This is a genomic window from Streptomyces sp. NRRL S-118 (assembly GCF_000716335.1).
Lineage (GTDB): Bacteria > Actinomycetota > Actinomycetes > Streptomycetales > Streptomycetaceae > Streptomyces.
In genome coordinates this window covers 165,995-223,432 of the sequence record NZ_KL591011.1, presented here as the reverse complement: position 1 = coordinate 223,432, position 57,438 = coordinate 165,995, and the positions used below count along the sequence as shown (strand labels likewise).

Below are 57,438 nucleotides of genomic sequence, written 5' to 3'. Positions count from 1 at the left end.
GCTGAACCGAACGTGGCAGGAGTCGCACGCCGCCGTCTCGACGCCGAGCTGGTACGCCGCAAGCTCGCGCGCTCGCGCGAGCACGCGAGCCAGCTGATCGCGGCGGGGCGGGTGACCGTCGGCGGCACCACCGCCACCAAGGCCGCCACCCAGGTCGAGACCGCCGCCGCCATCGTGGTGGCGCAGGACGACTCCGACCCCGACTACGTCTCGCGCGGCGGGCACAAGCTGGCCGGGGCGCTCGCCGCCTTCGTACCGCTCGGCCTGAAGGTCGAGGGACGGCGGGCGCTGGACGCCGGGGCCTCCACCGGGGGCTTCACCGACGTGCTGCTGCGCGCCGGGGCCGCGCACGTCGTCGCCGTCGACGTCGGGTACGGGCAGCTGGCCTGGTCGCTGCAGAGCGATGAACGCGTCACCGTCAAGGACCGTACGAACGTACGTGAGGTGACGCTGGACGTGATCGACGGAGAACCGGTGGACCTGGTCGTGGGTGACCTGTCCTTCATCCCGCTGGGGCTTGTGCTGCCCGCCCTGGTGGGCGTGTGCGCGCCCGATGCGGACCTGGTGCTGATGGTGAAGCCGCAGTTCGAGGTGGGCAAGGAGCGGCTGGGCAGCGGCGGTGTCGTACGCAGCCCCGAGCTGCGCGCCGAGGCCGTGCGGGGAGTGGCGGCGCAGGCAGCCCGGCTGGGGCTGGGCGTGCTCGGCGTCACCGCGAGCCCGCTGCCCGGGCCGTCCGGGAACGTCGAGTACTTTCTGTGGCTGCGGGCCGGGGCGCCCGCGCTGGATCCGGCGGATGTGGACCGCGCCGTGGCGGAGGGACCTCGTTGACATCGACGACAGCAGCACCGCGCACCGTCTTCCTGTTGGCGCACACCGGCCGGCCGGCCGCGGTGCGCAGCGCCGAACTCGTCGTCCTCGGGCTGCTGCGCAGCGGCATCGGCGTACGCGTCCTGGCGGCCGAGGCGGCCGACCTGCCGCTGCCCTCGTCGGTCGAGACGGTGCCCGAGGCGACACCCGACGTGCTCGACGGCTGCGAGCTGCTCATCGTGCTGGGCGGTGACGGGACGCTGCTGCGCGGCGCCGAGTTCGCCCGCGCCTCCGGGGTGCCGATGCTCGGCGTCAACCTGGGCCGGGTCGGCTTCCTCGCCGAGGCGGAGCGGGACGACCTGGACAAGGTCGTGGACCGGGTCGTGACGCGGGCGTACGAGGTCGAGGAGCGCATGACGCTCGACGTCGCCGTGTACCAGAACGGCGACGTGCTCCACAGCGACTGGGCGCTCAACGAGGCCGCCGTCCAGAAGGTGTCCGCCGAGCGGATGCTGGAGGTCGTCCTCGCGATCGACGGCCGTCCGGTCACCGGGTTCGGCTGCGACGGCGTCATCTGCGCGACACCGACCGGCTCGACGGCGTACGCCTTCTCGGCGGGCGGCCCGGTGATCTGGCCCGAGGTCGAGGCACTGCTGATGGTGCCGATCGGGGCGCACGCGCTGTTCGCGAAGCCGCTGGTGACCACGCCCGACTCGGTCCTGGCGGTGGAGGTCGAGCCGCACACCCCGCACGGGGTGCTGTGGTGCGACGGCCGCCGCACCGTCGAACTGCCCGCGGGCGCGCGTGTGGAGGTGCGGCGCGGGGCGGTGCCGGTACGGCTCGCGCGACTGCACCACGCGTCCTTCACGGACCGCCTGGTGGCGAAGTTCGCGCTGCCGGTGTCGGGGTGGCGGGGCGCGCCGCACTGAGCCCGGCAGGGACCGGCGGCGCGTCCGGCACCGAGCCCGGCGCGGCGTCCCGCTTCGAGTCCGGCGCGGCGTCCCGCTTCGAGTCCGGCGCGGCCGCCGCACGGTGCGCCGGGCCCACTCCGGGAGTGACATCCTCCGCCGGCGCTGCCCTCACGACCTGCGGGTTCCGCGACGCGAGGCGGGGGCCGTCGCACACCGGGGTCCGGACCTCGTAAGGTCTTCTCCGTGCTGGAGGAGATGCGGATACGGTCGCTCGGAGTCATCGACGACGCGGTGGTCGAGCTGTCACCCGGTTTCACCGCGGTGACCGGTGAGACCGGCGCGGGCAAGACCATGGTGGTGACGAGCCTCGGGCTGTTGCTCGGCGGGCGCGCCGACCCCGCCCTGGTGCGGATCGGTTCGCCGTCGGCCGTCGTCGAGGGCCGGATCGGTGTGGCGCCGGGCGACGCCGTGGCGAAACGCGCCGAAGAGGCGGGTGCCGAGCTCGACGAGGGCGCGCTCATCATCAGCCGCACCATCTCGGCGGAGGGCCGTTCGCGGGCGCACCTGGGCGGGCGCTCCGTGCCGGTCGGCATGCTCGCCGAACTCGCCGACGACCTCGTCGCCGTCCACGGCCAGACCGACCAGCAGGGCCTGCTCAAGCCGGCCCGGCAGCGCGGCGCGCTCGACCGGTACGCGGGCGGCGCGGTCGCCCGGCCGCTCGCCGAGTACAGCGAGGCGTACCGGCGGCTGCGGGCCGTCTCCGCGGAGCTGGAGGAACTGACCACGCGCGCGCGGGAGCGGGCGCAGGAGGCCGACCTGCTGCGCTTCGGGCTGGCCGAGATCGAGGCCGTCGAACCGCGTGCGGGTGAGGACGCGGAGCTCGCTGCCGAGGCCGAGCGGCTCGGCCATGCCGAGGCGCTCGCGTCCGCCGCCGCGCTCGCCCACGGCGCGCTCGCGGGCAACCCCGAGGACCCGGAGGTTCTCGACGCCACGACCCTCGTCGCGGGCGCGGGGCGGGCCCTGGAGGCCGTACGGTCGCACGACCCGGCCCTCGCGGCCCTCGCGGACCGGATCGGCGAGATCTCGATCCTCCTGGCGGACGTGGCGGGTGAGCTCGCCGGGTACGCCGACAACCTGGACGCCGACCCGCGGCGGCTGGCCGCCGTCGAGGAGCGGCGTGCCGCGCTGACCTCGCTCACCCGCAAGTACGGCGCGGACATCGACGCGGTACTGGCGTGGGCCGAGGAGGGGGCGGCCCGGCTCACCGAGCTGGACGGCGACGACGACCGGATCGGCGAGCTGACGGCCGAGCGGGACGCGCTGCGCGCCGAACTGTCTGTGCTCGCGCAGGCGCTGACGGACGCGCGGACCGAGGCGGCGGCGCGGTTCGCCGACGCGGTCACCGCGGAGCTGGCGTCGCTCGCCATGCCGCACGCACGCGTGTCGTTCGCCATCCGGCAGACCGAGGACCCCGAGGGCGTCGAGGTCGGCGGCCGCACGGTGGCGTACGGGCCGCACGGCGCCGACGAGGTCGAACTGCTGCTCGCCCCGCACCCGGGCGCGCCGCCGCGGCCGATCGCCAAGGGCGCCTCGGGCGGTGAGCTCTCCCGCGTGATGCTCGCCGTCGAGGTGGTCTTCGCCGGTACGGACCCGGTGCCGACGTACCTCTTCGACGAGGTGGACGCCGGGGTCGGCGGCAAGGCGGCCGTCGAGATCGGGCGCCGACTGGCCAAGCTCGCCAAGTCCGCGCAGGTCGTGGTCGTCACGCACCTGCCGCAGGTGGCGGCGTTCGCCGACCGGCAGCTGCTGGTCGAGAAGACGAACGACGGGTCCGTGACCCGCTCCGGGGTCACGGTCCTGGAGGGCGAGGACCGGGTGCGCGAGCTGTCCCGCATGCTGGCGGGCCAGGAGGACTCGGAGACGGCACGGGCGCACGCGGAGGAACTCCTGGCGACGGCGCGAGCGGACGCCTGAGGTCCGGGCGCCTGAGGCGCGGGCACCACGGCGGCCCGCGCCGGCCGTTGCCTGCGCGCGGCTGCCCCGGCGCGGGGCCGTGCAGGTCCGGTTGCCGACGTCCGTCCTGCGCCCGGTCGCGGGGCATCACGTGGTGGCGCTCGGTGCCGTGCCGCCGCGCCGGCAAGGGACATGGGGGCGGCAGGGCGCCCGGACGGAGGGGGAGGCACTGCCGGGTCGTTGTCCGCCTGCGGTCGGCGACGCCCTGGGCGGGCTCCGGGCCCGAGCCACGGTGCAGCGGTCGACGAACGCGATCCGGCCGGCTCGCGAAGTCGCCCTTCGGCAGGCTGCCGGGCGGCTGCACCAGCCCCTGCCCGCGTGCGGCCGCGCCCGGCAGTCCGTGCCGAGGTCTCGCCCGTGTCGGCTCGCGACACCCTGCGGGGGCCGCGGGCCGGGCTCCTGAGGGGTTCGTACGGGGCCCTGGGACCCGCCGCAGGGTGCAGACGCCGTCCGGGCCGCGCGCCCCGGACTCCGGGCGGTGGCCCGACGGCGCAGACCGGGCGGGTCGGACGCCATGCGTGACCGTGGTGCGCGGCCGTACGCCCCGCCGCTTCGTGCCTCGTGCGCGCGGTCCTGTTCCGCCCCCTGAGGGGCGGTCGGGCAGGCCCTCGTAGGGTGAGGAGCATGATCGAGAAGTGCAGCAGGGTCATCGGCGGGCGCCTCGCCGTCCTCGGGATCGCCGCCGGAGTGACACGGGTCGTGTACACCGGGATGCGGCGGCGACGGGGCAGCGATCAGCGGTGGCAGCGGCAGAACCACGCGGGGCGGACCGTCGATATGTACGCCGGGCCCGCCGTCACCGTCGGCGCCCTCCTCGGGGCGATGCCGGCCGAGCGGCGGGGCGCCGCCGCGCTGGCCGTCCTCACCGCGGGTGCCTGCGGCGCGTACGACGACCGGTACGGCGACGACCGCCGCGGCTTCCGGGCGCACCTCGGCGCCCTGCGCGGCGGTGAGATCACCAGCGGCGCCGTGAAGCTGCTCGGCATCGGGGCCGCCGGGCTCGCCGCCGGCGCGCTGCTCAAGGAGCGGCCCCTGGACCAGGTGCTGGCCGGTGTGGTGATCGCCGGGACCGCGCACGCCGTCAACCTCGTCGACGTACGACCGGGGCGCGCTGTCCTCGCCGTCCTCGGGCTCGCCGCGCCCGGCCTGCTGCGCGGGCCGCTCGCCGCCGCACCGATGGGTGCCGCCGCGGCCGTCGTCGCCGACGACCTCGGCGAGCGGACCATGCTCGGCGACGCGGGCGCCCACGCGCTGGGTGCCGCGCTCGGCACCGCCATGGCCGCCGGCAGTGGTCGCATCGGCCTCGCGGTTCACGCGGCCGCGGTCGTCATGGCGGCGGTGTACGGCGACGAAGTCAGCCGATGCGCGGCTGATTCACCCATGTGAGTGATACGCGGTGCGGGGATACGCCACCGAACACGGCAACGTGGCCTCGCCGGTGCCGGAACGCGCGTGCGGACTGGCATCCTTGGGCGCGTGACACAGCTGCGTACGGTCCAAGTGCTGGGCGGCGGCAGCGCGGGCAGCAGCGCTCATGTCAGATCACTGGCCGCCGGGCTCGTGGCGAGGGGCGTGCGGGTGACCGTGTGCGCTCCGGCCGAACTGGACCACGACTACGACTATCTCGGCACCGGCGCCCACTTCGTGCCCGTGCCGCGACGCAGCGACCCCGTCGCGATCGGCGCGCTGCGCGCGGCGTGCGCCGGCGCGGACGTCGTGCACGCGCACGGGATGCACGCCGCCGTCCGGGCGGCACTGGCGCTCGGCGCACAGGCGCATCAGGGCCGTGTGCCGCTCGTCGTCACCTGGCACACGCGGACGTACGCGGAGGGCGCCCGGGCGCATTTGCTCCGGCTGATGGAGCGAAAGGCCGTGCGGACGGCGGCCGTTGTGCTCGGCACCTCGTCCGAACTCGTGGACCGGGCGCGGCGGCGCGGTGCGCGTGACGCGCGGCTCGGTCCCGTCTCCGTCCCCGCGCCGCGCCGGGGCGCCGAAGCACCCGATGGTGCCAAGGCCCGTGCGGAACTCGGCGTCATGGACCGGCCGTTGCTGATGGCGGTGGGCGCGCTGGAGCCGTACCGGGGGTACGGGACGCTGCTCGACGCCTCACGGCTGTGGCTCGGCCTGGACCCGGTGCCGCTGGTCGCCGTGGCGGGGGAGGGGCGGCAGCGGGGCGCGCTGCAGCGGCGCATCGACGCCGAGGGCCTGCCGGTGCGGCTGCTCGGCCGCCGCGACGACGTCACGTCCCTGCTGGCGTCCGCGGACGTGGCGCTCCTCCCGAGCCGCTGGGAGGCCCGCGCCCCGCTGGCCCAGGAGGCGCTGCGGCTCGGTGTCCCACTGGTCGCGACGGCGGTGGGCGGCGTTCCGGAGCTCGTCGGTGACGCGGCGGTGCTCGTGCCGCACGGCGACGCGGGGGCGCTGGCCGCGGCGGTGACGGAACTGCTCGCCGACCCGGTGCGGCGGGCGGATCTCGCAGCGGCGGGACGCGCGCAGGCGGCGACATGGCCCACGGAGGACGAGACGATCGCGCAGGTGCTGAGCGTCTACGACGAACTGTGCGGGGCGGGCTGAGGGCCTTCGGCCCCACCGGGAGTACCGCCCGTCCACGCGGCTGATCCGCCGTGGCATCCCGGCGCGAGGGGTGCCCACCGGTGAGCCGTGCCGCCGGTCCCGTGCCGTGGCGGCGGGCGCCGCCTGTCCCGTCCGCCGGGTCGCGTGACCGTCGGCCGGGTCGCGTGCCCGTCCGCCGGGTCGCGTGCTCCCGTGGCGCGCCGCGGGAGCCGCCCGTGCCCGCGCCCGGCCTGCCGTCCGCGGACACGCGCCGGGCGCGCCCCTCCGCCCCCGGTCAGGGCTCCGAGCCCTCGCCCCGGGCCGGGCGGGCCGGGCCGGCAACGTCCGCGCGGCCTCTCCTGTCGCGCGGGCCCGCCGCCCCGCCCCCGGGGACCTTCTTCGGCCTCAGGGCGTGTGGCGGCGGGCGCGGAGCGCCAGGGAGAGGGCCAGGACCGTCTGGGGGTCGTCGAGGTCCGTGCCGAGGAGGTCGCCTATGCGGGCCAGGCGGTTGTAGAGCGTCTGGCGGTTGAGGTGCAGCTCCCGCGCCGTCTCCGCCTTGCGGCCCGCGTGCGCCAGGTACGTCTCCAGCGTGGGCAGCAGCGGCGGGCGCGAGGTGCGGTCGTGGTCGCGGAGCGGGCCGATCGCGCGGTCCACGAAGGCCGCCAGGTCCGGATGGTCCCGCAGCCGCCACAGCAGCAGGTCGATGTCGAGGCGCCGCGCGTCGTACCAGGGCCGGTCCGGGAGGCCCTGCGCGGCCGTCGCCGTCTCCGCTGCGTGGCGCAGGCCCGCCGAGGCCGCGGCCCAGCCGCCCGCGACGCCCACCACCACGACCGGCGGGTGCGCCCCCGCGCGCTCGAGGCCCGCGCGCGCCACTCCCGCCCGCAGCGCCGCCGCGACCCGGTCGGCGACCGCCGTGCGCTCGGACTCGCCGCGCAGGCCCAGCAGCAGCGGCACCCTGCCCTCCACCGGCCGTACGCCCAGCAGGACGGGGACGCCCACCGAGGACAGCTCCTCCAGCACCGCGCGGGCGAGGAGGGACCAGTTGCCGGAGGGGGAGAGTTCCGAGGCGAGGCGCATCACGACCGGCAGCAGCGGGCCGTCGCCCGGCCTGAAGCCGAGCACCCGGGCCTGCGCGGGCGCGTCCTCGGCCGAGATGCGGCCCTCCGCGAGGTCCGTCAGGAAATCGCCCCGGCCCCGCGCCGCCAGCTCCTCCTCCTGCCGCGCCTGCATCAGCACCACGGCGAGGATGCCCGCAGCCCGCTCGGCGGCCATGCGGTGGACGGGCAGCAGACCCGCGGACAAGGCCGGCAGGACGAGGCGGGCGCGCACCGAGGCCGCCCCCGGGCCGCCGCCCGGCACGTCCACCAGCACCGCCCCCGCCGGCGGGCCCGCCTCCCGCGTCGCCCGCTGGCCGCGCAGCCCGTCCCACACCTGCAGCGGGTCGGCGCACGACGGTCCCGTCCCGGTGCCCGCGGCGTAGAGCAGCTGCCCGTCCGCGGTCTCCAGGAACACCGGGTTCGCGGCGAAGTCGGCGAGGATGCCCAGCACCTGCGGCACCCCGCCCCCGCCGAGTACCGCCTCCGTGCACCGCCGGTGCACCTCCTCGGCCTGCCGCAGCATCGCGTAGTGCCCGTTGACGATCTCGGTGTGGACCTCCTCCGTGACGGACACGAAGGGAACCTCCCGGTGCAGCTGCACCAGCGGCAGGCCGGCCGCCCGGGCCGTCTCCACGATCGTCGCCGGGAGGCGGGAGAACCGCGGTCCCAGCTCCACCACCAGCGCCGCGATCCCGCGCTCCGCCAGCCGCCGCACGAACGCCCGCTGCTCGGCCGGCCGCGTCCCCAGCCCCAGCCCGGTCGTCAGCAGCAGCTCGCCGCCCTTCAGCAGCGAAGCGATGTTGGGCACCTCGCCGGCGTGCACCCAGCGCACCGTGCGGTGCAGCCGGTCCGCGCCGGTCACCACCTCCGGAAGCCCTCCGCGCAGTCCGGGCAGCTCCAGCGCCCGCTGCACGGTGATTCCGCCCTGCTCGTTCATACGGCCGGACGCTACCCGCCCGCGAGTTCCGGCGACATCACACCGCGGTGACGAGCCGTCGCGCCCTGGACAACTCGTCGCTCCCGCCCGCCTATTCCGCGACCGACTGTCGATTGTGGCGTACGTCACCCCGGAGGAAGGTGTCCCGGCATGGCAGAGAACCTCTCCCGGAACCGCACCCCCGAGGTGCAGCGGCTCAAGGCAGGCTCCGTCGGGCTCGTCGGCGTCGTCTTCATGGCGGTCGCCACCGCCGCGCCGATCACCGCGATGACCGGCAACCTCCCCATCGCGGTCGGCTTCGGCAACGGCACCGGCGCTCCCGCCGGATACCTCTTCGCGACGATCGTCCTGACCGTCTTCTCCGTCGGCTACGTCGCCATGGCGAGACGGATCACCGCGGCCGGCGCCTTCTACGGCTACATCTCGCACGGCCTCGGCCGGATCGCCGGCATGGCCTCCGGCATGCTCGCGGTCCTCGCGTACATCGTCTTCGAGGCCTCCATCGTCGGCGTCTTCGCCTACTTCGCCAAGACCACCGTCGCGTCCCAGCTGGGCGTGGACCTGCCGTGGATCCTGTACGCGGCCGCCATGCTCACCGTCACCGCCGTCCTGGCGTACTTCGACATCAACCTCACCGCCAAGGCGCTCGGCGTGATGCTCGTCGCCGAGGTCGCGGTCCTGTTCGCCGTCGCCACGGCCGTGCTGCTGAAGGGCGGCGGCCCGGACGGCATCCCCCTGGAGCCCGTCGACCCCGCCAACGCCTTCACCGGCACCTCGGCCGGCCTCGGCCTCTTCTTCGCCTTCTGGTCGTGGGTCGGCTTCGAGTCGACGGCGATGTACGGAGAGGAGTCCCGCGACCCCAAGCGCGTCATCCCGCGCGCCACGCTCTTCTCCGTCATCGGCGTCGGCCTCTTCTACATCTACGTCTCCTGGATGACGATCGCCGGCAACGGCCTCGACCGCGCGGTCGAGGTGTCCGCGTCCGCGAGCCCCCTCGACCTCTTCTTCGACCCCACCCGGTCCTTCATCGGCGCCTGGGCCGTCGACGCCTTCCAGTGGCTGCTGCTCACCGGCTCCTTCGCCTGCGGCATGGCCTTCCACCAGTGCGCCTCGCGCTACCTCTACGCCATCGGCCGCGAAGGCTTCCTCCACCCCGCCCTCGGCCGTACGCACCCCGGACACGGCTCGCCCTACATCGCCTCGTACGTCCAGAGCGCCATCGCCGTCGTGCTCGTCGGAGCGTTCTGGCTCACCGGGCAGGACCCGTACATCCACCTGTACACCCTGCTCGCCATCCTCGGCACCATGGCGATCCTCATCGTCCAGACCCTGTGCTCGTTCGCCGTCATCGGCTATTTCCGCAGGAATCACCCCGAGGACCGGCACTGGTTCAGGACCCTCACCGCCCCGCTGCTCGGCGGCATCGGCATGACGGCGGTCGTCGTCCTGCTCGTGCTGAACATGGAGACCGCCGCGGGACTCGCCGCCGACTCCCTCTTCTTCGCGCTGATCCCGTGGATCGTCGGCGCGGTCTTCCTCGGCGGCCTGGGCCTCGGCCTCTACCTGCGGGCCAGGCAGCCCGAGCGCTACGAGATCATCGGCCGCATCGTCCTGGAGGACGCGGCCGAGCGCGACGACCCCACTCCGCAGCCCGCCACCCTCTGAGGAGCCGCCCCATGTCCCGTACGCCCCTGATGCGCGCCCTGCGCGACATCGCCGCCCACCGCGCCGCCGCCGACCGGCTCGGTATGCCCGTCGCCGCCGTCCGCGGCGCCACCCGCCGCGAACTCCTGCAGCGCGCCGCCGCCCTCGGCCTCGCCGCCGGCGTCGGCACCGCCGTGGCCGCCGCACCGGCCCCGGCGCGCGCGGCGACCGCGAGCGCACCCCGCATCGCCGTCGTCGGCGCCGGCATCGCCGGCCTCACCGCCGCGCTCACCCTCCGCGACGCCGGACTGGACTGCACGCTGTACGAGGCCGACCCGTCCCGGGTGGGCGGCCGCATGTGGACGCAGCGCGGCCACTGGGCGTACGGCCAGACCTCCGAGATCGGCGGCGAGCTGATCGACACCAGCCACAAGAAGATCCTCGAACTGTGCCGCCGCTTCGGCCTCCCCGTCGAGGACTTCCTCGGCGGCGGGCCCACCGGCGCCGAGGAGGTGCTGTGGTTCAACGGCGCCTACTACCCGCGCCACCAGGCCGACGAGGACTTCAAGGCCGTCCACCAGCTGCTCCACCGGGACCTGCAGGAAGCCGGCGAGGTGAGGTGGAACCAAAGCACGCCCCACGGCACCGCCCTGGACACCATGTCGATATACGACTGGATCGAGAGCCGTGTCCCCGGCGGCCACTCCTCGCCCCTCGGCCGGTTCATCGACGTGGCCTACAACGTCGAGTACGGCGCCGACACCACCGAGCAGTCGTCCCTCGCCCTCGTCCTGCTGATGGGCTATCAGACCAACCCGGGCCACTTCAACGTCTGGGGCCTGTCCAACGAGCGCTACCACATCGCCGGCGGCAACGACCGGCTCCCGCACGCCATCGCCGCCTCACTGCCCACCGGCACCCTGCGCATGGGCTGGTCCCTGACCGCCGTACGCGCGAACGCCGACGGCTCGCAGACCCTCACCTTCACCGAGAACGGCACCACCCGCACGGTCACCGCGGACCACACCGTCCTGTGCGTCCCGCTGCCCGTCCTCCAGCGGCTCGACCTCGGCCGGGCGGGCTTCGACCCCCTCATGAGGAACCTGCTGCGCGACGCGCGCATGGGCCACTGCACCAAGCTCAACATGCAGTGCGGCACCCGCCCCTGGCGCGGCACCGGCCCGTGGCCGGGCGTCTCCGCCGGGGACTGCTTCACCGACACCGACGTCCAGCAGACCTGGGACACCACCAAGATCCAGCCCGGTACGGGCGGCATCCTCATCCAGTACGCCGGCGGCACCCTCGCCCGGGGCCTCAGCCCCGCCGGGCCGTTCTCCACCGAGTCCGACCCGTACGTCCGCGACCTCGCCGCCCGCCGCCTGCGCGGCATCGACGCCTTCTTCCCCGGCACCTCCCGGGCGTGGACCGGCCGCGCCCAGCTCTCCGCCTGGCACCACAACCCGTACACGCTCGGCGCCTACTCGTACTGGCCCGTCGGCTACCTGCACCGGTACGCCGGGTACGAGGGCACCGCGCAGGGCAACGTGCACATCGGCGGCGAGCACTGCAGCTACGACTTCCAGGGCTTCATGGAAGGCGGCGCGACCGAGGGCGAGCGCGCCGCCCGGGAGGTGATCGCCGCCTGTTAGCCGCCGGACCGGAGCGTGTGGCTTCCGGTGAGCCGGGTCCAAGGGGCGTGTGGGAGACCCGCGTTTTCACGGACCTGCTCGGGGCCGCGGGCGGAGACGGCACCCAGTCGCGCGATCAGGCGCCCCGTGGCGAGCCGCCAGGGGGGCGTGGCGGCTGGGTGCTGCTCAGCCTGGCAGCGGCCTCTGCACGTGCTCTTGTGCGTGCTTCGACCAATTCGTCCGTGGACATCCATCCGGCGGTGGCCTTCGGCTCCGTGATCGCGGGCACCGCCCTGCTCGGTGTGGCCGGCAACTGATCGCCATTCCGGCGGTGGCCACGTTGCAGACGTTCCTCGGTACGTATGTGAAGCGGTACGACGTGGCGGATGATCCGGGGCAACAGGGCGACCGGCGTTACCCGCGCCGGGACGGTCCGTCGCTGCGGGCGGGACTGCGTGGACTGCTGCGCCGCCGTGGTCGGTCCTGAGCGGGCTTGCGACGGTCTCGCCAGGTGCAACAGGCCCGGTGGGGTGACGATGGAGGTGTACGCCTCACCGTGCTGTTCCAGGAGGAGGCAGCGGCATGACGTATCCCTCTGATTCCTGGGGCACCGGCCCTCCGCGCGGCACCGAGCCACAAGCCGCACCCATGGCCGAGCGCCTGGGCGCCTTGGCGAACATGGGCTGGCAGATCCTGCTCACCACCGGGCTGGCCACGATCGCCCTGGGTGTCGTGGTTTTGGCCTGGCCCGAGGAGACGCTGCGGGTCGTCGGCGTGCTCTTCGGCATCTACCTGCTGGCCACCGGTGTCTTCCAGCTGGCCGCCGCCTTCGGCACCCACGTCCCCCGGCATCTTCGCGTGCTGCACTTCCTCACGGGTGCGATCTTCGTCCTGCTGGGGCTGATCTGCTTCCGGGGCACCCTGCAGTCGATCTTTCTGCTCGCTTTGTGGATCGGCTTCGGCTGGCTGCTGCGCGGCATCATGGTGACGGCAGCGGCCGCTTCCGCCGAGGACACGCCAGCACGCGGCTGGCAGCTGTTCCACGGGATCGTCAGCACTCTGGCGGGCATCGTGCTGATCGTCTCGCCGTTCACCTCGATCGGCGCACTCACCCTGGTGGTGGCCGTCATGGCCGTGGTCCTGGGGGTGGTCGAGGTGGTCCAGGCCATCAGGATGCGCGTCGAAGTCGGTCGCCTCGCTTCGGGCGGCACTGCCGCCGAGCGGCGGCCCCTGTTCCACCGCCCGCACCCCCAGCACTGACCGCGGCGCAGAATCCAAGCCTCCGCTTGGTGGCGCCCCTGGACCTGGCCGTGTGTACGGCGCGCGGTGCCCGCCCCGCTGCCGCAGCGCACGGATGTGCCGCCAACCGCCCTGACCGATGGGCCGTCGCGCCGCCGGGAGGCACCGATGTCCTACGTCAACGGGGCCGCTGAAGGCCGGCTTGAACGTGGAGAGGGGGTGCGGTAATGGCCAGCGCTCGAACGCGTGCCCGGGTGGTGATCGTGACGAATCCACGCTCGGGCGGCGGCAAGACAGCTCGTTACGGCCTGGTACCGCGGGCCGAGGACATGGGAGCCCGGGTCCGGACGACCAGTGCGGAAGGGGACGCGACGTCGCTCGCGAGGAACGCCGTCGAGGAGGGTGCCCAGGTGCTGGGGGCCGCGGGCGGCGACGGCACCGTGTCGGCGGTCGCCGCGGTGGCCGCCGAAACGGACCGGTCGCTGGTCGTGGTCCCGGCGGGCACCCGCAACCACTTCGCCCGGGACCTGGGCCTCGATCTGCGCGACCCGGCGCGGGCGCTGGACGCTCTGGTCGACGGTGAGCCCGCGCAGGTCGACCTGGGGGTGGTGGGCCCGCGTGTCTTCGTCAACAACGTCTCCTTCGGTGTGTACGCCGACGCCCTGCTGGAGCCCGGGTACCGGGAGGACAAGCCACGCGCCTTCGCCGCGGTGGCGCCCGACTACGTCAAGGGCAAGCAGTGGGTCGAGGCCCGCGTGGACACACCATGGGGGACCGTCGACTTCCCGCAAGTCGTGCTGATCTCCAACAACCCCTACCACCTGGCGACACCGCGCTGGCTGGGGCGTCGCTTCTCACTCGCCACCGGACAACTGGGCGCCATCGTCCTCAAACGCCCGGCTCAGCCGCCCCCGGACCTCCTGCGGCATCTGCGCGGCGAACTGCGACAGCACAAGCGCGGTGCCGGCCCGTTGGGCGAAGGGGGTGTCGTCTGGTCGGCTCCCTGCATCACGATGCACGGTGACGTCGGGCACCTGGACGCGGGCATCGACGGCGAAGCCGTGCGGCTTCCTCTCCCCGTCGTGTGCGGAATTCGGCAGGGTGCCCTGCGTGTGCTGCTGCCGAAGGACCGGCCGGGGCTCCCGCCCGAGCGCGCGGTGCGCCACTGAAGGCCCGCTTCCAGCAGGCATCCCCGAGGCTCAGCCCCGCCCGTGCGCGTACGAACCCGGGCGAAGCCGACGGACATGCGGGTCCTCGAGCCGCGCCGTGGGTCTCGGACCACTCTTAGATGGAAAGAGCAGGTAGTCGCGCTCGGATCGTGTCACGAGCTTGTGGTGAAGGCCTTGTGGATCTGAAAGGCGCGTCCTTCGGGGCGGCTTGACTCACCGTCGACGCGGCTCGGCATGCCCCGGTCGTACGCATTGATGACGACCTGGGCGATCCGCTACCGCCGTCAGCCCCCGTACGCGCCCGAGGCCGTCAGCCGCAGGGCCGTGTCGATCAGCGGCACGTGGCTGAACGCCTGCGGGAAGTTCCCGACCTGGCGCTGCAGGCGAGGATCCCACTCCTCCGCCAGCAGCCCCAGGTCGTTCCGCAGCGCCAGCAGCTTCTCGAAGAGCTTGCGCGCCTCGTCGACCCGGCCGATCATCGCCAGGTCGTCGGCCATCCAGAACGAACACGCCAGGAAGGCGCCCTCGTCACCCGGCAGCCCGTCCACGCCCTCCTCGGAGCCCTCGGTCGGGTAGCGCAGGATGAAGCCGTCCTCCGTGGACAGCTCCCGCTGGATCGCCTCGATCGTGCCGATGACGCGCTTGTCGTCCGGCGGCAGGAAACCGACCTGCGGGATCAGCAGCAGGGAGGCGTCCAGCTCCTTCGAGCCGTACGACTGCGTGAAGGTGTTGCGCTCCGGGTCGTAGCCCTTCTCGCACACGTCCCGGTGGATCTCGTCGCGCAGGTCGCGCCACTGCTCCAGCGGGCCGTCCGCGTCCCCCGACTCGATCAGCTTGATCGTCCGGTCGACGGCGACCCACGCCATCACCTTCGAGTGCACGAAGTGGCGGCGTGGACCGCGGACCTCCCAGATGCCCTCGTCGGGCTGGTTCCAGTGGCCCTCGAGGTACTTGATCAGCTTCAGCTGGAGCAGCGAGGCGTAGTCGTTGCGCGCCAGGCCCGTCATGTGGGCCAGGTGCAGCGCCTCGGTGACCTCGCCGTAGACGTCGAGCTGGAGCTGCGCCGCGGCGCCGTTGCCGACCCGGACCGGGGCGGAGTTCTCGTAGCCCGGCAGCCAGTCCAGCTCGGCCTCGCCCAGCTCGCGCTCGCCCGCGATGCCGTACATGATCTGGAGGTTCTCCGGGTCGCCGGCGACCGCGCGCAGCAGCCACTCGCGCCAGGCGCGGGCCTCCTCGCGGTAGCCGGTGCGCAGCAGCGAGGAGAGGGTGATCGCGGCGTCACGCAGCCAGGTGTAGCGGTAGTCCCAGTTCCGGACGCCGCCGATGTCCTCGGGCAGCGAGGTGGTCGGCGCGGCGACGATGCCGCCCGTGGGGGCGTACGTCAGCGCCTTCAGCGTGATCAGGGAGCGGACGACGGCCTCGCGGTACGGCCCGCGGTAGGTGCAGTGGTCGACCCACTCGCGCCAGAACTCGGCCGTCGCCTTCAGCGCGGCCTGCGGGTCCGGCAGCGGCGGCTGCTGGTGGTGCGAGGGCTGCCAGCTGATGGTGAACGCGACCTTCTCGCCCGCCGAGACGGTGAAATCGGAGTAGGTGGTCAGGTGCTCGCCGTGCGTCTCGGCGTCCGTGTCGAGCCACACCGAGTCGGGGCCCGCGACGGCGACCGTGCGCCCGTCGACCTTGTGGACCCACGGCACGACCCGCCCGTAGCTGAACCGCATCCGCAGCGCGGAACGCATCCGCACCCGGCCGCTGACGCCCTCCACGATCCGCACCAGCTGCGGGGCGCCGTCACGCGGCGGCATGAAGTCGGTGACGCGCACGGTGCCGCGGCCCGGGGTGTCCCACTCGGATTCCAGGATGAGCGAGTCGCCGACGTAACGCCGCCGGTCGGCGACCGCCGGTTCGGCGTCGGCGGCGTGCGCCGGCCCGATCCGCCAGAAACCGTGCTCCTCGGTCCCGAGGATTCCTGCGAAGACGGCGTGCGAATCGAAGCGGGGCAGGCACAGCCAGTCGGCCGTGCCGTCCCGGCAGACCAGCGCGGCGGTCTGCATGTCTCCGATGAGTGCGTAGTCTTCGATGCGCCCGGCCACGTGCATCTCCAGTCGAACGGCCACGTTCGCCCCGTGGGGCGCTTACGGTCTGGGGTGAGGGAGAGTGTCAGAGCAGAATACGACGCTGCCAGCTCCACCGGGTGAGCGTCCAGTGGGAGGACCCACGGCCGGCTGAGCCGAACGAGTGAGCCCGTAGCAGCCTGTACGAATCCGTGTGCCGAGCGTGGTCGGAAGCGGTCTCTCCACGGCGCTGATACCCTGGTAGCCCGTGGACCGGTGGGCGCCGCACAACGAATCGGCGGCCCCCGAACCGCAGCGACGGCACCCCCGGAACTCCCCGGAGTTTTCCGGACCGGACGCCGGTACGCACCTCCAGACCGCGACCACGGGAGCCCCCTCTTGGCCATGCCGCCCAAATCCACGACGACCAAGCACATCTTCGTCACCGGGGGTGTCGCGTCCTCCCTCGGCAAGGGGCTGACCGCCTCCAGCCTGGGTGCGCTCCTCAAGGCGCGGGGTCTGCGGGTCACCATGCAGAAGCTCGACCCGTACCTGAACGTCGACCCGGGCACGATGAACCCGTTCCAGCACGGTGAGGTGTTCGTCACCAACGACGGCGCCGAGACCGACCTGGACATCGGCCACTACGAGCGCTTCCTCGACGTCGACCTCGACGGCTCGGCCAACGTCACCACCGGCCAGGTCTACTCCACGGTCATCGCCAAGGAGCGGCGCGGCGAGTACCTCGGCGACACCGTCCAGGTCATCCCGCACATCACCAACGAGATCAAGCACCGCATCCGCCGCATGGCGGCGGACGACGTCGACGTCGTGATCACGGAGGTCGGCGGCACGGTCGGCGACATCGAGTCGCTGCCGTTCCTGGAGACCGTCCGCCAGGTCCGCCACGAGGTCGGCCGGGACAACGTCTTCGTCGTACACATCTCGCTGCTGCCCTACATCGGCCCCTCCGGCGAGCTGAAGACCAAGCCGACCCAGCACAGCGTCGCGGCACTGCGGAACATCGGCATCCAGCCCGACGCGATCGTGCTGCGCGCCGACCGCGACGTGCCGACCGCGATCAAGCGCAAGATCTCGCTGATGTGCGACGTCGACGAGGCGGCCGTGGTCGCGGCCATCGACGCCAAGTCGATCTACGACATCCCGAAGGTGCTGCACACCGAGGGCCTCGACGCGTACGTCGTGCGCAAGCTGGACCTGCCGTTCCGGGACGTCGACTGGACGACGTGGGACGACCTGCTCGACCGCGTCCACAACCCCGACCACGAGGTCACCGTCGCGCTCGTCGGCAAGTACATCGACCTGCCCGACGCCTACCTGTCGGTGACGGAGGCCATGCGCGCCGGCGGCTTCGCCAACAAGGCCCGCGTCAAGGTCAAGTGGGTCACCTCCGACGACTGCAAGACGCAGGCGGGCGCGGCCAAGCAGCTCGGCGACGTCGACGCGATCGTCATCCCGGGCGGCTTCGGCGAGCGCGGCGTCAACGGCAAGGTCGGCGCCATCCAGTACGCCCGCGAGAACAGGATCCCGCTGCTGGGCCTGTGCCTGGGCCTGCAGTGCATCGTGGTCGAGGCCGCGCGCAACCTCGCCGGCATCGCCGACGCCAACTCCACCGAGTTCGACCCGGCCACCTCGCACCCCGTCATCTCGACGATGGAGGAGCAGCTGGCGTACGTCGAGGGCGCGGGCGACCTGGGCGGCACCATGCGCCTGGGCATGTACCCGGCCAAGCTCGCCGAGGGCTCCATCGTGCGCGAGGTCTACGGCGACCAGCCGTACGTCGAGGAGCGCCACCGCCACCGCTACGAGGTCAACAACGCCTACCGCGCGGAGCTGGAGAAGAAGGCCGGCATCCTCTTCTCCGGCACGTCCCCGGACAACAAGCTCGTCGAGTACGTCGAGTACCCGCGCGAGGTGCACCCCTACCTGGTGGCCACCCAGGCCCATCCGGAGCTGCGCTCCCGCCCCACCCGCCCGCACCCGCTCTTCGCGGGTCTGGTGAAGGCGGCCGTCGAACGGCAGCAGGCCGCGCGCACGACGGACAAGTGATCCGCTAGCGATACGGTTGACCGGGGTACGTGCCTGATCAGGGCGCGTGCCCCGGTTTTCTGCGAGGGAGGACGTCTTTCATGACCATCAAGGACACGCCCGAGGAGTGGCGGGTCACCGCGACCGCCGTGCCGTTCCAGGGCAACAAGACCAGTGTCCGCACCGACGACGTGGTCATGCCGGACGGGACCGTCGTACGCCGCGACTACCAGGTCCACCCCGGCTCGGTCGCGGTCCTCGCCCTCGACGACGACGACCAGGTCCTCGTGCTGCGCCAGTACCGCCACCCGGTGCGGCAGAAGCTGTGGGAGATCCCGGCCGGCCTGCTCGACGTACCCGGCGAGAACCCGCTGAACGCGGCGGTGCGCGAGCTGTACGAGGAGGCGCACGTCAAGGCCGAGCGGTGGCACGTCCTCTCCGACGTCTACACCACGCCCGGCGGCTGCGACGAAGCCGTGCGGATCTTCCTGGCCCGCGGCCTGTCCACGGCGGAGGGCGAGCGCTTCGAGGTCGCCGAGGAGGAGGCGGACATGGAGGTCGCCCGCGTACCGCTCGACGAGCTGGCGCGGGGCGTGCTGGCGGGCGAGCTGCACAACAACTGCCTGGTCGTCGGCGTCCTCTCGGTCCTGGCCGCGCGGGCGGGCGACGGCCTGGACGCCCTCCGCCCCGCCGACGCCCCCTGGCCCGCCCGGCCGTTCTCCTAGGCTCCCGGTTCGCCTCCGGCGAAGCCAGGGGGAGAACCGAGCCCCCGGAAAGCACCCCCGGCCGAAAACCCGACGATCCGGTGATCCGAACGGGGGACCTGTCCGCCGTGCTCGGCAAGGGTGCACCACCCGGCTGAACTACGCTCGGATCACCCGCTCGAAGATCCGGCGGGACAGCACGTGGCGCAGGTGGACGGGAGCGTGACCCGTGGCGGAGCAGGCGGTGGACTTCGACGAAGGCGCTGAGGCGGGGCGCGGCCGGTTCTTCGGCCGTCAGCGCGAGTTGAAGGCCCTGCGTGCCGACATCGAGGACGCCGGGCTCGACACCATCGCCGGGCGCAAGTCGGCGCGTCCCCGGGTCCTGCTGATCGCCGGACGGCCGGGCAGCGGCCGCAGCACCCTCGCCGCCGAGCTGGTGCGCGGACTCGTCGCGGAAGGGCGGTACGAGGACGGGGTGCTGCGGGCCCGGCTGACCGAGCCCGGCGGCGAGCCCGTCCCCACCGAGCGCACCGCGCGGGAGCTGCTCGCCGAGCTCGGGATCCCCGCGCCCGCGGGGGCGGACGGGGACGACCTGGCGCAGCGGCTGCGCGACATCCTCGCGGGCCGCCGCATGGTGCTCCTCCTGGACGACGCCACCGACGCCGGGCAGGTCGAACCGCTGCTGCCCGACCATGCGGACTGCCTCGTGGTGGCCGTCGCCGCCGGGCCGCTCACCGGCATCCCCGACGTACGGCCCTGCACCCTCGGCGGGCTCGACGCCAAGTCGGCGATCGAGCTCCTGGACTCCTTCACCGGCTCGGTGCGCATCACCGTCGACCCCCAGGCCGCCGAGATGCTCACCGAGCTGTGCGGCGGTCAGCCCGCCGCGCTCGTCCTGGCCGGCGGCTGGCTCGCCGCCCGCCCCATGTCGTCCGTGGCCGACCTCGCCAAGCGGCTGCGCGCCCTGCCGGACGACCCCGACCGCCCGGAAGCCGGCCGCCCGCTCGCCCGCGCCTTCCGCCTCGCGTACGAGGCCCTGCCGCCGTCCGCCGCGCGGATGCTGCGGCTGCTCGCCCTCGCGCCGCTGGGCCTCGCCGACGCGCACACCGCCTCGGCGCTGGCCGGCTGCTCGGTCTCCGCCGCCCGCTCCATGCTGGAGGGCTTCGTCGCCTTCGGGCTGGTCCGGGACGGTGAGCGCAGCGGCCAGTACGAGGTGCCCGGCTGCCTCGTACCGCTGCTGCGGGAGTTGCTGGAGAGCGAGGACCGGCCCGCCGAGGTGCAGCTCGCCCGGGCGCGGATGCTGGAGCGGGCCGTACGCCTCCTCCAGTCGTGCCGGGCCGTCACCGAGCCGGAGGGCTCCGCCGCGCGCCGCAGGCTCGCCGGGCTGCCGCGTGCCCTGCGCTTCCCCAGTGTCGGCACCGCCAGTCAGTGGCTGCGCACCCGGCAGCCCGCCCTGCTGGCCTCGGCCCGCCTCGCGGTCGCCGACGGGGAGCTGGACACCCTGGCCCGGCGCCTGATCGCCGCGCTGGTGCGGGCGCTCACCGCGCACCGGGGCGCCGAGGAGGCCGCACCCGAGCTGTACGGGCTGCACCGGCTCGTGCTGGACGTCGCCGAGCGGCGCGGGCTGCACCGGGAGCGTGCCGCCGCCCTGCTGAACCTCGCCGACCTGGACGCCACGACGGGCCGCACCGAGGACGCTCTGCTGCGATATCGGTCGGCATTGGACGCCGGACGCGACGCAAACGACCCGTATGCCATCGGTCGGGCGATGGAATCCGTAGGTGGCGCCTACCAGGAGCTGGGGGACTGGCAGCGCGCCGCCGACTGGTACGGACGGGCGCTCTCGCAGCGGCTGGCGCGCGACGAGCGGCCCGAGCAGGCACGGCTCTACGGCAGGCTCGGCGCGGTGCAGACCTACGCCGGGCGGTACGGCGAGGCGCTGCGCAGCTGGCGGGCAGCCGCGGCCGGGCATCGTCGCCTCGGCGATCTGCCGGGCCACGCGCGGGCCTTGAGCGAGGCGGCCCGGGTGCAGGAGTACGCGGGGCGGCCGCAGGAGGCGCTGCGGACCTGCGAGGAGGCCATCGAGCTGGCGCGGCAGGCCCAGGACATGCGGCTGCTCGCGGCGCTGCAGCTGCGGCTGGCGGACACCCTCGACCGGCTCGGCGATCCGGCCGCGGCCCGGCTGCATCGGGCGGCCGCCGAACGTCTTCTGGGAACCGAGGGATCTACCTACGAAATCCGCAGTGCTTCCGGCAAAGATTAGGCCTTTGCAAGGCTAGACAACGGGAAGTCCTTCAATAGACTGGGTGAGCCGCGATTGACCGCGGTCTATCCCGATGCGTCCGCTGCATCCGGGTATGTATTGCATTGCCCCAGTACCCCCCGAGCCAAGGACCGTGATCGACGTGAAGGTCGGCATCCCCCGCGAGGTCAAGAACAACGAGTTCCGGGTGGCCATCACCCCCGCCGGCGTGCACGAGCTCGTCCGCAACGGCCACCAGGTCTTCATCGAGCAGAACGCCGGTGTCGGCTCCTCGATCACGGACGACGAGTACGTGGCTGCCGGTGCGCAGATCCTGCCCACCGCCGACGAGGTCTGGGCCATCGCCGACCTGCTGCTCAAGGTCAAGGAGCCCATCGCCGAGGAGTACCACCGCCTCCGCAAGGACCAGACGCTCTTCACCTACCTGCACCTCGCCGCCTCGCGCGAGTGCACGGACGCCCTGCTGGAGTCCGGCACCACCGCCATCGCGTACGAGACGGTCGAGACCGCCAACCGCGCGCTGCCGCTGCTCGCCCCGATGTCCGAGGTCGCGGGCCGGCTGGCTCCGCAGGTCGGCGCCTACCACCTGATGCGCGCGGCCGGCGGCCGTGGCGTGCTCCCGGGCGGCGTCCCCGGCGTCATCCCCGCCAAGGCCGTCGTCATCGGCGGTGGCGTCTCCGGCTGGAACGCCACGCAGATCGCCGTGGGCATGGGCTTCGAGGTGACGCTGCTCGACCGCGACATCAACAAGCTGCGCGAGGCCGACAGGATCTTCGGTACGAAGGTCAAGGCCGTCATGTCCAACTCCTTCGAGCTGGAGAAGGCCGTCCTCGACGCCGACCTCGTCATCGGTGCCGTCCTCATCCCGGGCGCCAAGGCGCCGAAGCTGGTCACCAACGAGCTCGTCTCCCGGATGAAGCCCGGAAGTGTCCTTGTCGACATCGCGATCGACCAGGGCGGCTGCTTCGAGGACTCCCGTCCGACCACGCACGCCGAGCCGACCTTCACCGTCCACGAGTCGGTCTTCTACTGCGTCGCCAACATGCCCGGCGCGGTCCCGAACACCTCGACGTACGCGCTGACCAACGCCACGCTGCCGTACATCGTGTCGCTGGCCAACAACGGCTGGGTCGAGGCGCTGCGCCGCGACGCCGCCCTCGCCAAGGGTCTCAACACCCACGACGGCAAGGTCGTCTACAGGGAGGTCGCCGAGGCCCACGGCCTCGACTACGTGGACCCCGCCACCTTCATCGGCTGAGTCGCCGACGAGGCGCCGGCCGGCCGTCAACGGTTGCCGTCAACCTCACACATCCGGCCGGACCTTGCTCGACGAGGTCCGGCCGGACGTATGTCCGGCGTGCACCTGACCCTCGTTCAAGTCGTCTCGAACGTAACCCTTTAACCGTTTCGCACACCCGTGAAACGTGTCGATGGATGCCCGTGCGCCCTTGACAGGGCAGTGTTTCTTTGCCGACACATCGGCCCGCGTCCGGGCGATTGTGTTGCTGCGGAGCGGTGACACGCCATAGAGTCGCCAACCGTCGGCATAGTGCCACGCTGACCTATCGATAAGTTTCCTGGCCACTTCCAAGGAGGTAAGACGACTTGTGAATGAGTCGACATTTACTCCCGGGGGTGGTCAGCCAGGAACGGTCGGCGATGCCGGCTCGGTCGCTGTCCGAACCTTCGCAGCCGGCCAGCAGCACATGACGACAGCCCACACGATGAAGATGATGGACGGCCAACACGTGAACGCCATGGCCGGCAACGAGAGTGGCCGAGAGTCCACCCACTTCGCCGCCTACGACGAGGTGCCCGAGGGGCACTTCTACGATCCCGACGCCGAGTACGAGCCCGATCCGGAGTACGCGGCCACCCTCGCCCCGGACGCTGCCCGCCAGCGCCGCGAGCGCATCGGCCCCACCGGCCGCCCCCTGCCCTACTTCCCGATCCCCGGGCCGCTGACCGACCACGGCCCCGCGAAGATCATCGCGATGTGCAACCAGAAGGGCGGCGTGGGCAAGACCACGTCGACGATCAACCTGGGTGCCGCGCTCGCGGAGTACGGCCGCCGGGTGCTGCTCGTCGACTTCGACCCGCAGGGAGCCCTGTCGGTCGGCCTCGGTGTGAACCCGATGGAGCTCGACCTCACCGTCTACAACCTGCTCATGGAGCGGGGCATGTCGGCGGACGAGGTCCTGCTGAAGACCGCCGTGCCCAACATGGACCTGCTGCCCAGCAATATCGATTTGTCAGCGGCGGAAGTGCAGCTGGTGAGCGAGGTCGCGCGCGAGTCGACGCTGCAGCGCGCGCTGAAGCCGCTGCTCAACGACTACGACTACATCGTGATCGACTGCCAGCCGTCGCTCGGTCTGCTGACCGTCAACGCCCTGACGGCGGCGCACAAGGTGATAGTGCCGCTGGAGTGCGAGTTCTTCGCGCTGCGCGGCGTGGCGCTGCTGACCGAGACCATCGAGAAGGTCCAGGAGAGGCTCAACCCGGACCTGGAGCTCGACGGCATCCTCGCCACGATGTACGACTCGCGGACCGTGCACAGCCGGGAGGTGCTGGCGCGCGTGGTCGAGGCGTTCGACGACCACGTCTACCACACCGTGATCGGCCGGACCGTACGCTTCCCGGAGACCACGGTCGCCGGTGAGCCGATCACCACGTACGCCTCGAACTCGGTCGGCGCGGCCGCCTACCGCCAGCTCGCCAGGGAGGTGCTCGCCCGGTGTCACGCCGAGTGAGTCTGCCCGGTGCCGACGAGCTGTTCCGTACGACCGGGGGCATGGCGCTGCAGGCGTCGACCCCCCGCCGCCAGGCGAGCACCGCGAACGGTGAGCCCCGTGTGCCGGCTCCCGCGGGCGAGAGCGACCCTGCCGCCGCGGCGCCCGCCCCGGCCCCGGAGGAGCACGCGGCCGCCGAGGAGATCGCGGCCGAGCCGCGCGCCCGTGAGGCCGAGGCCCCCGCGAAGGCCGCCCCGGCGCGGCGCCGCGGGCGCTCGGCGAACCGCCGGCCCAGCGGGCGTGAGCGCCACGACGAGAAGATCACGGTGTACGTCTCCGCCGAGGAGCTCATGGACCTGGAGCACGCCCGCCTGGTCCTGCGCGGTGAGCACGGGCTGGCCGTGGACCGCGGGCGGATCGTCCGCGAGGCCGTCGCCGTGGTCCTGGCGGACCTGGAGTCGCGGGGCGACGCGAGCATCCTCGTCCGGCGCCTGCGCGGGCGCTGACGGTAGCCTGCGCGGGGCCGCGCCGCCTGGCGTCCGGCGCGGGGAGACCCCCGCCAGCTCACTCGCCCCGCTCCTGGACCACGATGCCCCCGACCGACGACCCCGCCCGCCGGCGCCGCCCCCTGGGCCGCGGCCCGGGAACCTCGCCCGCCCGCGGGGAGGCTTCCCCCCGCCCGGAACCCCCGGCACCGGCGGACGAACCTCAGGAACCAGGACCGCAGGCGGCGGACGACCCCTCGGCCCCCGAGCCGCAGGTCCCCGAGCCGCAGGTCCCCGAGCCGCAGGTCCCCGGACCGGAGGGCGAGGCCGGACCGAGGGCCCCCGGCGCCCAGCCCGAGCCAGCGCCTGCGCCCGAGCCAGCGCCTGCGCCCGAGCCAGCGCCTGCGCCTGCGCCCGAGCGCGAGCCCGAGGTCGTTGCGCCCGAGCCGGGGACGGCGCCAGCGCCTGACGCCGAGCCCCGGCCCGGCGGGCCGGGCCCCGAGGCGGGGGAGCGTGCGGGCGACGGGCGCTTCACCGTGCGGCTGGCGAACTTCGAGGGGCCCTTCGACCTGCTGCTGCAGCTGATCGCCAAGCACAAGCTCGACGTCACCGAGGTCGCCCTGTCCAAGGTCACCGACGAGTTCATGGCGCACATCCGCGCCATGGGGCCGGACTGGGACCTGGACCAGACCACCGAGTTCCTCGTCGTCGCGGCGACGCTGCTCGACCTCAAGGCCGCCCGCCTGCTTCCGGCGGCCGAGGTGGAGGACGAGGCCGACCTGGCGCTGCTGGAGGCGCGGGACCTGCTCTTCGCGCGGCTGCTCCAGTACCGCGCGTACAAGCAGGTCGCCGACATCTTCAGCGAACGGCTGGAGAGCGAGGGCCGGCGCTACCCGCGTACCGTCGGACTGGAGCCGCACCACGCCGAGCTGCTGCCCGACGTGGTGATCAGTATCGGTGCGGAGGGATTCGCCCGGCTCGCCGTCAAGGCCATGCAGCCGAAGGCCAAGCCGCAGGTGTACGTGGACCACATCCACGCGCCGCTGGTCAGCGTCCGGGAACAGGCCGGGATCGTGGTCGCGCTGCTGCGCGAGCGGGGCGAGGCGAGCTTCCGGGACCTGGCCGGGGACGCGCCGGACACCCTCACCGTCGTCGCGCGGTTCCTCGCGCTGCTGGAGCTGTACCGCGAGAAGGCCGTCGCGCTGGAGCAGGACGACCCGCTCGGGGAGCTCACGGTGCGGTGGACGGGCGCCGGGGACGTCGCCGTGACCGACGAGTTCGACCGCGAGAGCGGCCCGGAGGAGGAGTGATGGAGCTGAAGCCGGCCCTGGAGGCCGTCCTCATGGTCGTCGACGAGCCCGCGACCGAGGAACACCTCGCCAAGGTCCTGGACCGCCCGCGCCGCGAGGTCGCCGACGCGCTGCGCGAACTGGCCGAGGAGTACGACGTGCAGCGGCGCGGCTTCGAGCTGCGGCTGGTCGCGGGCGGCTGGCGTTTCTACACGCGGCCCGAGTACGCGCCGGCGGTGGAGAGCTTCGTGCTCGACGGCCAGCAGGCCCGGCTCACCCAGGCCGCTCTGGAGACCCTCGCGGTCGTCGCGTACCGGCAGCCGGTCAGCCGTTCCCGCGTCTCTGCGGTGCGCGGGGTGAACTGCGACGGGGTCATGCGCACCCTCCTGCAGCGGGGTCTGGTCGAGGAGGCGGGCACGGAACCCGAAACAGGTGCGATCCTGTACAGGACGACGAACTACTTCCTGGAGCGGATGGGCCTGCGCGGCCTGGACGAGCTCCCGGAGCTCGCGCCCTTCCTCCCCGAGGCGGAGGCGATCGAGGCGGAGAGCCAGGAGGGAGTCCCGTCGTTCGATCCGGACGCTCCGGATTCCGAGGACGCAGACGACAAGACGGACATGTGATGCGAAGCAGCAGCGGCAGGAACAGCAGCGGAAACAACGGCGGGAGCCGTGGTGGCAACAGCGGCGGCCGCGGCAGCAGCGGCGGCCGCGGCAATTACCGGGGTGCCGGTAACAGCCGCGACGACCGCCAGAACCCCCAGCGCGGGAGCAACCCCCGCCGCCCCCGCCCCGAGGAGCGCAGCTACGACGTGGGCGCCCCTGGTGAGGGCGCTCCCAAGCGCGGACGCGGCGCGGCGGCCCGCGGTGGCGCCAAGGGCGGCCCCCGGCAGTCCGCCCAGCGGGGCGGCGGCCGTACCACCCCGGCGCGGCCGCGCGAACTGGACGCCCGGATCGAGGAGCGCAACCGGGAGCGGTACGCGAACAAGCCGCAGATCAAGACGCCGAAGACGTTCGGCGAGCAGGAGGGCGAGCGGCTCCAGAAGGTGCTGGCCAGGGCCGGCATGGGCTCGCGCCGCGCCTGCGAGGAGCTGATCGACGCCGGCCGCGTCGAGGTCAACGGCAAGATCGTGGTCGAGCAGGGCACGCGAGTCGACCCGGAGAAGGACGAGATCAAGGTCGACGGCCTGACCGTCGCCACCCAGTCGTACCTCTTCTTCGCGCTGAACAAGCCCGCGGGCGTCGTCTCCACGATGGAGGACCCCGACGGCCGCCAGTGCCTCGGTGACTACGTCACCAACCGCGAGACCCGCCTCTTCCACGTCGGCCGGCTCGACACCGAGACCGAGGGCATCATCCTGCTCACCAACCACGGCGAGCTGGCCCACCGTCTCACCCACCCGAAGTACGGCGTGCAGAAGACCTACCTGGCGGCCATCCAGGGCCCGCTGCCGCGCGAGGTCGGCAAGCGCCTCAAGGAAGGCATCCAGCTGGAGGACGGCTACGCCCGCGCCGACCACTTCCGGGTCGTGGAGCAGACCGGCAAGAACTACCTGGTCGAGGTGACCCTCCACGAGGGCCGCAAGCACATCGTGCGCCGCATGCTCGCCGAGGCGGGCTTCCCGGTCGAGAAGCTGGTGCGCACCGCCTTCGGGCCGATCCAGCTGGGCGACCAGAAGTCCGGCTGGCTGCGGCGGCTGACCAACACCGAGGTCGGCATGCTGATGAAGGAAGTCGGTCTGTAACGGCCGGATCCCGTACGAAGAGCCCGCGTTCCCCTCAGGGAGCGCGGGCTCTTCCCTTGCCCGGACGGCCCGTCAGCCTTTATAGTCATAGTGACTCTTAAGGAGGCGGTGGTGCGACTCCCCATCACCCGTGCCGCACACGGCCGGTGCACCTGGACCCACGGGGGTGGACCAGGCCCCGACGGCCGCGCGGTGGGGGTGATGGGGGCATGAGCACCGGACCCGGCGCCCGGCGCGAACCGCGTCCCGAGGGGTACGACCCGTACGCCTTCGAGCCCTTCGCCGTCACCGTCGACCTCGCCGTCTTCACCCTCCGCGAGGAACGGCTGCACGTCCTGCTCGTACGGCGGGGACAGGAGCCCTACCAGGGCCACTGGGCGCTGCCCGGCGGTTTCGTCCTGCCCCGCGAGTCCGCCGGGCAGGCAGCGCGGCGCGAACTGGCCGAGGAGACCGGTCTGTCCGGCACGAGCGTCGCCGGACTCCACCTGGAGCAGTTGCGCACCTACAGCGACCCCGACCGCGACCCGCGGATGCGGGTCGTCTCCGTCGCGTACACCGCGCTCGTACCGGACCCGCCCGAACCGCGGGGCGGCGGCGACGCGGAGCACGCGCAGTGGCTGCCGTACGGCTCGTACGGGCCTCTCGCCTTCGACCACGACACGATCCTCGCCGACGCGCACGAACGCGTCGGCGCCAAGCTGGAGTACACCTGCCTCGCCACCGCCTTCTGCCCGCCCGAGTTCACCCTCGGCGAGCTGCGCCAGGTGTACGAGACGGTGTGGGGCGTCGAACTCGACCGCCCCAACTTCCGGCGCAAGGTCCTCGCCACGCCCGGCTTCGTCGAGGCCGTGGAGGGGCCGCCGCGCCTCACCGGCGGACGGGGGAAACCGGCCGCCCTCTACCGGGCGGGCCGGGCCACCAGCCTGCACCCGCCGCTGCTGCGACCGGAAGGACGACAGGGATGATCACGGCGAGGACCACCACCAGGCAGGCGGCGACCGGATCGCTCATCGGGCTCGCGCTCGGCGACGCACTGGGCTTCCCGACCGAGTTCAAGGACGTACCGGCGATCCTCGCCACGTTCGGGCCCTGGCGGGAGATGGATCTGCCCAGGCCCGCCGTCGTCACGGACGACACCCAGATGACCCTGGCGCTGGCGCGCGGCATCCGCACCGCCATGGACCGCGGGCCGCTGGCGCCGCAGCGGCTCACCGGGCCGGTGCGCGAGGAGTTCGTCGGCTGGTACCACTCGCCGGAGAACAACCGCGCGCCCGGCCGCACCTGCCTGGTCGCCTGCGAGAAGCTCGACGGCGACCGGCCCTGGCAGGAGGCGAGCCGGATCGGCTCCAAGGGGTGCGGCGCCAACATGCGGGTCGCCCCCCTCGGACTCGTACCGCGGCTGGACGCGGAGCAGCGCGCGGGCGCCGCGCAGCTCCAGGCCGCGCTCACCCACGGGCACCCCACCGCGCTGGCCGCCTCCGACCTGACCGCCCGGGCGGTGTACGCGCTGGCGCGGGGCGGGGACCCGGCCGGCCTGGTCGAGCACCTGCTCGCGTACGCGCACGAGAACCGCTCCCGCTACCACGCCAAGTGGCTCGGCGACCTGTGGACCTACTCCCAGGACCCCACGCCGCAGCACTTCATCGAGCGCGGCTGGGACGAGTGCATCGGCGCGCTCACCACCCTGCGGTCCGCGCTGCGCACGGCCGGCCCGGAGACCGACCCGTGCCTGGCCACGGGCGCGGGCTGGATCGCCGAGGAGGCGCTCGCCACCGGCCTGCTGTGCTTCCTGCTCTTCCCCGGGGAGCCGCTCACCGCCCTGCGCCGGGCCGCCTGCACGAGCGGCGACTCCGACTCGATCGCCTGCCTGACCGGCGCATTCGCGGGGGCCCACCTGGGCGCCGAGGCGTGGCCCAAGGAGTGGGCGGAGCGGATCGAGTACCGGAGTGAGCTGCTGACGCTGGGGGCGCTCTGGGATGCTTGACCGGTGACCGATCTCGTGGACCCCACCGCCGCGCCGGGCGTGCCCGGCCTCCTCGACGTGCCGGGACTGCCCGCCCTCTCCGGCCTCCGGACCGTCGTCGCCGAGCAGCCCGGCCGGGTGCTGTTCGCGACCGTCTCCGGCGCCCATCTGTACGGCTTCCCCTCCCGCGACTCGGACGTGGACCTGCGGGGCGTCCACGTCCTGCCGCTCCCGGACCTGATCGGGCTGCGCGAACCGGAGGAGACCCGGTCGAGCACGGAGGACCGGGACGGCGTCGAGATGGACCTCGTCACCCACGACGTCCGCAAGTTCGTACGGCTGATGCTGCGGCGCAACGGCTACGTACTGGAGCAGCTGCTGTCGCCGCTGGTGGTCGCCACCACGGACGCGCACGCTGAGCTGGTCTCCCACGCGCCGGGCGTGCTGACCACCCACCACGCCCACCACTACCGGGGGTTCGCGGGCACGCAGTGGCGGCTGTACGAGCGCAGCGGCGAGCTGAAGCCCCTGCTGTACACCTTCCGGGCGCTGCTCACCGGGATCCACCTCATGCGCGCCGGCGAGGTGCAGGCGCACCTGCCGACGCTGCTCGCCGCGGTGGACGCGCCCGCCTACCTCCCCGAGCTGATCGAGGCGAAGGCGGCGGCGGAACACGGCCCGGCCGGGGGAGCCGTCGACACCGCGCGGGTACGCGCCGACGTCGAGGCGCTCCACACGGCACTCGACGAGGCGCAGGCGGGTTCGTCGCTGCCGGACGCGCCCGTCGCGTACGACGCCCTCCACGACTTCGTCGTCCGCGTCCGGGGCGTCGAGGTGTGACGCACTGACCCGCCCGGGCCCCGGGCCGTCCCGGGCCCGGGCGCGGGTCGGACGGCGGCGCGGGTCGGACGGCGGCGGCGGGTCAGAGGGCGGCGCGGGCCGCGGAGGCGCGGCGCGTGCGGAAGAGGAAGTCCTCGACGGCCCGGCGGTCCGGCCCGGCGGGCAGTGGCGAGACCGCGTCCGCCGCGTCCGCCTCCGTGGCGAGGCGGTCCATCCACGCCTCGACGCGCGGCCACGGCACCTCACCGCGCTTGACCGCCAGCAGCCGCTCGCGCTCCTCCCCGACGTCGACGACCAGCTCACCGGTACGGAGCAGGTCGCGGCAGCTCACCAGCAGCCGGACGAGGTGCATGGCGTGCTTCCAGCGCGGCGCTCCGTGCCGGCGGACGTCCGCGTCCAGCTTCTTGCGCTGGGCGGCCGCGTACCGGACGAAGGTCCCGTGGGCCTGCCGGGAGAGGAACGCGCCCCGCAGGGCGAGCAGCTCGCGGCCGGTGTCGTCGGCGTGCTCGACGAGCGGGGAGTGCAGGCACTCCAGGACGCTCGGGTTCGCCCGCAGGGCGAGCTCGCAGAAGCGCTCCAGCTCCCAGCTGAACTGCTCCTCCGCCGGGCCCTCTATGTGCGTGGGCGGTTTGTCGAAGTGCCACTGGAGCGGAGTGGGCGCGAGGAACACACCGCGGCGGTCAGTGTCGCTGTCGTCCGTGGCCAGACCGAACGCGCGGGACCCCATGACGCAGGAGTAGACGGTGTGGTCGCGCACCAGTTCTTCGGGGGTCAGGGGAGTCATGGCCCCCGATCATGCCAGGGAGATCGTGTCCCCCGAGACGGTGATGTCCTCGGCGGGGAGCGGCCGGGTGGCGGGTCCGCGGACGACCGAGCCGTCCGTGATGCGGAACCGGCTGCCGTGACAGGCGCAGTTGATGGTGCCGTCCTCCACCGCGGCCACGACGCAGCGCTGGTGGGTGCAGATGGCCGAGAAGGCCCTGAACTCACCGGCCTGCGGCTGCGTGACGACGACCTGCTGATCCTTGAAGACGGTGCCGCCCCCGGACGGGATGTCCGCCGTGGAGGCCAGCCGCTGCCCGACGGTGTGCGCCGGTGCGGAGCCGGTGGGCGACTGCGCCGGGGCGGTGGGGGCGGGGGTGGCGGCGTCATCGCCGTCGCCGTCGCCGCAGCCGGTGACCAGCGGGGCGGCAGCGGCGGCAGCGGCGGCAGCCAGGACGGTACGGCGGGGGGCGGGGGCTGCGCTCATGCCGGCATCCTGGCGCTCGGACCCCTCCGGGTGAAGCAGCCGCGCGGGAGCGCCGTCCGCGCTCACTCCCGGGGGAGCAGTCCCACGGCGCGGCCGTCCGCGTCCCGGCGCACCCGGAGGACCCCGACGACGGCGGAGCGGTCGACCGGCCCGTACAGGTGCGGATACGGCCCTTCCCAGCGGACCTCGACGCCGCCCAGCCGCTCCTCGTCGATGCGGAGCACCAGCAGCGGCTCGGAGACGTCCCGGTAGTGGGCGTCGGCGACGGCGAGCGCGGTCGCCTCGTCGGGCGAGCAGTGCACGAAGCCCTCCGTCGCGAGTGACGCCGGCGCATAGGGCGCCTCCGGCCCGGCGGACCACCGGGAGAGAGGAACGAGGTGAAAGAGCATGCGGACCTTTCTAGCGGACCGGGCCTGACTAGGCTGAACATCGGCAGCACACCAGGCCGACGAGGGAGCGGGACGTGGCGGTACGAGCGGTCCGAGGGGCCGTCCAGCTGGAGCGGGACGACGCCGGGCACATGCGGGACCAGGTCGGCGAGCTGCTCACGGCCGTACTGGAGCGCAACGGCCTGACCCCCGACGACCTGATCAGCGTCTGGTTCACCGCCACGCCCGACCTGCGCAGCGAATTCCCCGCCGTGGCGGCCCGCGCCCTCGGCATCGTCGACGTGCCGCTCATCTGCGCGCAGGAGCTGGACATCGAGGGCGCCATGCCGCGCGTCGTCCGCGTCCTCGCGCACGTCGAGACCGATCTGCCCAAATCCGCCGTCGCGCACGTCTACCTCGGTGCCGCGGCCGCCCTGCGCAAGGACATCGCCCAGTGAGAACCGCTCTCGTCATCGGAACCGGACTGATCGGCACCTCGGCCGCCCTCGCGCTGACCGGGCGCGGCGTCACCGTCCACCTGCTGGACCACGACCCGGCCCGGGCACGCACCGCCGCGGCGCGCGGCGCCGGCACGGACGAGGCCCCCGCGGGCCCCGTCGACCTCGCGATCGTCGCCGTACCGCCCGCGCACGTCGCGGCCACGCTGGCCGACGCGATGCGCTGCGGACTGGCCCGCGGCTACCTGGACGTGGCCAGCGTCAAGGGCGGACCCAAGCGGGAGCTGGAGGCGCTGGGCCTGGACCTCTCCGGATACATCGGCACCCACCCGATGTCCGGCAAGGAGCAGTCGGGGCCGATGGCCGCGACGGCCGACCTCTTCGAAGGACGGCCCTGGGTCCTGACGCCCACCCGGGACACCGACACCGAGGTGCTGAACCTGGCGCTGGAGCTGGTCGCGCTGTGCCGGGCGGTGCCGGTCGTCATGGACGCGGACGCCCACGACCGGGCGGTCGCCCTCGTCTCGCACACCCCGCAGCTGGTCTCCTCCATGGTCGCCGCGCGCCTCGCGGACGCCGACGAGACGGCCGTACGGCTCTGCGGGCAGGGCATCCGGGACGTGACGCGGATCGCGGCGTCCGACCCGCGCATGTGGGTCGAGATCCTCGCGGCGAACCCCGGCCCGGTCGCCGACGTGCTGGCCGGCGTCGCCGCCGACCTGGAGGAGACGGTCCAGGCGCTGCGGTCGCTGCAGTCCTCCGACGACGACGAGCGGCGCGACGGTGCGACCGGTGTCGAGGGCGTGCTGCGCCGCGGCAACGCGGGCCGCGCCCGGGTGCCCGGCAAGCACGGCGGCGGCCCCGTGGCCTACGAGACGGTGGCGGTCCTGCTCAGCGACCAGCCCGGCGAGCTGGCCCGCATCTTCGCCGACGCGGGCCGGGCCGGTGTGAACATCGAGGACGTCCGCATCGAGCACGCCACCGGCCAGCAGGCCGGTCTGATCCAGCTGCTGGTGGAGCCCGCGGCGGCGACGGCCCTCGCGTCGGCCCTGCGCGAGCGGGGCTGGGCCCTGCGCCCGTGAGCCGCGCCCCCGCACGCCGGGGGCTCCGGGCCGCGCCCCCGGTGATACCGGGGGTGTAGCCCGAACGGGTGCAAGGGGTGGGGGCAGCAGTCGGTAACCTTGTGCAGGGCCCCTTGCCATCCGGCCGGCCCCTCTCCCACGTACCAGGAAGGTGTCCGACACAGTGGAATCCGTGATCGTCGCCATCGACGGGCCCTCCGGCACGGGCAAGTCGAGCACCTCCAAGGCGGTCGCCGCCAAGCTGGGGCTCAGCTACCTGGACACCGGCGCCCAGTACCGGGCGATCACCTGGTGGATGCTCAGCAACGGTGTGGACGTCGACGACGCCGATGCCGTCGCGTCGGCCGCCGGCAAGCCCGTCATCGTCTCCGGGACCGACCCGTCGCACCCGACGATCACCGTCGACGGCGTGGACGCCTCCGGGCCCATCCGCACCCAGGAGGTCACCTCCAAGGTCAGCGCCGTCAGCGCGGTGCCCGAGGTGCGCGCCCTGATCACCGACCTCCAGCGGTCCATCGCCGCCGGGGCCGAGCACGGCATCGTCGTCGAGGGCCGGGACATCGGTACGACGGTCCTCCCGGACGCCGACCTCAAGATCTTCCTCACCGCGTCCCCCGAGGCCCGTGCCGCCCGCCGCTCCGGCGAGCTGAAGGGCGCCGACGTCCACGCCACCCGCGAGGCCCTGATCAAGCGCGACGCGGCCGACTCCAGCCGCAAGACGTCGCCGCTCGCCAAGGCGGACGACGCCGTCGAGGTCGACACCACCGACCTCACGCTCCAGCAGGTCATCGAGTGCGTCGTCACCCTGGTCGAGGAGAAGCGAGCCGCCCCGTGACCCCTCCCTCGGAGAAGGGCGCCGCGATCGGGCGGGGGATCGGCATCGGCCTGATGTACGGGCTGTGGAAGCCGCGCGTCCTCGGCGCCTGGCGCGTACCGTCCTCCGGGCCGGTGATCCTCGCCGTCAACCACGCGCACAACCTCGACGGCCCCATGCTCATGGGCACCGCGCCCCGGCCCGTGCACTTCCTGATCAAGAAGGAGGCCTTCGTCGGCCCCCTCGGCCCCTTCCTGGAGGGCATCGGGCAGCTGAAGGTGGACCGCACGGCGCCCGACCGCACCGCCATCACCGGCGCCCTGGACGTGCTGGCCTCCGGTGGTGTGCTCGGCATCTTCCCCGAGGGCACCCGCGGCCAGGGCGACTTCGCCTCGCTGCGCAGCGGCCTCGCGTACTTCGCCGTGCGCAGCGGCGCTCCCATCGTGCCGGTCGCCGTGCTGGGAAGCACCGAACGCCGCGGACGGTTGATAAGGGCGCTGCCCCCGCTGCGCAGCGGCGTGGACGTCGTCTTCGGCGACGCCTTCCAGGCGCAGGAGGGGGACGATTCCGGCCGCCGCACCCGCAAGGCCCTGGACGACGCCACCGTGCGCATCCAGGAGCGGCTCACCGCCCACCTGGAAAACGCCAAGCGCCTCACCGGGCGCTGAGCGAGACTTGAGTAGCGGATCACTCGATCCGCCGATGATGAACGAGGAACGGACTTCATGAACGACCAGCACGACCACGGGGCACTCGGCGACACCGAGTACGCGGAGTTCATGGAGCTCGCCGCCGAAGAGGGCTTCGACATCGAGGACGTCGAAGGCGCGATCGAGGAGGCCGGGCACGGCCCGCTCCCCGTCCTCGCCGTCGTCGGCCGGCCGAACGTCGGCAAGTCGACCCTGGTGAACCGCATCATCGGCCGCCGCGAGGCCGTCGTCGAGGACAAGCCCGGCGTCACCCGGGACCGCGTCACCTACGAGGCCGAGTGGGCCGGCCGCCGCTTCAAGGTCGTCGACACCGGCGGCTGGGAGCAGGACGTCCTCGGCATCGACGCCTCCGTCGCCGCCCAGGCGGAGTACGCGATCGAGGCCGCGGACGCCGTCGTCTTCGTCGTGGACGCCACGGTCGGCGCCACCGACACCGACGAGGCCGTCGTCAAGCTGCTGCGCCGGGCCGGCAAGCCCGTCGTCCTGGCCGCCAACAAGGTCGACGGCCCCTCCGGCGAGGCCGACGCCGCCATGCTCTGGTCGCTGGGCCTGGGCGAGCCGTTCCCGGTCTCCGCACTGCACGGCCGCGGCACCGGCGACCTGCTGGACGAGGTCCTCAAGGCCCTCCCCGAGGCACCCGAGCAGACCTTCGGCGCCGCCGTCGGCGGCCCGCGCCGCATCGCGCTGATCGGCCGCCCGAACGTCGGCAAGTCGTCCCTGCTCAACAAGCTCGCGGGCGAGGAGCGGGTCGTCGTCAACGAGCTGGCCGGCACCACCCGCGACCCGGTCGACGAGCTGATCGAGCTCGGCGGCACCACGTGGAAGTTCGTGGACACCGCCGGCATCCGCAAGAAGGTCCACCTCCAGGAGGGCGCGGACTACTACGCCTCCCTGCGCACCGCGGCCGCCGTCGAGAAGGCCGAGGTGGCCGTCGTCCTCATCGACACCACCGAGTCGATCTCCGTCCAGGACCAGCGGATCATCACCATGGCCGTGGAGGCAGGCCGCGCGCTGGTCATCGCGTACAACAAGTGGGACGAGCTCGACGAGGAGCGCCGGTACTACCTGGAGCGCGAGATCGAGACCGAGATGCAGCAGGTCGCCTGGGCGCCGCGCGTCAACGTCTCCGCCCGCACCGGCCGTCACATGGACCGGCTCGTCCCGGCCATCGAGACCGCCCTGGAGGGCTGGGAGACCCGCGTCCCGACGGGCAGGCTGAACGCCTTCCTCGGCGAGCTGGTCGCCGCCCACCCGCACCCGATCCGCGGCGGCAAGCAGCCCCGCATCCTCTTCGGTACGCAGGCGGGCACCAAGCCGCCCCGGTTCGTGCTCTTCGCCTCGGGCTTCCTGGAGCACGGCTACCGGCGGTTCGTGGAGCGGCGCCTGCGCGAGGAGTTCGGCTTCGAGGGCACCCCGATCCACATCTCGGTCCGCGTGCGCGAGAAGCGCGGCCGGAAGAAGTAGCGCAGGAGCACGACGGCGGCGGGGCCGGGCGAGATGATCTCTCGCCCGGCCCCGCCGCCGTTCGCCGCCGCCGTTCCCGGTGCGGCGCTCCGTGTCCGCCCCTCACAGTCCCCGGCGGGCCGGTGGCAGGGCCGCCGGGACGTGGTGGTGCTGCCGCTGCCACGATCCCGTGTGGACCGGAGCCGCACCCGGGCCCTGGGCCGGGTAGGCACTCGCCGGCCGGTGCCCCCCGACCGCCGCGAAGGACTTGAAGCCCAGGTCCTCCTCGCCGCTGCGGTCGCCCGGCAGCGTCCGGAACGACCGCAGGTACTCGGAGTACAGCGCGTCGTAGATCGGCGTGGCCGAGACGCCTGACAGGCCGTCCTGCGCAGGGCGCATCGCGGGGATCTGATGGTACGGCTGGCGGGAGGTCTCGTATGCGTGCACGTAGGTGCCAACGACCTTGCCGCCCGTCGGATGCGGCTTCGGCCTCACGTGCCGGCCAGCGGCAGCGCGGCGGCCACCAGACGCCCGTCGGCCGACGCCTTCTCCAGCGCGTCGCGCAGCAGGTCCTCGCGCGGCTGCTGGCCGATGGAGCCGACCGGCGCGGCGAAGACCAGCACGGTGTGCGACTTGTTGGCCGCGGCCCGCCAGCCCTCCGTCACCTGCAGCGGCTGGTGCGCCTGCCACCAGGCGACGGGGGAGCCGCCGCCGGTGCCGGGCTGGAGGATGGCGTGCAGCTGGCCCATGGCGAGCAGCACCGACCAGCCGGGCAGCGGGCTCGGCTTGCGGTTGACGTCATTGACCGGCAGGAAGCCCTGCTCGATCAGCAGCGGCAGGAACTCGTCGCCGGGGCCGGTGGAGCCGGGACGGGCGATGGGGGCCGTCGGTTCGACGACCAGCGCCGGGTGCAGTTCGTTCCCGACCAGTACGAGACCGCTCGTGACACCCAGGACCGCCTGTTCGCCGGTCGCGGCGACGGGCGTCGCGGCGTGGCCGCCCTGGGCGGGCGGGTGCTCCTCGCCGGTGATGGACCGGACCGCGCCCTGGAGCTGTTCCTCGGCGACCCTGACCACCTGGGAGGGGATGCAGGTGGCGTGGGCGAACGCCAGGACGGCGGTCTCCTCGCCGACGAACAGCACGGTGCTGGTGCGTTCCTGCTCGGAGTCGCCCGGGGTGCGGCAGGAGGTGCAGTCGTAACTGCCCGGTGCGTTGTCGCCGGCGAGCAGCCGGTCGGCCTCTTCGTCGCCGATCTCGGCGCGTACGTCCTCGCTGACGTCGAGCATGCGCGGCACGGGTGACTCCTCGGACTCGTGTGCGTATCGATGCCGGGCGGTTCCCGGCTCTTCCTATGAAGAGCTCAACGGGTGACGGGTGGCCGGGGTCACGCGCCGGCCGCCGCGCGTCCGACCGGGTGGGGGTTCGCACCCGCCCCGCGCGGCGGCCCGGCCCGGGACGGGTCGGTGCTTAGCGTGTGCGGGTGCTGAAGAACCGTTTCTGGCCGGTGGTCCTGGTGTCGTCGGTGCTGCTCCTGCAGGGCGCCGGCGCCGGTGTGGCCGCGGCCGGTCACCACCCGCCGCCCCCCGCACCCGGACCGGGCCCCTCGTACACTCCGACCGATTGCGCCGGCGACCAGTGGCCGTGGGGCTGCGTCGCCCACTGCGAGAGCAGCGGCCGCTGGCACCTGAACACCGGCAACGGCTTCTACGGCGGGCTGCAGTTCCGGCAGTCCACCTGGGAGGCGTACGGCGGGCTGAAGTATGCCGCGCGCGCCGACCTGGCGACCCGTCAGCAGCAGATCGCGGTCGCCGAGGAGGTGCTGCGGTGGCAGGGCTGGGGCGCCTGGCCCGCCTGCTCCCAGCGGTACGGGCTGTCCGGCCGCGCCCACGTGGTGCAACCCGGCGACACGCTGACGGCCGTCGCCGGCCGGTTCGGGGTGAAGGGCGGCTGGAAGGCGCTGCACCAGGCCAACCAGGCCGTCATCGGCGCGGACCCGAACCTGATCCGCCCCGGGATGATGCTCACGCTCCCCGTGTGAGTCCGTCCGGCTCCGCGGTCACGCCGGCCCCGCCCGCGCTCGCGCCTCCGCCGCCTCGCCGCTGAAACGGACGGTGCCGCGGCGCAGTTCATGCACGAGCGCGCCGGGCGGCAGGCCGGCCGGGAGGCGTTGCTCGGCGAGGACGACCGCGGCGCCGAGCGCTCCCAGGAGAGCGTACGTGCGGGCCGCGACGGCGGGGGAGAGGCCGAGGGCCGGTTCGTCGACGAGCACCACGCGGGCGGGGGCCAGGAGCGCGCGGGAGAGGGCCAGCATCCGCTGTTCGCCGCCGGAGAGCGTGCCGGCCCGGCGCGCCAGCAGCGGGCGCAGCTCCGGGTACGCGTCGAGGGCGGGCGCCGCGTCGCCGCCGCGGGTCGCGAGGCCGAGGTTCTCGGCCACGGTGAGGGTGGGGTGGACGGCGCGTCGGTCCGGTACGAAGCACAGGCCGCGGCGGGCCCGTTCGTGGGCCCGCAGGTGCGTCACGTCGGCGCCGCGCCACAGGACGCGCCCGGCCGCCAGCGGCACCGTCCCCGCGAGGGCGCGCAGCACCGTCGTACGGCCGGATCCGTTGCGGCCCAGCAGGACGGTCACCGTGGCGGCCGGGACCGGCAGGTCGACGCCGTGCAGCGCCTCCAGGGGCCCGTAGCGCACCCGGGCGGAGCGCAGCGCCATCTCGATGCTCATGACACGATCCGCCCCGCCTCCATGACGTGCACGGTGTCCGCGATGTCGCCGACGAGGTCGAGGTCGTGCTCCACGACGAGCACGGCGGTCCCGTCCGCCGCGAGGGCCTTCAGCACACGGGCGAGCGCGTCCGTCTCGGCGGCGTCCAGCCCGGCGGAGGGCTCGTCGAGCAGCAGCGTGTGCGGCTGCCCCGCCAGGGCGCGGGCCACCTCCACGCGCCGCAGGATCCCCGTGGACAGGCCGGCGGCGGGGAGCCGGCGCACGGAGGTCAGACCGAGGAGCCGCAGCGTCCGCTCGACGTGGTGCGGGTCGCGGACGTGGCGGGCCCGGCCCTGTTCGGCACCGGTGCGCACGTTCTCCTCGACGGTGAGGGACGGGAACACGGCGAGCTCCTGGAACGTCCGGGCGATGCCCAGGCGGGTGCGGGCGTGCGCGGGTCGCCGGGTGATGTCGGCGCCGTCGAGGGTGACGCGGCCGGACGTGGGGCGCGCGGTGCCGGCCAGGCAGTGGAAGAGCGTGCTCTTGCCGGCGCCGTTCGGTCCCACGAGGGCCGTGAGGCGGCCGGGCGGGAGGTGCAGGTCGACGCCGTCGAGGGCGGTGAAGCCGCCGGGGTGGCGGAGGGTGAGGCCGTGCGCGCGCAGGCCGCGGGGCGGCTCGACCGCGGGGGCACGCGGTTCACGCGCGGCTGCGGGTGGGCGCTGCGGGTGGTGTTCGTCCTGCCGGGCCGCGGGTTCGGTTGCGCGGGCGGTCGCGGGCCGGTGGGCGCGCGCCCGGCCCGCGGGTGGGCGGGGTGCTCCGCCGGGGGTGGGCCGGCCGGGCGGGGGTTCCGCCGCGGGCGGCGGGCCGGACGCGGGTGCTCCCGTGTGGGGCCGCCCGCCCTCGGCGGTGGGGGAGTGCCCGGGCGTTGCCGCGCGCTGCGGCACCGCCGGCTCCACGGGCGGCCGCCCGCCTTCCGCGGCCCGGGGCGGTGGGGAGCCCTGCCCCGGGGGCCGGCGGGGCCGGGCGGACGGCAGCAGGGAGGTCAGCGGCGGGAGGCGGGACGCCAGGGCGGCGAGCAGGCCGACCAGGGCCGCCGCCGCACCGCCCCGCGCCCCCGCGTCCAGGCCGACCAGCAGGACGGCCGCCAGCAGCGGCGAGAGCAGGCTGTCCGCGCCGAGCACCAGGACCGCCGCGAACCACAGCAGGCCGCGCACCGGGTCGAAGGCCGCCGGGTCGAAGGCGCGCAGGCCCATGCCCAGGAGACCGCCGCCCAGCGCCGCCAGCGTCGCGCCCGCCACGAAGGCGAGGACCTTCAGCGCGGGCACCGGGACGCCCGACGCCGACGCGCCCGCCTCGTGGTCGCGCAGCGCGGCCAGGGCCCGGCCGGTACGGCCCCGGCGCAGGGCCGCCACCAGCAGCAGCGCGACCGAGAGGACCACCAGCTCCACCACGTAGAAGGCGCGGTCCGACGCGAGGGCCGCCGGGCGCGACAGCGACAGGCCCGCCGTCGCGTACGGCTGCGCGAGGACGAAGCGGCTCACGGCCACGCCGACCGCCAGGGTCGCCAGTGCCAGCGCCAGCCCGTGACGGCGGACGGCGGGCCAGCCCGTCAGCAGGCCCAGCGGGGCCACCAGGAGGGCGGCCACCGGCAGCGCGGCGAGCTCCGGCACTCGGGGCAGGCCGGGGAACCGCCCCGCCGCCAGCAGCGCCGTGAACAGCGCGCCCAGTCCCGCGTAGGCCGCCTGCCCGAGCGAGATCTGGCCGCCGCGTCCGGTGACCACCACCAGGGACAGCAGGATCACCGACAGCGCGGGGACCTGGACCGCGGTGTGCAGGTCCGGGCCCGCGAACGCCAGCGGCAACAGGAACAGCACCCCGACGACCACCCACAGCCCCGGCGGTACCCGGGCCCCTGCCGTCGAGGTGCGCGGCAGCGCGTCGCGCGCCCCCACGCCCGGCAGCACCAGCGCGGCGACGAGCAGGGCGACGACGAACAGGTTCGTGGTGACGGCCTGGAGCAGCGGCCCCGCCCAGCCGGCCGGGTGGAAGCGGGTCAGCTGCGCCTGGCCGACGCCGATCGCCAGCGCGGTCAGCACCGCCACCGGCAGGCTCCGCATGCGGGCCGCCACCGCCACCGCGATGACCTCGACGACCAGCAGCGGCAGCCCGTACGGGTCGAGCCGTACGTACGGCGCGAGCAGCACACCCGTCAGCCCTGCCGTGAACGACCCGAAGGCCCAGCCCGCCGCCGCCAGCCGGTCCGCGTCGATACCGCCCAGCGCGGCCAGTCCGCGGTTGTCGACCACCGCGCGCAGCTCCCGCCCCGGCCGCGTCCAGCGGGTGACGGCGCCCACCGCGACCGCCAGCAGCACGGCCACCGACAGGTGAAGCCACGGGTCGTCCCCCAGCAGCACCGGTGCGTCGTCCCGCGCCCCGCCGCCCCACAGCAGCGCCGCGGTCCCGACGAGGAGCACGAACACACCGATGGAGGCCACCAGTGTCGTCGCGGGGTCGGACCCCAGCACCGCCGCCGGGCGGAACACCACCCGGTCCAGGACCAGCCCGATACCGGGAGCGACGAGCAGCACCGTCGCGCATGCGGCGAGCGGCAGCGGCCAGCCCCACTCGACCACCAGCTGGCGCAGCACGTACGCGCAGACCATGGCGACGGCGCCGTGCGCCAGGTTCAGCACCCCCGTGGCCCGGTAGGTGACGATCAGACCGATGCCGGTCAGGGCCGCCGCGCTGCCGACGGCGAGGCCGGACAGGACGAGTTCGTACGTCAGCGAGGACACGCGTCAGCTCTCGGGCTCGCAGACCGGGCAGGGGGCCAGGCGCGCGTCCCCCGCCGGTACCGCATCCGCCCTGTCCGCCACCAGCGGGCAGTCCGGGCGGTGCGCCAGCGTCCCGCCCGGCACCCGCAGGGGCGGGGCGCCGGAGACGGGGCGGTCCGGCACGGCCGGGGGCTCCGCCGGGATCGTGCCCTCCGCGTCCGGGGGCGGGCGCCGTACCGGCACCGCGCCGAGCAGTACCGCGCCCGCCACGACCAGCGCCGCCCCCGGCACGGTGCACGACGCCAGGTAGGGGAGCTGCCGCTCCGCGAGACGCTCGCCCGACACCCCGTACCAGCCGGCCGCGCACAGCACCGCGCCCGCGGCGGCGGCCACGATCCCGCCCCACCACAGCAGTCGCGATGTCGGCATCCCGGGCCTCCGCTGGCGATACAGGGCAATTCCTTGCACTATGCCCAAGAAGGCCAAAAAAGGCACAGACCCCGGAATCCGGTGGTGAGCCAGATGGTCCACAAGAGTCCGCGAACGCGTCGGAGCACGGCGGCGCTGGCCGCCGCGGTTGTCCTGATCGTCGTACCGGCCGCCGCGGCGTGCGGTGACGGCGGCGGCAACGGCCAGTCGGAGAGCTCGCCGACGGCGACCGCCACCTCGCCGCAGGCCACGGACCGGCCGGCCGACGCGGCCGCGGCCCGCCAGCAGATCGAGGAGAACTGGACGGCCTTCTTCGACCCCGCCACCCCGGTCGACCGGAAGGCCGAACTGCTGGAGAACGGCGACCGGCTGCGGCCGGTGCTCCAGGCGTTCACCGCCGACCCGCAGGCCGCCCGGACGTCCGTGAAGGTCCAGGACGTCACCTTCACCGCGGCCGACCGGGCCGAGGTCACCTACGACGTGCTCGTCGGCGGCAGCCCCGCCCTGCCCGGCGCCAAGGGCACCGCCGTGTACGACGAGGGCACCTGGAAGGTGTCCGTCACGACACTGTGCGCCCTCGTCCGGCTCAGCCCCGATGCGACCGCCGTGCCGGGTTGCTGAGGCCCTCCTGCTGGCGGTGCTCCTGCTGCTGAGCGCCGCCTGCGGCAGCCGCCTGCCCGAGAGCGCCTTCGACGAGCGGGGCGCCCCTCCCGCCACGACCGCGGCCGGCCCGCCGATCCGCGTCGGCATCATCGCCAGCGCCACCAGCCCCGTCGGCGGCGCCGCCTTCACCGGGCCCCGGGACGGCGCGCAGGCGTACTTCGACGCCCTCAACGCGCGCGGCGGCATCGACGGCCGCCGCGTCGAGGTCATCACCTGCGACGACGGCGGCAGCGGCGTCGGCAACGACGCGTGCGTGCACGAACTGCTCGATGAGGAGAAGGTCTTCGCGCTCGTCGCCACCACCTCCTTCGCCTACGCGGGCGCCCCGCGCGTCGCCGCCGCCGGCGTCCCCGACATCGGCGGCCAGCCCATCGGCCCGGCGTACGACACCTATCCGCACCTGTACGGCATCTACGGCAGCTCCGCCCCGCGCAAGGGCGGCAAGCCCGGCTGGGACGGTGTCCTGTACGGCGGCACCGAGGTGTACCGCTGGTTCAAGCGCGAGCTCGGCGCCCGCACCGCCGCCGTCGTCGCGTACAACCAGGCGTCCTCCGCCGCGTACGCCCGGCACGTCCGGCGCGGCCTGGAGGTCGAGGGCTACCGGGTCGTCAGCGAACAGGTCGACTTCGCACTGCCCAACTACCGGGCCGTCGCCGCCGACCTGCGCCAGCAGGGCGTGGACATCGTCTTCGACGCCCTCGACACCCACGGCAACGCCCGCCTCTGCGCCGCCATGGACGCCGTCGGCCTGCGCGTGGCCGCCAAGGTCACCAACGTGCAGAACTGGAACCAGACCGTGCCGCGCGACTTCGAGGACGCCCCGCACTGCCGCAACGCCCTCTGGGTGACCGGCGCCAGCCGCAACCACGACGAGACCTCCCACCCGGCCGTACGGGAGTTCCGCGACGCCATGAAGGGCAGGCCGCTGTCCCAGTGGGCGCTGGAGGGCTGGGCCGCCGCCATGTGGTTCACGGACGCCGCCGCGTCCTGCACCGCGACGGGCCTCACGCGCGCCTGCGTCGAGCGCTTCCTCGACCGGCCGGAGCCGTACACCGCCCGGGGACTGCTGCTGCCCGTCACCTTCGAGCGGCTCCCCGAACCGCCGAGGACCAGCCGCACCTGCCTGTCCGTCGCCCGCTGGCAGGACGGCCGCGGCTGGGTCACCCAGGGCGGTGACATGGACACCAACTGCGCCACCGTGCCCCAGCTCGGCCACCGGCCCTGAAGGCCCGCCGGCCCGGAAGGCAAGTACAGTCCACCCTTGACGACCATCAGCACATCGGACACCTGTCGGACCGGGATCCAGGGGGACGCGGCGAACGCGATGCACATCTCATTTCTGCTCCACAACGCGTACGGCATCGGCGGCACGATCCGCACGACGTTCAACCTCGCCGCGGCCCTCGCCGAACGGCACGAGGTCGAGATCGTGTCCGTCTTCCGCCACCGCGAGGAGCCGACCCTCGGCGCCCCCGCCGGCGTGACCATGAAGCACCTGGTCGACCTGCGCCGGAACAGCCCCTCCTACGACGGCGACCACCCCGACTACAAGAAGCCCGCCAAGGTCTTCCCGCGCGGCGACGGGCGCTGGAAGCAGTACAGCCGCCTGACCGACGCCCGCATCGCCGCCCACCTGAAGACCCTTCAGGCCGACGTCGTCGTCGGCACCCGACCCGGTCTCAACGTGCACATCGCCCGCCAGGCCCGCCGCGGCGCGGTCCGCGTCGGGCAGGAACACCTGACGCTGGACAGCCACGGCTACCGGCTGCGCCGTGAGATCGGCCACCGGTACGCGCTCCTCGACGCGATCACCACCGTCACCGAGGCCGACGCCCGCTCCTACCGCGGCAGGCTCAAGCTGCCCGGCGTCCGCATCGACGCCGTGCCCAACAGCGTCCCCGCCCCGGGCGTCGAGCCCGCCGACTCCACCGCCAAGTGGGTCGTCGCCGCCGGCCGGCTGACCCGGGTCAAGCGGTACGACCTGCTGGTCGAGGCGTTCGCCAAGGTGGCCGCCACCCGGCCCGACTGGCGGCTGCGGATCTACGGCTCCGGCGACGCGACCGGCAACGAGAAGAACGCGCTGCGCGCCCTCATCGAGGAGCGCGGCCTGCACAACCACGTCTTCCTGATGGGTCCGGCCAACCCGCTGGAGCCCGAGTGGGTCAAGGGCTCCATCGCCGCCGTCACCTCCCGCCTCGAAGCGTTCGGCATGACCATCGTCGAGGCGATGCGCTGCGGCCTGCCCGTGGTCTCCACGGACTGCCCGCACGGCCCGGGCGAGATCATCGAGGACGGCGTCGACGGACGGCTCGTCCCCGTCGGCGACGTGGACGCCATCGCCGGCGCGCTGCTCGGTCTCATCCAGGACGACGACCTGCGGCGCCGCACCGGGCAGGCGGCGCTGGCCGCGTCCCGGCGCTTCGACCCCGTCCGGATCGCCGAGCGCCACGAGGCGATCTTCGCCGAGCTGGTCGCGCAGGGCACCAACGGCCGCTCCCGCAGCCGGGTCCGCGACACCCTCCACCGCACCCGCGGCGCGCTCCTCGACGCCGCGTACACGGTGCGCTACAAGGCCGCCGACGTGCTCCGGAAGGGAAAGCCCGCATGACCGACGCCACGACCCCGCCTCCCGCGCCCGGCACACCGCCCCGCGCGGACTGCGTCGCGGACGCCGCCGGCGGCCTCACCTTCGACATGGCGGTCCACGACGCCACCGCGCCCGTCCTCGTCCTCAGACGGCGCGGCGGCACGGGCGGGCCGGCGGACGAGGCCCGCCTGCCGCTCACCCCGGCGGGCGAGGGCCGAGCGCGCGCCGCGCTGCCCAGCACCATGGAGCTGGCCGAGGGCCGCTGGGACCTCCTCCTGGACGAGCGGGCCGTCGAGCCCGGCATCCGCGACGTGCGGTCCCTCGTCGACCGGATCCCCGACGAGAAGGGCCCGGTCGCCGTCCGCATCCCCTACCCCACGGCCGACGGGCGGCTCGCCGTGCGCAGCTGGCTGCGCGCACCGCACGCCGAGGCCGGCGACATCGGCCTCGGGGACGGGACCTGCACGGTCGAGGGCGTGCTGTACGGGGCGGAGCTCGGACCCGGCGCGGTGGCCGAGGCCCGCCTGGGCGACCGGGTCCATCAGGTGCCCGCCGACGGCGCGAAGGGGCGCTTCACCTTCACCCTCCCGTACGACGACCTCGCGCGGACGCCGCCGCCCGCCGGCAAGCAGCACCTTTGGGAACTGTGGCTGCGCCCGGACGGGGACGCGGAGCCGGTGCGGATCTCCCGCCTCCTGGACGACGTCTGGGACCGCAGGAGCATCCACGTCTACCCGGTGCACCGGCGCGAGGGCTACCGGGCCGCGCCCTGCTACACGACCGACAACGACCTCTGCGTACGGCTGACCGCGTAACCGCCCCTGCGCCCCCCGGCGGGCCGGACCTGTCCGCGGCCGGTGGCAGACTCGCCGCATGGTGGAGACCTCCGCACGACTGCTGCGTCTGCTGTCCCTGCTCCAGGCCCATCGCGAATGGTCCGGTGCCGACCTCGCCGAGCGGCTCGGCGTCACCCCGCGCACCGTGCGCCGGGACGTCGAGCGGCTGCGCGGGCTGGGCTACCCCGTCCACGCCGCCCCCGGCACCGGCGGCGGCTACCGGCTGGGCGCGGGGGCGTCGCTGCCCCCGCTCCTCCTGGAGGACGACGAGGCGGTCGCGGTCGCGGTCGGGCTGCGCACCGCGGCGGGCGGCGGCATCGAAGGCGTCGGCGAGACCTCCGTACGCGCCCTGGCGAAACTGGAGCAGGTGCTGCCCGACCGGCTGCGCCGACGCGTCGGCGCGCTCACCGCCTTCACCGTGCCCATGCTGCGCACACCCGAGGCCCCGGTGGACCCGGCGGTCCTCACCGAGCTGGCCCACGCCTGCCGGGACAGCGAGCGGCTCCGCTTCGAGTACCGCGACCACAACGGCTCCGCCACGCGCCGCACCGCCGAGCCGCACCGCCTGGTGTGCACGGAGCGCCGCTGGTACCTCGTGGCGTGGGACGTGGACCGCTCCGACTGGCGGACGTTCCGGGTGGACCGCATCGTGCCGAAGCCGCCCCACGGGCCGCGTTTCGTGCCGCGCGAACCGCCCGCCGAGGACCTGGCGGCCTACGTCTCGCAGGGCGTGTCCACGGCGGCGTACGCGGCGAGGGCGGTGATCCGGCTGCACGCGCCCGCTGCCGAGGCCGCCCGGATCATCGGCCCCTCCGACGGCGTGCTGGAGGCCGAGAGCGCCACGACCTGCCTGCTGCGCACGGGTGCCGCGAGCCTCGACGTCCTCGTGATCCACGTGGTGCTGATGGGACTGGAATTCGAGGTGATCGAACCGCCCGCGCTGGACGACCGCATCCGTTCGGCCCGCGACCGCCTCTCCCGGGCCCTGGACCGGTCCGCGCAGCCCGCCGGAACACCGGAGGGCGGCGGGCCCGGTGCCTCGTGACGCCCGGTGGGCCGGCGACCGGGCGCGGTTCCCGGGCGGGCCGGCCGGTGTGTGAATTCGGTGCGGGAACGGTGTATTTCCCTCGCCCTTTCGATTTTCGTGCCGATGTTCCGAAGGGCGCATCGGCGGTTCATCGTAATTACTCGGCATGCCGGGCGCGGCGGCGGGTGCAATTCGGCGGGACCGGGTAATGGAAGTGCCCGGAAGGATGGCGAATTCCCTTCAAACCCCTGTCGTCATCCTGTGACGGAAGTGTGACCGCTGAGGTACAGGAGGCGGGTGGGCCGGGGGCTGCCCCGCGCTTCCGTCACTGTGCGCCGCCGCCTACGGTGAGGGCATGGCATCCATTCCGACCCCTCCCGCACAGCCCGACGACACCCCCGCGGCGTACGTGGGACTCGACGAGCGCGACGCCGAGCAGGCGGCCCGCTCCCGCGGCTGGTCCACGGTGCGCTCGCTCCCGCCCGGCGCGATCATCACCATGGAGTACGTCGCCGGCCGCATCAACTTCGAGGTGGACGACCACACCGTCACCCGCTGCTGGGTGGGCTGACCCCGCCCGTACGAAAGGCCCCGGCCGGAAGCCGGGGCCTTCGTCATGGACGAACGGGGCTCAGCCGCCCGTGAGCCGCCCGTCGTACGGCCGCGCGTGCGGCGGCCGCCGGGTCCCCGCCGGGGTGACGGGCATCCGCTCCGAGCGGACCACCGCGTGCGGCCGCGGCTGCGCGAGCGTGGCGCGCACGTTCCCCGCACGGCCGCCGGCCGCGGCGCCGCCCGTCGCGGCGGCTCCGGTCCCCGCGCCCACGGGCTCGCCCACCGGCTCGGCCGCCACCGGCTCCGCGGCCGGCTCGGCCTCCGGGGCCGGCGCGCCGCGCTGCGGGTATATGGCCGGCCGCGGTGCGCCCACCGCCACGGGCACCGGGAGGATCCGGCGCCGGCGTGCCCGCAGGGCGTCGCGGGCGCCCAGGATCATCGCCTCGGCACGCGCGATCACCGGCTCGCACCAGGGCAGCCCCAGCAGGATCAGCAGACCGGCGGCCCAGCCCAGCAGCACATCGCTCAGCCAGTGCGTACCGAGGTAGACGGTGGTCAGGCCGACGCCGAGGGCGACCACGGCGGACAGGGCCGACAGATAGCGGCGCGCCCGCGGGGTGGTGGCCAGATAAGAGAGGATTCCCCAGGTCACCACCGCGTTGGCGGTGTGTCCGGAAGGAAATATATCGCCGCCCGCGAACAGCTCGGCGGAGCCGATCTGCGTCGCGTAATGGGGCCCGAGCCGGCCCAGGCCGATCTTGACCGCGCCCACCGTGACGTTCAGCAGCAGCAGCGCGGCGCCGAGCACCAGCAGCGGTCGCAGCGTGTGCTGGCGCCAGGAGCGCCAGCCCAGCCAGGCCGCCACCATCACGGCCGTCGGTCCACGCTGGCCCAGCACCACGAAGTAGTCGAGCGTCGCGTGCACTTCCGGCCACTGCTGATACGGGCGGAAGAGCATGACCTTCCAGTCGAGGGTCACCAGCCAGGACGAGACGAGCACGGCCACCACGATCGCCACGTAGAACGCCGACGTCCCGCCGAAGAGGGCGAGACGGGTGCGGCTCATCCGCGGGATCTCAATCTTCGGCGGTTCCGGCTCCCGGTCCAGCCGGGCGAAGATGTCGGTACGCACCCAATCGACGTTACAGCGAGTGAGTGTCGGCCCATGCACATCCGGTCTCTTCGTGATGACGATGTGATGTGGAGTGTGTCTCAGTCACCTGCTTATTCCCTGCTTATCCATAAAGCGTGAGCACCCAGAGTCCTATTACCGCCGGACCCGCCGGCAGAAGTGTGTTTGTCCGACCCGGAAAACGCCTGCCGGGACCCGCGGCCGGAATTCTTCCCTCCGCGCCGGGCGCCCGGGAGTGGCGTACGCCACACTCCCACGCCCGCCCGCGTGAGAGGTGGACCACGCGCCCCCGGCATGAACTCGCGTACGCTGACGGCTCACTCGCCCGTCGATGCCGGGCCTCCGGAGGACGTCCCTCCCTCCGGTCAGTGCCCACCGAGCGCGAGGGATCCATCTGTGGGAGGTACGTACATGTCCGGGACGACCACGGCCGCAGCACGGCTGCGTGCCGCATCCGGCGGTGCCAACCGCTGGGTCGTCCTCTTCGTCCTCTGCGTCAGCCTGCTGCTCGTCGCGCTCGACGCGACGGTGCTGCATGTCGCCGTTCCCGCCGTCACCGAGGATCTGCGGCCCAGCTCCACGGCGCTGCTGTGGATCGTCGACGCCTATCCGCTGGTGTGCGCCTCGCTGCTGATCCTCTTCGGCACGCTCGGCGACCGGCTCGGGCGGCGCAGAGTGCTGCTCGCCGGGTACGGGCTGTTCGGTGTGGCGTCCGCGGTCGCCGCGTTCGCCGACACCCCTGGCGTGCTGATCGCCGCGCGCGCCCTGCTGGGCGTCGGCGGCGCCATGATCATGCCGGCGACGCTGTCGATCCTCCGTGCGGTCTTTCCCGACCGGCGGGAGCGGGCCACCGCGATCGGCATCTGGACCGCCGTCGCCGCCGTCGGCGCCGCGACCGGCCCCGTCCTCGGCGGTTTCCTGCTCGAGCACTTCTGGTGGGGCTCGGTCTTCCTGATCAACATCCCGCTGATGGCGGTGATACTGCCGGCCGGCCGGTGGCTGCTGCCCGAGTCCCGGGGCAGCGGGGACGGCCCCTGGGACGTGCTCGGCGCCCTCATGGCGGCGGCCGGCGTGATGGGGCTGGTCCTGGGCGTGAAGCGGCTCGGCGCCGGGGACGACTCCCCGCTGAGCCCGGCGACCGTCGGGCCCCTGCTGGTCGGGGCGGCCCTGCTGGTGCTGTTCGTGCGGCGGCAGCGGCGGCGCCCGCACCCGCTGATCGACATGCGGATGTTCTCCCGCGCCGCCTTCACCACGTCCGTCGGCTGCATCGTGCTCGCCATGCTGGCGCTGGTCGGCCTGGAGTTGATCGCCGTCCAGTACCTCCAGCTCGTGCTGGAACTGAGCCCGGTCGAGACGGGGCTGCGGCTGCTGCCGCTGACCTTCGCCGCGATGGCCGCCGGCGCCACCGGCTCGTACACCCTGCGCCGCATCGGACCGCGCCGGATGGTCGGCTGGGGCTTCGTGCTCACGGCCGGCGCGGTGCTGCTGCTGGTGCTCATGGGCCACCACGACCGCCCGCTGCTGCTCACCACCGGTTTCGTCCTGCTCGGCTTCGGGCTGCAGACCACGTTGTTCGCGGCGTACGAGTCGATGCTCAGCGAGGCCCCGGCGCACAGCGCGGGCGGCGCGGCCGCGATCGGCGAGACCTCCTACCAGCTGGGCGCGGGCATGGGCATCGCGCTGCTCGGCAGCGTCATGAACGCCGCGTACGCCCCCGGCCTCTCGTCCGTCGCGGGCGTGCCCGCGTCCGCCGGCGCGGCCGCGGCCAACTCGCTGGGCGAGGCGTACCAGGTGGCCGCCCAGCTCGGCGGGCCCGCGGGGGAGGCCTTGCGCACGGCCGCCCGGCACTCCTTCGTCCACGGCCTGCACGTCACGCTCGTCGTCAGCGCGGCCCTGCTGCTGGCGGGCGGCCTGATGGCGCTGCGCCTCCCGCGCGTCATGGAGTGCCAGCCGGACGCCGACGCCCGGCTCGGCGGCCCGGACGCCCGGCCGCAGGCACCGGCCGCGCCGCGGACCGGGCCGCAGCCGGACCGGGACCGGGGGCCGGAGCCGCGCAGCGCCGCCCCGGGGAGTGTGCCGGGAGTGCGGGCCGCTCGTCCGGAGCCCCGGCGCGAGACCTGCGGCACCGGTCCGGAAGCCCACGTCCCCGCGCGGCGCGAGCCGGTGGAGCCGGCCCGGACGGGGCGTACGGCACACTGAGTGCCGGGCGTCCCGTCCGGGCCGGCCGGGGTGGCGCACCCCGCGCCCTGCCGGTCTGGACGTGCGGGACGGTGCGTCGTAACGTTCGGCGGCGAGCGTAACTAACACCGCTAGTTTTAGTGCCCGCCCGGAGGTCCCGCCATGTCCGCATCCGCGAAGCTCCCGCCCTTCGACCCCAGCGACCCCCTCGGCATCGACGACCTCCTGGAGCCGGAGGACCTCGCGGTCCGCGACACCGTCCGGAGCTGGGCCGCCGACCGGGTGCTGCCGCACATCGCCGAGTGGTACGAGAAGGGCGAGCTGCCCGGCATCCGGGAGCTCGCCCGCGAGCTCGGCGGGATCGGCGCCCTCGGCATGTCCCTGGAGGGGTACGGCTGCGCCGGCGCGAGCGCCGTCCAGTACGGGCTCGCCTGTCTGGAGCTGGAGGCGGCCGACTCCGGTATCCGCTCCCTCGTCTCCGTGCAGGGCTCCCTCGCCATGTACGCGATCCACCGGTTCGGCTCCGAGGGGCAGAAGCAGCGCTGGCTGCCGTCCATGGCGGCGGGCGAGACCATCGGCTGCTTCGGCCTGACCGAGCCCGACATCGGATCGGACCCGGCCGCCATGCGGACGTACGCCAAGAAGGACGGCGGCGACTGGGTGCTCAACGGCCGCAAGATGTGGATCACCAACGGCTCGGTGGCCGGTGTCGCCGTCGTCTGGGCGCAGACCGACGACGGCATCCGCGGCTTCGCCGTGCCGACCGACAGCCCCGGATTCTCGGCGCCCGAGATCAAGCACAAGTGGTCGCTGCGCGCCAGCGTCACCAGTGAGCTCGTCATGGACGACGTACGGCTGCCGGCCGACGCCGTGCTGCCGGGCGTCACCGGGCTCAAGGGGCCGCTCAGCTGCCTGTCGCACGCGCGGTACGGGATCGTCTGGGGCGCCATGGGTGCCGCGCGCTCGTCGTTCGAGGCGGCACTGGCGTACGCGCGGAGCCGCGAGCAGTTCGGCAGGCCCATCGGGGGCTTCCAGCTGACCCAGGCCAAGCTCGCGGACATGGCGGTCGAGCTGCACAAGGGGATCCTGCTCGCCCACCACCTCGGGCGGCGGATGGACGCGGGAAGGCTGCGCCCCGAGCAGGTCAGCTTCGGCAAGCTGAACAACGTACGCGAGGCGATCGAGATCTGCCGCACCTCGCGCACCATCCTGGGCGCGAACGGGATCTCCCTCGAGTACCCCGTGATGCGGCACGCCACCAACCTCGAGTCGGTGCTCACCTACGAGGGCACCGTCGAGATGCACCAGCTCGTGCTGGGCAAGGCGCTCACCGGACTCGACGCCTTCCGGTGACCCGTCGGGCGACCGGTCCGGGGTGAGCGGCCCCGCCCCTCAGCTCTGGTTGAAGAAGCCGTCCTCGGTGCGCGGCCCGGCCTCCCCGTTGACGATCTCCGTGTTCGCGGGCGTCAGCAGGAAGACGCGGGTCGCCACGCGCTCGATCGACCCGCGCAGGCCGAAGGTCAGCCCGGCGGCGAAGTCGACCACGCGCTTGGCGTCGGCGGGTTCCATGGAGGTGAGGTTCATGATGACCGGGACGCCGTCCCGGAAGAGCTCGCCGATCGCCCGGGCGTCCCGGAAGCCGTCCGGGGAGACCGTGGCGATCCGGCGGCCCTCCTCCTGGGCGGCCTCGGAGGCGACCCGCACCCGCGGGTCGGTCACCCAGGCGTCGCCGCGGTCGCTCTCGGCGTACTCGTCGTCGTAGTAACGATCGTCGTTGTCCTCGACGAGACCCAGCCATGCACTCGCCTTGCGCACCGATCCCATGGACGCCTCCTTTCATCGCGGTCACTTGTGGTTCCGCTATCCCTATGGTCGACCATCATGCGGATCGTGCGCCAAGTGGATAGTCGCCGCGCAGGCGATTCGTGACGGTACTGGTGCAGAAGATGTGGCGATTCGTCAAGATTCTGCGGGCACAAGGCCCCTGAAGAGGGGCTTCCGCAACTCATATATGACATTCGGGCCGGATGGGTGAGCGGGCGGACGTACGGGTGAACGGATCCGGCCGATACGATGCCCGCCGCACAGAAGAACGACACTCGGGGGAGCGGGGGAAGCACGTGTTCGGAATCGTCAGGCCCTGTACGCACAGGCTCACGGACGGGCTCAAGACGGAGTGGATGGCCCACCTCTGCGGGCTCTGCCTCGCACTGCGGGCGGATCACGGGCAGTTCGCCCGCATCGCCACCAACTACGACGGGCTCATCGTCTCGGTGCTGACGGAGGCTCAGACCGAGCGCACGCCGGCCGCGCGCCGCACGGCAGGGCCCTGCCCGCTGCGCGCCCTGCGCACCGCGCCGGTGGCCCGCGGCGAGGGCGCACGGCTGGCCGCCGCGGTCTCACTGGTCCTCGCCTCCGCGAAGGTGCGGGACCACGTCGCCGACCGGGACGGGCTGCTGGCGCACCGCCCGATGGCCGCCGCCGCGCGGCGCGTCGCCCGCGGCTGGGACCGGGCGGGCGCACGGGCCGGGCGTGAGCTGGGTTTCGACACCGCCCTCCTGGTCGACGCGGTGGACCGGCAGACCGGGATCGAGGCACTGGCCGGGCCCGGGACGCCGCTGCTGACCGTCACCGAGCCGACCGAGACGGCCACCGCTGCCGCCTTCGCGCACACCGCGGTGCTGGCCGGCAAGCCGCAGAACGCCGAGCCGCTGGCGGAGGCGGGGCGGCTCTTCGGACGGCTCGCCCACCTGCTGGACGCCGTGGAGGACCGGGAAACTGACGCCGCGTCGGGCGCCTGGAACCCGCTCACCGCCACCGGGACCTCGCTCGCCGAGGCCCGGCGGCTCGCGGACGACGCGCTGCACGGCATCCGGCTGGCGCTGCGGGACGCGGAGTTCGCCGACGACAAGCTGTTGCACGTGCTGCTGGCGCACGAGCTGCGCCAGTCGGTGGACCGGGCGTTCGGCACGACCAGCTGCTCGCACCAGGGATACGGCGGTCCCCAGCAGGGCGGCGGCCAGGGCCCGTACGGCGCGCCCGATCCGTACGGCGCCTCAAACCCGTACGGCGGGCAGAACCCGTACGGGCAGAACCCGTACGGGCAGAACCCGTACGGCGGCCACCCCGGCGGGCCGAACCCGTACGGCGGCCACCCCGGCGGGCCGCACGCCGGTGTCCCCGGTGGACACGGAGGCCCGGGCGGCGGCGGACACGGAGGCCCGGGCGGGGGCGGGGGGTCCGGCGGCGGTCAGCCGGGCAGGCCCAAGCCCCGTGGCTTCTGGGCCGGGTGCGCGGCCTTCACCTGGCTCTTCTGCACGTGCCAGATCTGCTGCGCCAGCGAGTACGAAGGGCCCTGGTCCCGCAAGAAGCGCGAAGGCTGCTGCTACAGCTGCGAATGCGGACCCAACTGCGACTGCTGCTGCCCCTGCGACGGCTGCTGACCGGCGGCCCCGGGCGGGGTCGGCGACGCCGGCACGGCAGGCGCACCGCCGCCCTCCCGGCGCCGCGGGGGGTGTCTCGCCCGGCGCACCGGCACTTGCCGGTTCTCCGGCCACCCGGAAGGGCGAATCCCGGCCGTTGCGGGAACCTGGCGGGAAACCGGGGCAACGTGCTCCGCACCACCACCATCGCCGCCACCACCACGTCGTCGACTGCATCACCGTGACGGCGAGCCCGCACCGCCCGTGCCAGGCCGGCCGCCGGTCCCGCGCTCGCGCGTCGCGGCGGGGGAGCGGGCGCCCGGTCGTGCCGCGGCGCGAAGGGCTCCGGGACGCGCGCGACGTCGACCCCGGGTGCGCCCCGGCGTCCCGCGCCTTCGCGGGCATCGAGGCCGCTCCGTACGAACCGCGTCGGATCATGCCGGGGATCCACCGTCCCGTACGAGGCGGAGCACGGTGTGCGCGTGGGGGACACCGGCGGGAGTGAGCGCCCCGCACCCCGGCGGCTCCCTTCCCGCGGTCGTCCCTGCGGAGGAGCGGAACGTGTGCACGCGCTGACCCGGTACGGCCGAAAGGCACCCTTGCGCGCTGCAGTTCCCGCCACGAATACTCCCGAAGCAGTGCTTGTCAGGATCACGGCATGTCCGGAACCCGGACCGCGCGGTGCCGAGGGCGAACCCGGCCTCGGGAAGACCTGACTGCGCCTCACGGGCCCGGCACCCCACGGCGGGCCCCCGATTCCCTCGGAGGAACGTGAAGTGAGGATCAAGCGCACCACCCCCCGCAGCGGCATAGCCAGACGGACCCGTCTGCTCGCCGTCTCCGTCGGTCTGGTTTCCGCCGCCGCCCTCGCGGTCCCCGCCGCGAACGCGGACTCCCCCCGGACCTACAGCGCAGCCGACCTGTCCGCCGCCGGCTCGGCCGTCCTTGCGGCCGACGTACCGGGCACCGCCTGGCACGTCGACCCCGGGAGCAACACCCTGGTGGTCACCGCCGACTCGACCGTCTCCCGGGACGAGATCGCCAGGATCAAGCGCGAGGCCGGCACCCACGCCGGCGCGCTGCGCATCGAGCGCACCCCGGGGAAGTTCACCAAGCTCATCTCGGGCGGCGACGCCGTCTACGCCAGCAGCTGGCGCTGCTCCCTCGGCTTCAACGTCCGGGACAGCGCGGGCGCCTACTACTTCCTGACCGCCGGTCACTGCACCGACGGGGCGGGCACCTGGTACGCCAACTCGGGCCGCACCACCGTCCTCGGTTCGACTTCGGGCTCCAGCTTCCCGAACAACGACTACGGGATCGTCCGCTACACCAACAGCTCCATCACCAAGTCGGGCACCGTCGGCAACGTCGACATCACCAGCGCCGCCAACGCCACCGTCGGCATGTCCGTCACCCGCCGCGGCTCCACCACGGGCACCCACAGCGGCTCCGTGACCGGCCTCAACGCCACGGTCAACTACGGCGGTGGCGACATCGTCTACGGCATGATCCGCACGAACGTGTGCGCCGAGCCCGGCGACAGCGGCGGCCCGCTCTACTCCGGCAGCCGCGCCATCGGTCTCACCTCCGGCGGCAGCGGCAACTGCTCCTCCGGCGGCACGACCTTCTTCCAGCCGGTGACCGAGGCGCTGAACGCGTACCGCGTCAGCGTCTACTGACCGGCCATCGAAGTGGGGGTCCCCGGCCGGAATACCGGCCGGGGACTCGACGTCCTGTCCCCGAGCGACCACATTTGAGGGGGTGTGAGAACGGTCGGCCACAGGGGGGCGGGGGCGGATGAAGCGCATCGGAGTGACCGGCCACAGGGACATTCCCGACGAGCTGCGGGCCCATGTCCGGGCGTCGATGTACGCGGCGTTCCTGAGCCACGACGGATCCCTGGAGGCACTGTCCAGCCTCGCCGCCGGCGCGGACCAGCTCTTCGCGGACATCGCGCTGTCCTGCGGGGCCGAGCTGACCGCCGTCATCCCCAGCGGCGACTACGAGGAGGGCTTCGCGGACGCCGCCGAACGGGCCCGCTACCGGTGCCTGAGGAAGCGGGCCACCAGGGAGGTCCGGCTGGCGTTCGCGCACTCCACCGACGAGGCGTACTACGCGGCCGGCGCGTACATCGCGGACCACTGCGACCGGCTGCTCGCGGTGTGGGACGGCCTCCCGGCGCGCGGTCTGGGCGGTACCGGCGACATCGTGCACTACGCCCGCGCGCTGGGAAAACCGGTGACGGTCATCTGGCGCGCGGGCGTCGAGCGCCGCTGAGGCGGCGCCGCCGGCGGCCGTGCCGGGGGGCGTTCCGCCGATCAGGCCGGCCCGGCGGACCCTCCCTGGGGCGCGCCGCCGATCCTGCCCGGGTCCGCGGTGTCCGGCTCCGCTCACCGATCCGGCCCGATCGACGGGACACCCCCTAACGGCGGTGCTGCACCAGCCAGTCGGTGTGCTGCGGCGACACGATGCGCTCGGTCTCGTACACGGCGCCCGGCCACCGGTCCTCGTCCACCATCGTCTCCATCGTGGTGTGCATCGCCGCCAGGTCCTCCTCCACCAGGCTGTGCGCCGCGATCAGTGGCTGGTGGCGGCGGATCTCACCCCAGGCGACGCAGCACGCCGCCGTGGCCGACAGCAGCCCGGCGAGGGCGGCCGACCCGCCGGCCGAGAAGGTCTGCAGCAGACCCAGGAACAGCGCGGCGAGGGTGACCACGGCGGTGGTCGCCCGCCACAGGGTCGTGGCCCGGCGCGACACCTCGGTACGCCGGTGGTACCAGTTGCGCTGCTCGATCAGCCGGTCCCTGACGTACGTCTCCTTGCGTACCCGGAAGGGTTTGTCGCGCAGCATCCGCATGGCCGGGGTGATGAGCGGCGCTCCGGGGTCGTGGCCCTGCTCCCGGG

52 protein-coding genes and 1 pseudogene (2 of these 53 only partly in view) are annotated in these 57,438 nt (G+C 73.8%); 40 read left to right on the top strand and 13 right to left on the bottom strand.

Annotated elements, in window-relative coordinates; genetic code table 11:
- From IH00_RS0120695 to IH00_RS0120665, 6 genes are all read left to right on the top strand, one after another.
- A protein-coding gene (locus tag IH00_RS0120695; RefSeq protein ID WP_031075718.1) for a hypothetical protein crosses the window boundary here: on the top strand, positions 1-5 show its end. The gene continues 271 nt to the left of window position 1, outside the view; only the last 5 of its 276 coding nucleotides appear in the window; the start codon falls outside the window, past its left edge; it ends in the stop codon at positions 3-5.
- A gap of 7 nt (positions 6-12) precedes the next feature.
- The gene (locus tag IH00_RS0120690; RefSeq protein WP_031075717.1) at positions 13-828 is read left to right on the top strand and encodes a TlyA family RNA methyltransferase; all 816 of its coding nucleotides are present in this window, start codon (positions 13-15) and stop codon (positions 826-828) included.
- Positions 825-1,736, top strand: coding sequence for an NAD kinase (locus IH00_RS0120685; RefSeq protein WP_031075715.1), 912 nt, complete (start codon positions 825-827; stop codon positions 1,734-1,736). Before IH00_RS0120690 ends, IH00_RS0120685 begins: the two co-directional genes overlap by 4 nt.
- A 237-nt stretch (positions 1,737-1,973) precedes the next feature.
- The gene (recN, locus tag IH00_RS0120675) at positions 1,974-3,692 is read left to right on the top strand and encodes a DNA repair protein RecN (protein WP_031075710.1); all 1,719 of its coding nucleotides are present in this window, start codon (positions 1,974-1,976) and stop codon (positions 3,690-3,692) included.
- A gap of 663 nt (positions 3,693-4,355) precedes the next feature.
- Positions 4,356-5,117 (top strand): hypothetical protein, encoded by a 762-nt coding sequence (locus tag IH00_RS0120670; protein WP_031075708.1) that lies wholly within the window; start codon positions 4,356-4,358, stop codon positions 5,115-5,117.
- Between the two features lie 90 nt (positions 5,118-5,207).
- Complete coding sequence (locus tag IH00_RS0120665; protein WP_031075706.1) at positions 5,208-6,302, top strand: glycosyltransferase family 4 protein; 1,095 nt, start codon at positions 5,208-5,210, stop codon at positions 6,300-6,302.
- Positions 6,303-6,686: 384 nt separating this feature from the next.
- Here IH00_RS0120665 and IH00_RS0120660 read toward each other — a convergent pair whose 3' ends face one another.
- Positions 6,687-8,315, bottom strand: coding sequence for a PucR family transcriptional regulator (locus IH00_RS0120660; protein ID WP_031075703.1), 1,629 nt, complete (start codon positions 8,313-8,315; stop codon positions 6,687-6,689).
- Between the two features lie 150 nt (positions 8,316-8,465).
- On the opposite strand from IH00_RS0120660, the gene IH00_RS0120655 reads away from it, so the two are divergent.
- The 5 genes and pseudogenes from IH00_RS0120655 to IH00_RS0120635 all read left to right on the top strand — a co-directional run bounded on the left by IH00_RS0120655 (position 8,466) and on the right by IH00_RS0120635 (position 13,995).
- A complete protein-coding gene (locus tag IH00_RS0120655; protein ID WP_031075700.1) occupies positions 8,466-9,980 on the top strand; it encodes an APC family permease in 1,515 nt (504 codons plus the stop codon).
- 11 nt (positions 9,981-9,991) lie between these two features.
- The gene (locus tag IH00_RS0120650) at positions 9,992-11,608 is read left to right on the top strand and encodes a flavin monoamine oxidase family protein (protein WP_031075697.1); all 1,617 of its coding nucleotides are present in this window, start codon (positions 9,992-9,994) and stop codon (positions 11,606-11,608) included.
- Positions 11,609-11,817: 209 nt separating this feature from the next.
- Positions 11,818-12,074: pseudogene (locus IH00_RS40390) on the top strand (AI-2E family transporter); the annotation flags it as partial.
- 95 nt (positions 12,075-12,169) lie between these two features.
- A complete protein-coding gene (locus IH00_RS0120640; RefSeq protein WP_031075696.1) occupies positions 12,170-12,847 on the top strand; it encodes an HdeD family acid-resistance protein in 678 nt (225 codons plus the stop codon).
- A 242-nt stretch (positions 12,848-13,089) separates the two neighbouring features.
- The gene (locus IH00_RS0120635) at positions 13,090-13,995 is read left to right on the top strand and encodes a diacylglycerol/lipid kinase family protein (protein ID WP_234334905.1); all 906 of its coding nucleotides are present in this window, start codon (positions 13,090-13,092) and stop codon (positions 13,993-13,995) included.
- 284 nt (positions 13,996-14,279) lie between these two features.
- Here IH00_RS0120635 and IH00_RS0120630 read toward each other — a convergent pair whose 3' ends face one another.
- Positions 14,280-16,085 (bottom strand): glycoside hydrolase family 15 protein, encoded by a 1,806-nt coding sequence (locus IH00_RS0120630; protein WP_031075694.1) that lies wholly within the window; start codon positions 16,083-16,085, stop codon positions 14,280-14,282.
- 366 nt (positions 16,086-16,451) lie between these two features.
- Here IH00_RS0120630 and IH00_RS0120625 point away from each other — a divergent pair, with 366 nt between their 5' ends.
- The 12 genes from IH00_RS0120625 to IH00_RS0120570 all read left to right on the top strand — a co-directional run bounded on the left by IH00_RS0120625 (position 16,452) and on the right by IH00_RS0120570 (position 30,112).
- Entirely contained in the window at positions 16,452-18,116 is a 1,665-nt protein-coding gene (locus IH00_RS0120625; RefSeq protein WP_031075693.1) for a CTP synthase, read from the top strand.
- Between the two features lie 80 nt (positions 18,117-18,196).
- Entirely contained in the window at positions 18,197-18,820 is a 624-nt protein-coding gene (locus IH00_RS0120620) for an NUDIX domain-containing protein (RefSeq protein ID WP_031075692.1), read from the top strand.
- 208 nt (positions 18,821-19,028) lie between these two features.
- Entirely contained in the window at positions 19,029-21,062 is a 2,034-nt protein-coding gene (locus IH00_RS0120615; protein ID WP_031075691.1) for a tetratricopeptide repeat protein, read from the top strand.
- Between the two features lie 142 nt (positions 21,063-21,204).
- Positions 21,205-22,320 carry an alanine dehydrogenase gene (gene ald / locus IH00_RS0120610; RefSeq protein ID WP_031075689.1) on the top strand — a complete coding sequence of 372 codons (1,116 nt, stop codon included), beginning with the start codon at positions 21,205-21,207 and terminating at the stop codon, positions 22,318-22,320.
- A 466-nt stretch (positions 22,321-22,786) separates the two neighbouring features.
- Positions 22,787-23,812 (top strand): ParA family protein, encoded by a 1,026-nt coding sequence (locus tag IH00_RS0120605; RefSeq protein WP_031075687.1) that lies wholly within the window; start codon positions 22,787-22,789, stop codon positions 23,810-23,812.
- Positions 23,809-24,297 (top strand): hypothetical protein, encoded by a 489-nt coding sequence (locus IH00_RS0120600; RefSeq protein WP_031075685.1) that lies wholly within the window; start codon positions 23,809-23,811, stop codon positions 24,295-24,297. Before IH00_RS0120605 ends, IH00_RS0120600 begins: the two co-directional genes overlap by 4 nt.
- Positions 24,298-24,380: 83 nt before the next feature.
- Positions 24,381-25,586 (top strand): segregation and condensation protein A, encoded by a 1,206-nt coding sequence (locus IH00_RS40385; RefSeq protein WP_078887863.1) that lies wholly within the window; start codon positions 24,381-24,383, stop codon positions 25,584-25,586.
- Positions 25,586-26,188, top strand: a complete 603-nt coding sequence (gene scpB, locus IH00_RS0120590) for an SMC-Scp complex subunit ScpB (protein WP_031075681.1) — start codon at positions 25,586-25,588, stop codon at positions 26,186-26,188. Before IH00_RS40385 ends, scpB begins: the two co-directional genes overlap by 1 nt.
- A complete protein-coding gene (locus IH00_RS0120585) occupies positions 26,188-27,309 on the top strand; it encodes a pseudouridine synthase (protein ID WP_031075678.1) in 1,122 nt (373 codons plus the stop codon). Before scpB ends, IH00_RS0120585 begins: the two co-directional genes overlap by 1 nt.
- A gap of 209 nt (positions 27,310-27,518) precedes the next feature.
- On the top strand, positions 27,519-28,274 hold the full coding sequence (locus tag IH00_RS0120580) for an NUDIX hydrolase (RefSeq protein WP_031075676.1): 756 nt from the start codon (positions 27,519-27,521) through the stop codon (positions 28,272-28,274).
- Positions 28,271-29,293, top strand: coding sequence for an ADP-ribosylglycohydrolase family protein (locus IH00_RS0120575; RefSeq protein ID WP_031075674.1), 1,023 nt, complete (start codon positions 28,271-28,273; stop codon positions 29,291-29,293). Before IH00_RS0120580 ends, IH00_RS0120575 begins: the two co-directional genes overlap by 4 nt.
- 66 nt (positions 29,294-29,359) lie before the next feature.
- A complete protein-coding gene (locus IH00_RS0120570; RefSeq protein ID WP_031075671.1) occupies positions 29,360-30,112 on the top strand; it encodes a nucleotidyltransferase domain-containing protein in 753 nt (250 codons plus the stop codon).
- An 82-nt stretch (positions 30,113-30,194) separates the two neighbouring features.
- On the opposite strand, the gene IH00_RS0120565 is transcribed toward IH00_RS0120570, so the two are convergent.
- The 3 genes from IH00_RS0120565 to IH00_RS0120555 all read right to left on the bottom strand — a co-directional run bounded on the left by IH00_RS0120565 (position 30,195) and on the right by IH00_RS0120555 (position 31,750).
- Positions 30,195-30,896 carry a nucleotidyltransferase domain-containing protein gene (locus IH00_RS0120565; RefSeq protein WP_031075670.1) on the bottom strand — a complete coding sequence of 234 codons (702 nt, stop codon included), beginning with the start codon at positions 30,894-30,896 and terminating at the stop codon, positions 30,195-30,197.
- A gap of 9 nt (positions 30,897-30,905) precedes the next feature.
- Positions 30,906-31,361, bottom strand: coding sequence for a Rieske (2Fe-2S) protein (locus IH00_RS0120560; protein WP_031075665.1), 456 nt, complete (start codon positions 31,359-31,361; stop codon positions 30,906-30,908).
- A 62-nt stretch (positions 31,362-31,423) separates the two neighbouring features.
- Positions 31,424-31,750: a DUF952 domain-containing protein gene (locus IH00_RS0120555; RefSeq protein WP_031075663.1), complete on the bottom strand. Its 327-nt coding sequence runs from the start codon at positions 31,748-31,750 to the stop codon at positions 31,424-31,426.
- A gap of 74 nt (positions 31,751-31,824) precedes the next feature.
- On the opposite strand from IH00_RS0120555, the gene aroH reads away from it, so the two are divergent.
- From aroH to der, 5 genes are all read left to right on the top strand, one after another.
- Positions 31,825-32,187: a chorismate mutase gene (aroH, locus tag IH00_RS0120550; RefSeq protein ID WP_031075661.1), complete on the top strand. Its 363-nt coding sequence runs from the start codon at positions 31,825-31,827 to the stop codon at positions 32,185-32,187.
- Positions 32,184-33,269 (top strand): prephenate dehydrogenase, encoded by a 1,086-nt coding sequence (locus IH00_RS0120545; protein WP_031075660.1) that lies wholly within the window; start codon positions 32,184-32,186, stop codon positions 33,267-33,269. Before aroH ends, IH00_RS0120545 begins: the two co-directional genes overlap by 4 nt.
- Positions 33,270-33,441: 172 nt before the next feature.
- Positions 33,442-34,104, top strand: coding sequence for a (d)CMP kinase (cmk, locus tag IH00_RS0120540; protein WP_031075659.1), 663 nt, complete (start codon positions 33,442-33,444; stop codon positions 34,102-34,104).
- Positions 34,062-34,751 (top strand): lysophospholipid acyltransferase family protein, encoded by a 690-nt coding sequence (locus IH00_RS0120535; RefSeq protein WP_234334904.1) that lies wholly within the window; start codon positions 34,062-34,064, stop codon positions 34,749-34,751. The genes cmk and IH00_RS0120535 overlap by 43 nt, the downstream gene beginning before the upstream one ends.
- Positions 34,752-34,808: 57 nt before the next feature.
- A complete protein-coding gene (der, locus tag IH00_RS0120530) occupies positions 34,809-36,257 on the top strand; it encodes a ribosome biogenesis GTPase Der (protein ID WP_031075655.1) in 1,449 nt (482 codons plus the stop codon).
- Between the two features lie 102 nt (positions 36,258-36,359).
- On the opposite strand, the gene IH00_RS0120525 is transcribed toward der, so the two are convergent.
- Together IH00_RS0120525 and IH00_RS0120520 are read right to left on the bottom strand one after the other, a co-directional pair.
- Entirely contained in the window at positions 36,360-36,635 is a 276-nt protein-coding gene (locus tag IH00_RS0120525; protein WP_420710893.1) for a hypothetical protein, read from the bottom strand.
- 92 nt (positions 36,636-36,727) lie between these two features.
- The gene (locus IH00_RS0120520) at positions 36,728-37,531 is read right to left on the bottom strand and encodes a hypothetical protein (protein WP_031075651.1); all 804 of its coding nucleotides are present in this window, start codon (positions 37,529-37,531) and stop codon (positions 36,728-36,730) included.
- A gap of 185 nt (positions 37,532-37,716) precedes the next feature.
- Between IH00_RS0120520 and IH00_RS0120515 the strand changes: the two genes are divergently transcribed.
- Entirely contained in the window at positions 37,717-38,274 is a 558-nt protein-coding gene (locus IH00_RS0120515) for a transglycosylase family protein (RefSeq protein ID WP_031075649.1), read from the top strand.
- A gap of 18 nt (positions 38,275-38,292) precedes the next feature.
- Here the strand turns inward: IH00_RS0120515 and IH00_RS0120510 are convergent, their stop codons facing one another.
- Genes IH00_RS0120510 through IH00_RS0120500 form a run of 3 tightly spaced genes read right to left on the bottom strand, consistent with a single transcriptional unit; the run spans position 38,293 to position 42,137 of the window.
- Complete coding sequence (locus IH00_RS0120510; RefSeq protein WP_031075647.1) at positions 38,293-38,955, bottom strand: ABC transporter ATP-binding protein; 663 nt, start codon at positions 38,953-38,955, stop codon at positions 38,293-38,295.
- Entirely contained in the window at positions 38,952-41,729 is a 2,778-nt protein-coding gene (locus IH00_RS0120505) for an ABC transporter permease subunit (protein ID WP_031075645.1), read from the bottom strand. Before IH00_RS0120505 ends, IH00_RS0120510 begins: the two co-directional genes overlap by 4 nt.
- Positions 41,730-41,732: 3 nt before the next feature.
- Entirely contained in the window at positions 41,733-42,137 is a 405-nt protein-coding gene (locus IH00_RS0120500; protein ID WP_031075643.1) for a hypothetical protein, read from the bottom strand.
- Between the two features lie 93 nt (positions 42,138-42,230).
- Between IH00_RS0120500 and IH00_RS0120495 the strand changes: the two genes are divergently transcribed.
- The 6 genes from IH00_RS0120495 (at position 42,231) to IH00_RS0120470 (ending at position 47,821) form a co-directional block, all read left to right on the top strand.
- On the top strand, positions 42,231-42,758 hold the full coding sequence (locus IH00_RS0120495) for an MTB12 C-terminal domain-containing protein (RefSeq protein ID WP_063835413.1): 528 nt from the start codon (positions 42,231-42,233) through the stop codon (positions 42,756-42,758).
- Positions 42,733-44,025, top strand: coding sequence for an ABC transporter substrate-binding protein (locus IH00_RS0120490; RefSeq protein ID WP_031075639.1), 1,293 nt, complete (start codon positions 42,733-42,735; stop codon positions 44,023-44,025). Before IH00_RS0120495 ends, IH00_RS0120490 begins: the two co-directional genes overlap by 26 nt.
- Positions 44,026-44,124: 99 nt before the next feature.
- Positions 44,125-45,408, top strand: a complete 1,284-nt coding sequence (locus IH00_RS0120485; protein WP_031075637.1) for a glycosyltransferase family 4 protein — start codon at positions 44,125-44,127, stop codon at positions 45,406-45,408.
- Entirely contained in the window at positions 45,405-46,202 is a 798-nt protein-coding gene (locus IH00_RS0120480; RefSeq protein ID WP_031075635.1) for a hypothetical protein, read from the top strand. The genes IH00_RS0120485 and IH00_RS0120480 overlap by 4 nt, the downstream gene beginning before the upstream one ends.
- Before the next feature lie 58 nt (positions 46,203-46,260).
- Complete coding sequence (locus IH00_RS0120475; protein ID WP_031075633.1) at positions 46,261-47,268, top strand: helix-turn-helix transcriptional regulator; 1,008 nt, start codon at positions 46,261-46,263, stop codon at positions 47,266-47,268.
- A gap of 337 nt (positions 47,269-47,605) precedes the next feature.
- Entirely contained in the window at positions 47,606-47,821 is a 216-nt protein-coding gene (locus tag IH00_RS0120470; protein WP_031075631.1) for an I78 family peptidase inhibitor, read from the top strand.
- Between the two features lie 60 nt (positions 47,822-47,881).
- On the opposite strand, the gene IH00_RS0120465 is transcribed toward IH00_RS0120470, so the two are convergent.
- Complete coding sequence (locus IH00_RS0120465; RefSeq protein ID WP_031075630.1) at positions 47,882-48,934, bottom strand: phosphatase PAP2 family protein; 1,053 nt, start codon at positions 48,932-48,934, stop codon at positions 47,882-47,884.
- A gap of 411 nt (positions 48,935-49,345) precedes the next feature.
- Between IH00_RS0120465 and IH00_RS0120460 the strand changes: the two genes are divergently transcribed.
- Together IH00_RS0120460 and IH00_RS0120455 are read left to right on the top strand one after the other, a co-directional pair.
- Positions 49,346-51,133, top strand: coding sequence for an MFS transporter (locus IH00_RS0120460; protein WP_031075628.1), 1,788 nt, complete (start codon positions 49,346-49,348; stop codon positions 51,131-51,133).
- 141 nt (positions 51,134-51,274) lie between these two features.
- A complete protein-coding gene (locus IH00_RS0120455; RefSeq protein WP_031075627.1) occupies positions 51,275-52,465 on the top strand; it encodes an acyl-CoA dehydrogenase family protein in 1,191 nt (396 codons plus the stop codon).
- Between the two features lie 39 nt (positions 52,466-52,504).
- On the opposite strand, the gene IH00_RS0120450 is transcribed toward IH00_RS0120455, so the two are convergent.
- Positions 52,505-52,936, bottom strand: coding sequence for a cell division protein SepF (locus IH00_RS0120450; RefSeq protein ID WP_031075625.1), 432 nt, complete (start codon positions 52,934-52,936; stop codon positions 52,505-52,507).
- Positions 52,937-53,232: 296 nt separating this feature from the next.
- On the opposite strand from IH00_RS0120450, the gene IH00_RS0120445 reads away from it, so the two are divergent.
- The 3 genes from IH00_RS0120445 (at position 53,233) to IH00_RS0120435 (ending at position 56,811) form a co-directional block, all read left to right on the top strand.
- Positions 53,233-54,555 (top strand): DUF5685 family protein, encoded by a 1,323-nt coding sequence (locus IH00_RS0120445; protein ID WP_031075622.1) that lies wholly within the window; start codon positions 53,233-53,235, stop codon positions 54,553-54,555.
- Positions 54,556-55,310: 755 nt separating this feature from the next.
- The gene (locus IH00_RS0120440) at positions 55,311-56,213 is read left to right on the top strand and encodes a S1 family peptidase (protein ID WP_031075620.1); all 903 of its coding nucleotides are present in this window, start codon (positions 55,311-55,313) and stop codon (positions 56,211-56,213) included.
- 118 nt (positions 56,214-56,331) lie between these two features.
- Positions 56,332-56,811 carry a hypothetical protein gene (locus IH00_RS0120435; protein ID WP_031075618.1) on the top strand — a complete coding sequence of 160 codons (480 nt, stop codon included), beginning with the start codon at positions 56,332-56,334 and terminating at the stop codon, positions 56,809-56,811.
- Positions 56,812-56,956: 145 nt separating this feature from the next.
- Here the strand turns inward: IH00_RS0120435 and IH00_RS0120430 are convergent, their stop codons facing one another.
- Positions 56,957-57,438 carry the 3' portion of a DUF4231 domain-containing protein gene (locus IH00_RS0120430; RefSeq protein WP_234334903.1) on the bottom strand. 448 nt of this gene lie beyond the right edge of the window, so only the last 482 of its 930 coding nucleotides appear in the window; its start codon lies beyond the right edge, outside the window; the stop codon is at positions 56,957-56,959.

Coding starts and splice junctions, on each gene's coding strand:
- recN (WP_031075710.1), top strand. CDS start 1,974: ATGCGGATACGGTCGCTCGGAGTCATCGACGACGCGGTGGTCGAGCTG.
- IH00_RS0120670 (WP_031075708.1), top strand. CDS start 4,356: ATGATCGAGAAGTGCAGCAGGGTCATCGGCGGGCGCCTCGCCGTCCTC.
- IH00_RS0120660 (WP_031075703.1), bottom strand. CDS start 8,315: ATGAACGAGCAGGGCGGAATCACCGTGCAGCGGGCGCTGGAGCTGCCC.
- IH00_RS0120655 (WP_031075700.1), top strand. CDS start 8,466: ATGGCAGAGAACCTCTCCCGGAACCGCACCCCCGAGGTGCAGCGGCTC.
- IH00_RS0120650 (WP_031075697.1), top strand. CDS start 9,992: ATGTCCCGTACGCCCCTGATGCGCGCCCTGCGCGACATCGCCGCCCAC.
- IH00_RS0120640 (WP_031075696.1), top strand. CDS start 12,170: ATGACGTATCCCTCTGATTCCTGGGGCACCGGCCCTCCGCGCGGCACC.
- IH00_RS0120625 (WP_031075693.1), top strand. CDS start 16,452: ATGCCGCCCAAATCCACGACGACCAAGCACATCTTCGTCACCGGGGGT.
- IH00_RS0120620 (WP_031075692.1), top strand. CDS start 18,197: ATGACCATCAAGGACACGCCCGAGGAGTGGCGGGTCACCGCGACCGCC.
- IH00_RS0120605 (WP_031075687.1), top strand. CDS start 22,787: ATGAAGATGATGGACGGCCAACACGTGAACGCCATGGCCGGCAACGAG.
- IH00_RS40385 (WP_078887863.1), top strand. CDS start 24,381: ATGCCCCCGACCGACGACCCCGCCCGCCGGCGCCGCCCCCTGGGCCGC.
- scpB (WP_031075681.1), top strand. CDS start 25,586: ATGGAGCTGAAGCCGGCCCTGGAGGCCGTCCTCATGGTCGTCGACGAG.
- IH00_RS0120585 (WP_031075678.1), top strand. CDS start 26,188: ATGCGAAGCAGCAGCGGCAGGAACAGCAGCGGAAACAACGGCGGGAGC.
- IH00_RS0120580 (WP_031075676.1), top strand. CDS start 27,519: ATGAGCACCGGACCCGGCGCCCGGCGCGAACCGCGTCCCGAGGGGTAC.
- IH00_RS0120575 (WP_031075674.1), top strand. CDS start 28,271: ATGATCACGGCGAGGACCACCACCAGGCAGGCGGCGACCGGATCGCTC.
- IH00_RS0120565 (WP_031075670.1), bottom strand. CDS start 30,896: ATGACTCCCCTGACCCCCGAAGAACTGGTGCGCGACCACACCGTCTAC.
- IH00_RS0120560 (WP_031075665.1), bottom strand. CDS start 31,361: ATGAGCGCAGCCCCCGCCCCCCGCCGTACCGTCCTGGCTGCCGCCGCT.
- IH00_RS0120555 (WP_031075663.1), bottom strand. CDS start 31,750: ATGCTCTTTCACCTCGTTCCTCTCTCCCGGTGGTCCGCCGGGCCGGAG.
- der (WP_031075655.1), top strand. CDS start 34,809: ATGAACGACCAGCACGACCACGGGGCACTCGGCGACACCGAGTACGCG.
- IH00_RS0120525 (WP_420710893.1), bottom strand. CDS start 36,635: ATGCGCCCTGCGCAGGACGGCCTGTCAGGCGTCTCGGCCACGCCGATC.
- IH00_RS0120510 (WP_031075647.1), bottom strand. CDS start 38,955: ATGAGCATCGAGATGGCGCTGCGCTCCGCCCGGGTGCGCTACGGGCCC.
- IH00_RS0120500 (WP_031075643.1), bottom strand. CDS start 42,137: ATGCCGACATCGCGACTGCTGTGGTGGGGCGGGATCGTGGCCGCCGCC.
- IH00_RS0120495 (WP_063835413.1), top strand. CDS start 42,231: ATGGTCCACAAGAGTCCGCGAACGCGTCGGAGCACGGCGGCGCTGGCC.
- IH00_RS0120490 (WP_031075639.1), top strand. CDS start 42,733: ATGCGACCGCCGTGCCGGGTTGCTGAGGCCCTCCTGCTGGCGGTGCTC.
- IH00_RS0120485 (WP_031075637.1), top strand. CDS start 44,125: ATGCACATCTCATTTCTGCTCCACAACGCGTACGGCATCGGCGGCACG.
- IH00_RS0120480 (WP_031075635.1), top strand. CDS start 45,405: ATGACCGACGCCACGACCCCGCCTCCCGCGCCCGGCACACCGCCCCGC.
- IH00_RS0120475 (WP_031075633.1), top strand. CDS start 46,261: ATGGTGGAGACCTCCGCACGACTGCTGCGTCTGCTGTCCCTGCTCCAG.
- IH00_RS0120470 (WP_031075631.1), top strand. CDS start 47,606: ATGGCATCCATTCCGACCCCTCCCGCACAGCCCGACGACACCCCCGCG.
- IH00_RS0120460 (WP_031075628.1), top strand. CDS start 49,346: ATGTCCGGGACGACCACGGCCGCAGCACGGCTGCGTGCCGCATCCGGC.
- IH00_RS0120455 (WP_031075627.1), top strand. CDS start 51,275: ATGTCCGCATCCGCGAAGCTCCCGCCCTTCGACCCCAGCGACCCCCTC.
- IH00_RS0120450 (WP_031075625.1), bottom strand. CDS start 52,936: ATGGGATCGGTGCGCAAGGCGAGTGCATGGCTGGGTCTCGTCGAGGAC.
- IH00_RS0120435 (WP_031075618.1), top strand. CDS start 56,332: ATGAAGCGCATCGGAGTGACCGGCCACAGGGACATTCCCGACGAGCTG.